This window comes from Amycolatopsis pigmentata (assembly GCF_042684065.1).
In the GTDB taxonomy this organism is placed as follows: Bacteria; Actinomycetota; Actinomycetes; order Mycobacteriales; family Pseudonocardiaceae; genus Amycolatopsis_E; species Amycolatopsis_E pigmentata.
This window is the reverse complement of sequence record NZ_JBHUKR010000006.1, coordinates 1-56,678: the sequence shown is the minus strand read 5'-3', so window position 1 is coordinate 56,678 and position 56,678 is coordinate 1. Positions and strand designations below refer to the sequence as shown.

Annotated in this window: 55 protein-coding genes; 21 read left to right on the top strand and 34 right to left on the bottom strand. The window is 69.5% G+C overall.

The window, feature by feature from the left end:
* Positions 1-97: 97 nt before the first annotated feature.
* Positions 98-1,876 (bottom strand): aspartate--tRNA ligase, encoded by a 1,779-nt coding sequence (aspS, locus tag ACFSXZ_RS08270; RefSeq protein WP_378263008.1) that lies wholly within the window; start codon positions 1,874-1,876, stop codon positions 98-100.
* A 181-nt stretch (positions 1,877-2,057) separates the two neighbouring features.
* Between aspS and ACFSXZ_RS08265 the strand changes: the two genes are divergently transcribed.
* Positions 2,058-3,107, top strand: coding sequence for an ornithine cyclodeaminase (locus ACFSXZ_RS08265; RefSeq protein WP_378263007.1), 1,050 nt, complete (start codon positions 2,058-2,060; stop codon positions 3,105-3,107).
* Positions 3,108-3,229: 122 nt separating this feature from the next.
* Positions 3,230-3,994: a thioesterase II family protein gene (locus ACFSXZ_RS08260; RefSeq protein ID WP_378263005.1), complete on the top strand. Its 765-nt coding sequence runs from the start codon at positions 3,230-3,232 to the stop codon at positions 3,992-3,994.
* Between the two features lie 9 nt (positions 3,995-4,003).
* Here the strand turns inward: ACFSXZ_RS08260 and ACFSXZ_RS08255 are convergent, their stop codons facing one another.
* The 4 genes from ACFSXZ_RS08255 to ACFSXZ_RS08240 all read right to left on the bottom strand — a co-directional run bounded on the left by ACFSXZ_RS08255 (position 4,004) and on the right by ACFSXZ_RS08240 (position 8,868).
* Positions 4,004-5,194 carry a DUF222 domain-containing protein gene (locus ACFSXZ_RS08255; protein WP_378263003.1) on the bottom strand — a complete coding sequence of 397 codons (1,191 nt, stop codon included), beginning with the start codon at positions 5,192-5,194 and terminating at the stop codon, positions 4,004-4,006.
* 35 nt (positions 5,195-5,229) lie between these two features.
* Positions 5,230-5,580, bottom strand: a complete 351-nt coding sequence (locus ACFSXZ_RS08250; protein WP_378263001.1) for a hypothetical protein — start codon at positions 5,578-5,580, stop codon at positions 5,230-5,232.
* A gap of 48 nt (positions 5,581-5,628) precedes the next feature.
* Entirely contained in the window at positions 5,629-7,413 is a 1,785-nt protein-coding gene (locus ACFSXZ_RS08245; protein ID WP_378263000.1) for a glycoside hydrolase family 76 protein, read from the bottom strand.
* A 462-nt stretch (positions 7,414-7,875) separates the two neighbouring features.
* The gene (locus tag ACFSXZ_RS08240) at positions 7,876-8,868 is read right to left on the bottom strand and encodes an ArsR/SmtB family transcription factor (RefSeq protein WP_378262998.1); all 993 of its coding nucleotides are present in this window, start codon (positions 8,866-8,868) and stop codon (positions 7,876-7,878) included.
* 67 nt (positions 8,869-8,935) lie between these two features.
* Here ACFSXZ_RS08240 and ACFSXZ_RS08235 point away from each other — a divergent pair, with 67 nt between their 5' ends.
* From ACFSXZ_RS08235 to ACFSXZ_RS08195, 9 genes are all read left to right on the top strand, one after another.
* Positions 8,936-10,153 carry an MFS transporter gene (locus ACFSXZ_RS08235; RefSeq protein ID WP_378262996.1) on the top strand — a complete coding sequence of 406 codons (1,218 nt, stop codon included), beginning with the start codon at positions 8,936-8,938 and terminating at the stop codon, positions 10,151-10,153.
* Between the two features lie 82 nt (positions 10,154-10,235).
* A complete protein-coding gene (locus tag ACFSXZ_RS08230; protein ID WP_378262994.1) occupies positions 10,236-10,448 on the top strand; it encodes a hypothetical protein in 213 nt (70 codons plus the stop codon).
* Positions 10,418-11,536, top strand: a complete 1,119-nt coding sequence (locus ACFSXZ_RS08225; protein WP_378262993.1) for an MFS transporter — start codon at positions 10,418-10,420, stop codon at positions 11,534-11,536. Before ACFSXZ_RS08230 ends, ACFSXZ_RS08225 begins: the two co-directional genes overlap by 31 nt.
* Before the next feature lie 171 nt (positions 11,537-11,707).
* Positions 11,708-12,505, top strand: coding sequence for an AfsR/SARP family transcriptional regulator (locus ACFSXZ_RS08220; RefSeq protein WP_378262991.1), 798 nt, complete (start codon positions 11,708-11,710; stop codon positions 12,503-12,505).
* Between the two features lie 128 nt (positions 12,506-12,633).
* On the top strand, positions 12,634-13,836 hold the full coding sequence (locus ACFSXZ_RS08215; RefSeq protein WP_378262989.1) for a cytochrome P450: 1,203 nt from the start codon (positions 12,634-12,636) through the stop codon (positions 13,834-13,836).
* 275 nt (positions 13,837-14,111) lie between these two features.
* Positions 14,112-15,005 carry a 3-hydroxyacyl-CoA dehydrogenase family protein gene (locus tag ACFSXZ_RS08210; protein ID WP_378262987.1) on the top strand — a complete coding sequence of 298 codons (894 nt, stop codon included), beginning with the start codon at positions 14,112-14,114 and terminating at the stop codon, positions 15,003-15,005.
* On the top strand, positions 14,998-16,089 hold the full coding sequence (locus tag ACFSXZ_RS08205) for an acyl-CoA dehydrogenase family protein (RefSeq protein ID WP_378262985.1): 1,092 nt from the start codon (positions 14,998-15,000) through the stop codon (positions 16,087-16,089). The genes ACFSXZ_RS08210 and ACFSXZ_RS08205 overlap by 8 nt, the downstream gene beginning before the upstream one ends.
* A 191-nt stretch (positions 16,090-16,280) precedes the next feature.
* The gene (locus ACFSXZ_RS08200; protein WP_378262983.1) at positions 16,281-16,676 is read left to right on the top strand and encodes a roadblock/LC7 domain-containing protein; all 396 of its coding nucleotides are present in this window, start codon (positions 16,281-16,283) and stop codon (positions 16,674-16,676) included.
* Between the two features lie 20 nt (positions 16,677-16,696).
* Positions 16,697-17,284 (top strand): GTP-binding protein, encoded by a 588-nt coding sequence (locus ACFSXZ_RS08195; RefSeq protein WP_378262981.1) that lies wholly within the window; start codon positions 16,697-16,699, stop codon positions 17,282-17,284.
* Positions 17,285-17,295: 11 nt separating this feature from the next.
* On the opposite strand, the gene ACFSXZ_RS08190 is transcribed toward ACFSXZ_RS08195, so the two are convergent.
* Genes ACFSXZ_RS08190 through ACFSXZ_RS08175 form a run of 4 tightly spaced genes read right to left on the bottom strand, consistent with a single transcriptional unit; the run spans position 17,296 to position 21,439 of the window.
* Positions 17,296-18,747 carry an aldehyde dehydrogenase (NADP(+)) gene (locus ACFSXZ_RS08190; RefSeq protein WP_378262980.1) on the bottom strand — a complete coding sequence of 484 codons (1,452 nt, stop codon included), beginning with the start codon at positions 18,745-18,747 and terminating at the stop codon, positions 17,296-17,298.
* Between the two features lie 17 nt (positions 18,748-18,764).
* Positions 18,765-19,619: a hypothetical protein gene (locus ACFSXZ_RS08185; RefSeq protein ID WP_378262978.1), complete on the bottom strand. Its 855-nt coding sequence runs from the start codon at positions 19,617-19,619 to the stop codon at positions 18,765-18,767.
* Between the two features lie 3 nt (positions 19,620-19,622).
* The gene (locus tag ACFSXZ_RS08180; protein ID WP_378262976.1) at positions 19,623-19,928 is read right to left on the bottom strand and encodes a hypothetical protein; all 306 of its coding nucleotides are present in this window, start codon (positions 19,926-19,928) and stop codon (positions 19,623-19,625) included.
* Positions 19,925-21,439, bottom strand: coding sequence for a sodium:solute symporter family protein (locus tag ACFSXZ_RS08175; protein ID WP_378262975.1), 1,515 nt, complete (start codon positions 21,437-21,439; stop codon positions 19,925-19,927). The genes ACFSXZ_RS08180 and ACFSXZ_RS08175 overlap by 4 nt, the downstream gene beginning before the upstream one ends.
* Positions 21,440-21,570: 131 nt before the next feature.
* Here ACFSXZ_RS08175 and ACFSXZ_RS08170 point away from each other — a divergent pair, with 131 nt between their 5' ends.
* Together ACFSXZ_RS08170 and ACFSXZ_RS08165 are read left to right on the top strand one after the other, a co-directional pair.
* Positions 21,571-22,362: an IclR family transcriptional regulator gene (locus ACFSXZ_RS08170; RefSeq protein WP_378262973.1), complete on the top strand. Its 792-nt coding sequence runs from the start codon at positions 21,571-21,573 to the stop codon at positions 22,360-22,362.
* A gap of 35 nt (positions 22,363-22,397) precedes the next feature.
* Positions 22,398-23,201: an NAD-dependent epimerase/dehydratase family protein gene (locus ACFSXZ_RS08165; RefSeq protein WP_378262971.1), complete on the top strand. Its 804-nt coding sequence runs from the start codon at positions 22,398-22,400 to the stop codon at positions 23,199-23,201.
* A 21-nt stretch (positions 23,202-23,222) separates the two neighbouring features.
* On the opposite strand, the gene ACFSXZ_RS08160 is transcribed toward ACFSXZ_RS08165, so the two are convergent.
* Positions 23,223-24,689, bottom strand: coding sequence for an alpha/beta fold hydrolase (locus ACFSXZ_RS08160; RefSeq protein WP_378262969.1), 1,467 nt, complete (start codon positions 24,687-24,689; stop codon positions 23,223-23,225).
* Positions 24,690-24,776: 87 nt separating this feature from the next.
* Between ACFSXZ_RS08160 and ACFSXZ_RS08155 the strand changes: the two genes are divergently transcribed.
* Positions 24,777-25,061, top strand: coding sequence for a hypothetical protein (locus ACFSXZ_RS08155; RefSeq protein WP_378262967.1), 285 nt, complete (start codon positions 24,777-24,779; stop codon positions 25,059-25,061).
* Complete coding sequence (locus tag ACFSXZ_RS08150; RefSeq protein WP_378262965.1) at positions 24,992-25,432, top strand: class I SAM-dependent methyltransferase; 441 nt, start codon at positions 24,992-24,994, stop codon at positions 25,430-25,432. Before ACFSXZ_RS08155 ends, ACFSXZ_RS08150 begins: the two co-directional genes overlap by 70 nt.
* Here ACFSXZ_RS08150 and ACFSXZ_RS08145 read toward each other — a convergent pair.
* Positions 25,419-26,039, bottom strand: a complete 621-nt coding sequence (locus ACFSXZ_RS08145; protein ID WP_378262963.1) for a TetR/AcrR family transcriptional regulator — start codon at positions 26,037-26,039, stop codon at positions 25,419-25,421. The two genes, ACFSXZ_RS08150 and ACFSXZ_RS08145, sit on opposite strands and share 14 nt — an antisense overlap.
* Before the next feature lie 123 nt (positions 26,040-26,162).
* Here ACFSXZ_RS08145 and ACFSXZ_RS08140 point away from each other — a divergent pair, with 123 nt between their 5' ends.
* Together ACFSXZ_RS08140 and ACFSXZ_RS08135 are read left to right on the top strand one after the other, a co-directional pair.
* Complete coding sequence (locus ACFSXZ_RS08140; protein ID WP_378262961.1) at positions 26,163-26,792, top strand: MSMEG_1061 family FMN-dependent PPOX-type flavoprotein; 630 nt, start codon at positions 26,163-26,165, stop codon at positions 26,790-26,792.
* A gap of 25 nt (positions 26,793-26,817) precedes the next feature.
* Positions 26,818-27,726, top strand: coding sequence for a PDR/VanB family oxidoreductase (locus ACFSXZ_RS08135; protein ID WP_378262959.1), 909 nt, complete (start codon positions 26,818-26,820; stop codon positions 27,724-27,726).
* Between the two features lies 1 nt (position 27,727).
* Here the strand turns inward: ACFSXZ_RS08135 and der are convergent, their stop codons facing one another.
* The 12 genes from der to ACFSXZ_RS08075 form a co-directional block, all read right to left on the bottom strand.
* The gene (der, locus tag ACFSXZ_RS08130; RefSeq protein ID WP_378262957.1) at positions 27,728-29,143 is read right to left on the bottom strand and encodes a ribosome biogenesis GTPase Der; all 1,416 of its coding nucleotides are present in this window, start codon (positions 29,141-29,143) and stop codon (positions 27,728-27,730) included.
* Positions 29,130-29,786, bottom strand: a complete 657-nt coding sequence (locus ACFSXZ_RS08125) for a lysophospholipid acyltransferase family protein (RefSeq protein ID WP_378264746.1) — start codon at positions 29,784-29,786, stop codon at positions 29,130-29,132. The genes der and ACFSXZ_RS08125 overlap by 14 nt, the downstream gene beginning before the upstream one ends.
* Positions 29,783-30,487, bottom strand: coding sequence for a (d)CMP kinase (gene cmk, locus ACFSXZ_RS08120; protein ID WP_378264744.1), 705 nt, complete (start codon positions 30,485-30,487; stop codon positions 29,783-29,785). The genes ACFSXZ_RS08125 and cmk overlap by 4 nt, the downstream gene beginning before the upstream one ends.
* Positions 30,488-30,626: 139 nt before the next feature.
* Positions 30,627-32,450 carry a DNA helicase RecQ gene (recQ, locus tag ACFSXZ_RS08115; protein WP_378262955.1) on the bottom strand — a complete coding sequence of 608 codons (1,824 nt, stop codon included), beginning with the start codon at positions 32,448-32,450 and terminating at the stop codon, positions 30,627-30,629.
* Between the two features lie 136 nt (positions 32,451-32,586).
* On the bottom strand, positions 32,587-33,333 hold the full coding sequence (locus ACFSXZ_RS08110; RefSeq protein ID WP_378262953.1) for a pseudouridine synthase: 747 nt from the start codon (positions 33,331-33,333) through the stop codon (positions 32,587-32,589).
* Positions 33,323-34,105 carry an SMC-Scp complex subunit ScpB gene (scpB, locus tag ACFSXZ_RS08105; protein ID WP_378262951.1) on the bottom strand — a complete coding sequence of 261 codons (783 nt, stop codon included), beginning with the start codon at positions 34,103-34,105 and terminating at the stop codon, positions 33,323-33,325. The genes ACFSXZ_RS08110 and scpB overlap by 11 nt, the downstream gene beginning before the upstream one ends.
* Entirely contained in the window at positions 34,102-34,968 is an 867-nt protein-coding gene (locus tag ACFSXZ_RS08100; RefSeq protein ID WP_378262949.1) for a segregation and condensation protein A, read from the bottom strand. Before ACFSXZ_RS08100 ends, scpB begins: the two co-directional genes overlap by 4 nt.
* A complete protein-coding gene (locus ACFSXZ_RS08095) occupies positions 34,965-35,345 on the bottom strand; it encodes a cobyrinic acid ac-diamide synthase (protein ID WP_378262948.1) in 381 nt (126 codons plus the stop codon). The genes ACFSXZ_RS08100 and ACFSXZ_RS08095 overlap by 4 nt, the downstream gene beginning before the upstream one ends.
* A complete protein-coding gene (locus tag ACFSXZ_RS08090; RefSeq protein WP_378262946.1) occupies positions 35,342-36,310 on the bottom strand; it encodes a ParA family protein in 969 nt (322 codons plus the stop codon). Before ACFSXZ_RS08090 ends, ACFSXZ_RS08095 begins: the two co-directional genes overlap by 4 nt.
* Positions 36,311-36,491: 181 nt before the next feature.
* On the bottom strand, positions 36,492-37,394 hold the full coding sequence (gene xerD / locus ACFSXZ_RS08085; RefSeq protein ID WP_378264742.1) for a site-specific tyrosine recombinase XerD: 903 nt from the start codon (positions 37,392-37,394) through the stop codon (positions 36,492-36,494).
* A 71-nt stretch (positions 37,395-37,465) separates the two neighbouring features.
* Complete coding sequence (locus ACFSXZ_RS08080) at positions 37,466-38,104, bottom strand: NUDIX domain-containing protein (protein ID WP_378262944.1); 639 nt, start codon at positions 38,102-38,104, stop codon at positions 37,466-37,468.
* Entirely contained in the window at positions 38,101-39,798 is a 1,698-nt protein-coding gene (locus ACFSXZ_RS08075; protein WP_378262942.1) for a CTP synthase, read from the bottom strand. Before ACFSXZ_RS08075 ends, ACFSXZ_RS08080 begins: the two co-directional genes overlap by 4 nt.
* Positions 39,799-39,899: 101 nt before the next feature.
* Between ACFSXZ_RS08075 and aroA the strand changes: the two genes are divergently transcribed.
* Entirely contained in the window at positions 39,900-41,171 is a 1,272-nt protein-coding gene (aroA, locus tag ACFSXZ_RS08070) for a 3-phosphoshikimate 1-carboxyvinyltransferase (protein WP_378262940.1), read from the top strand.
* Positions 41,172-41,251: 80 nt separating this feature from the next.
* Positions 41,252-42,112, top strand: a complete 861-nt coding sequence (locus tag ACFSXZ_RS08065; RefSeq protein WP_378262938.1) for an LLM class flavin-dependent oxidoreductase — start codon at positions 41,252-41,254, stop codon at positions 42,110-42,112.
* A gap of 167 nt (positions 42,113-42,279) precedes the next feature.
* Here the strand turns inward: ACFSXZ_RS08065 and ACFSXZ_RS08060 are convergent, their stop codons facing one another.
* The 6 genes from ACFSXZ_RS08060 to sigJ form a co-directional block, all read right to left on the bottom strand.
* Positions 42,280-45,336: a UvrD-helicase domain-containing protein gene (locus tag ACFSXZ_RS08060; RefSeq protein WP_378262936.1), complete on the bottom strand. Its 3,057-nt coding sequence runs from the start codon at positions 45,334-45,336 to the stop codon at positions 42,280-42,282.
* A gap of 46 nt (positions 45,337-45,382) precedes the next feature.
* Complete coding sequence (locus ACFSXZ_RS08055; protein ID WP_378262934.1) at positions 45,383-46,330, bottom strand: copper transporter; 948 nt, start codon at positions 46,328-46,330, stop codon at positions 45,383-45,385.
* Entirely contained in the window at positions 46,327-47,511 is a 1,185-nt protein-coding gene (steA, locus tag ACFSXZ_RS08050; RefSeq protein WP_378262932.1) for a putative cytokinetic ring protein SteA, read from the bottom strand. The genes ACFSXZ_RS08055 and steA overlap by 4 nt, the downstream gene beginning before the upstream one ends.
* A gap of 98 nt (positions 47,512-47,609) precedes the next feature.
* Positions 47,610-49,373, bottom strand: a complete 1,764-nt coding sequence (recN, locus tag ACFSXZ_RS08045) for a DNA repair protein RecN (protein WP_378264740.1) — start codon at positions 49,371-49,373, stop codon at positions 47,610-47,612.
* Between the two features lie 62 nt (positions 49,374-49,435).
* On the bottom strand, positions 49,436-49,891 hold the full coding sequence (locus tag ACFSXZ_RS08040) for a pyridoxamine 5'-phosphate oxidase family protein (protein WP_378262930.1): 456 nt from the start codon (positions 49,889-49,891) through the stop codon (positions 49,436-49,438).
* Between the two features lie 39 nt (positions 49,892-49,930).
* Positions 49,931-50,824: an RNA polymerase sigma factor SigJ gene (gene sigJ, locus ACFSXZ_RS08035; protein ID WP_378262928.1), complete on the bottom strand. Its 894-nt coding sequence runs from the start codon at positions 50,822-50,824 to the stop codon at positions 49,931-49,933.
* A gap of 135 nt (positions 50,825-50,959) precedes the next feature.
* On the opposite strand from sigJ, the gene ACFSXZ_RS08030 reads away from it, so the two are divergent.
* Positions 50,960-51,433 (top strand): carboxymuconolactone decarboxylase family protein, encoded by a 474-nt coding sequence (locus ACFSXZ_RS08030; RefSeq protein ID WP_378262926.1) that lies wholly within the window; start codon positions 50,960-50,962, stop codon positions 51,431-51,433.
* A 7-nt stretch (positions 51,434-51,440) separates the two neighbouring features.
* Here the strand turns inward: ACFSXZ_RS08030 and ACFSXZ_RS08025 are convergent, their stop codons facing one another.
* From ACFSXZ_RS08025 to ACFSXZ_RS08005, 5 genes are read right to left on the bottom strand one after another with little or no spacing between them, the layout of a single operon-like run.
* Entirely contained in the window at positions 51,441-52,349 is a 909-nt protein-coding gene (locus ACFSXZ_RS08025) for an NAD kinase (RefSeq protein WP_378262924.1), read from the bottom strand.
* Positions 52,349-53,149 (bottom strand): TlyA family RNA methyltransferase, encoded by an 801-nt coding sequence (locus ACFSXZ_RS08020; protein WP_378262922.1) that lies wholly within the window; start codon positions 53,147-53,149, stop codon positions 52,349-52,351. The genes ACFSXZ_RS08025 and ACFSXZ_RS08020 overlap by 1 nt, the downstream gene beginning before the upstream one ends.
* Before the next feature lie 3 nt (positions 53,150-53,152).
* Positions 53,153-53,320, bottom strand: coding sequence for a hypothetical protein (locus tag ACFSXZ_RS08015; protein WP_378264803.1), 168 nt, complete (start codon positions 53,318-53,320; stop codon positions 53,153-53,155).
* Between the two features lie 25 nt (positions 53,321-53,345).
* On the bottom strand, positions 53,346-54,344 hold the full coding sequence (locus ACFSXZ_RS08010) for an HAD-IIA family hydrolase (RefSeq protein ID WP_378262920.1): 999 nt from the start codon (positions 54,342-54,344) through the stop codon (positions 53,346-53,348).
* A complete protein-coding gene (locus ACFSXZ_RS08005; RefSeq protein WP_378262918.1) occupies positions 54,337-55,140 on the bottom strand; it encodes a hypothetical protein in 804 nt (267 codons plus the stop codon). Before ACFSXZ_RS08005 ends, ACFSXZ_RS08010 begins: the two co-directional genes overlap by 8 nt.
* 276 nt (positions 55,141-55,416) lie before the next feature.
* On the opposite strand from ACFSXZ_RS08005, the gene ACFSXZ_RS08000 reads away from it, so the two are divergent.
* Positions 55,417-55,848: a hypothetical protein gene (locus ACFSXZ_RS08000; protein WP_378262916.1), complete on the top strand. Its 432-nt coding sequence runs from the start codon at positions 55,417-55,419 to the stop codon at positions 55,846-55,848.
* Positions 55,849-56,678: the final 830 nt, after the last annotated feature.

The window sequence follows — 56,678 nt, the reverse complement described above, 5'->3', positions numbered from 1 at the left end:
GGGCCGCCTGCCTGCGAAGGTGATGGTGGCTCGTGAGCCACGGCCCGTCTCCGCAAATCCGATCGCGCGCCTTGGAAAACACCAGCCGCCTAGACCGTCAATCGCCGGACGGCTTGGGAGTGGCGTCCACTCCGGCTTCCTTGCGCTGGGCAGCCGAGATCGGGGTGGGCGCCGCCGTCAACGGGTCGTAGCCGCCGCCGCTCTTCGGGAACGCCACGACCTCGCGGATCGACTCGGTGCCCACGAGCTGCATGACCACGCGGTCCCAGCCGAACGCGATGCCGCCGTGCGGCGGGGCCCCGTACTTGAACGCGTCAAGCAGGAAGCCGAAGCGCTCTTGTGCTTCCTCCGGGCCGATCCCCATGACGTTGAAGGCCCGCTGCTGCACGTCGGCGCGGTGGATACGGATGGAGCCACCGCCGATCTCCGCACCGTTGCAGACGATGTCGTAGGCGTAGGCGAGCGCGTTGCCGGGGTCGTCCTCGAAGCGGTCGATCCACTCCGGGGTCGGTGAGGTGAACGCGTGGTGCAGGGCGGTCCAGCGCCCGCCGCCGACCGCGACGTCATCGGTGCCGAGCTTGGCCGTGGACTCGAACATCGGGAAGTCGACGACCCACACGAACGACCACGCGCTCTCGTCGATCAGGCCGGTCCGGCGGGCGATCTCGAGACGCGCGGCGCCCAGCAGCGTGCGCGCGTCGTCCGGATCGCCGGCGCCGAAGAAGACGCAGTCGCCCGGGCCGGCACCGACGGCCTTGGCGAGGCCTTCGCGCTCGACGTCGGACAGGTTCTTGGCGACCGGTCCGCCCAGGGTGCCGTCCTCGCCGATCACGACGTAGGCGAGGCCCTTCGAGCCGCGCTGCTTCGCCCACTCCTGCCACGCGTCGAACGTGCGGCGCGACTGCGAGGCGCCGCCGGGCATGACGACCGCGCCGACGTAGGGCGCCTGGAACACGCGGAACGACGTGTCCTTGAAGTACTCGGTCAGTTCGGTCAGCTGGAGGTCGAAGCGGAGGTCCGGCTTGTCCGAGCCGTACTTCGCCATCGCCTCGGCATAGGTGATCCGGGGGAACGGCCGGGGGATCTCGTAGCCGATGGTGCCCTTCCAGATCGCGGTGAGGATCTTCTCGCCGAGTTCGATGATGTCGTCCTGCTCGACGAAGCTCATCTCGATGTCGAGCTGAGTGAACTCCGGCTGCCGGTCGGCGCGGAAGTCCTCGTCCCGGTAACAGCGGGCGATCTGGTAGTAGCGCTCGAGGCCCCCGACCATGAGCAGCTGCTTGAACAGCTGCGGCGACTGCGGCAGCGCGTACCAGGAACCAGGGCGCAGCCGGGCGGGCACCAGGAACTCGCGGGCACCCTCGGGGGTGGAGCGGGTCAGGGTCGGGGTCTCGATCTCGACGAAGCGCTCGGAGTGCAGCACCTCACGCGCGAGACGGTTGACCTCGCTGCGCAGCCGCAGGTTGTGCGCCGGACCGGTACGACGCAGGTCGAGGTACCGGTAACGCAAACGGGCGTCCTCGCCGGTCTCGATGTGATCGTCGATCTGGAAGGGCAGCGGAGCCGACTCGTTGAGCACTTCGAGGTCGGTCGCGTAGACCTCGACCGCGCCGGTGGGCAGGTCCGGGTTCTCACTGCCGTCGGGCCGCTTGGTGACCTCGCCGACGACCTTGACCACGAACTCCGAGCGCAGCTTGTGGGCGCGCTCGGCCATCTCACCCTCACGGAACACGACCTGGGCGACGCCGCTGGCGTCTCGCACGTCGATGAAGATGACACCGCCGTGATCGCGCCGACGGGCAACCCACCCGGTCAGGGTGACGGACCGTCCGGTGTCCTCGGCACGGAGTGATCCGGCCTCGCGCGTGCGCAACACGGTGGTGGCTCCTCATGGTTCATGCTGACTGTGCCTGTCAACGGTAGCCAATGTCCGACCGGCTTCCTCGCCCGGTCCTCACGGAGGTAGCGGTGCGGCTCGGCAGTCGTTCCGGACCACGACCACCGTTTCGTTACTCAGTGTAACCGACAATGCGACGTCGCCCTGCCATGCTCGTCGCGTGGCGAACACATGGTTGACCGGCGCCCTGGCCGAACCGCGGCCGGAGAACCTGCTGTATCTGGGGCGCCCGGACGTCGTGCGGTGCCTGGAAGGCATCGACGTCGTGGCCACGGTCCGGGACGCGCTGATACGGCACCACGCGGGTGAGACGGTCCTGCCGAGCGAGGCGTACCTGTCCTGGCACAACAGTCGCGGCGCCTACACGCGCTCGATCGGGATGCCGGGCGCGGTGGCCGGGAGTTACGGCATGAAGATCATCAATGCCAGCGTGTCGAATCCCGCGCTCGGCATGGAACGCGCCGGCGGACTGGGGCTGTGCTTCGACCGGGAGACGGCGCGGGTGGTCGCCGTCATGGAGGTGGGCCTGCTCAGCGCGGTGCGCACCGCGTCGGTGACCGCCGTCGCCCTGGAGGCCACGGGATACGGCGACCCGGCGTCGCTCGCGGTCGTCGGCTGCGGCACCCAGGCGCGGGTGCACCTGGCCTTGCTGCTGTCCCGCCACGGTGGGATCCGGTCCGTCGCACTGCACGACACCCGCACGGCGTCGGCGGAGGCCCTGGCCGCCGATTCGGCCGCCCGCTATCCCGGCGTCGGGTTCACCGTCGCCGGGACCGCGGCCGAGGCCATGAACGGGGCCGAGGTCGTGCTGTTCCTGACCACGGTCTCCGAAGGCTATGTCGAACCCGAGTGGGTCACCCCGGGATCGGTGCTGGTCCACGTGTCGCTGGCGGATCTGACCGATGACGCGCTCCTGGGCGCCGCCGCCCTGTACGTCGACGACATCGCGCTGATCGCGGAGAATCCGCGCCGCCCGCTCGGCCGCTTGATCAACGAGGGCCGCATCGCCACCACACCGTCGGCCGGGCGGCCCGCCATCACCGCCACCCTCGGGGAACTGCTCACCACCGGGAGCGTGCCGGCCAGGCCGGACGACGGGTACGTCATCGTCAACCCGTTCGGGCTGGGCGTACTCGACGTCGCGCTGTTCCACGCGGTTCACCGCCGGGCGGCCGAAACCGGAGCCGGGCAACGCCTTCCGGTCTTCTAGCCGCGTTTCGGGGACACAAGCGCGAAAAAAGACGCCTGAATCACCCGGCGCCCGGACGGACATTGTGGTGACGATCTTCCTTTCTGTACCGTCGGTACAGACCACACCTTTACGGCGACAGCATGGGGGAACAGCGGATCATGACCAACCGGAAACTGTGGCTCAGACAATTCCGGCCCGCCCCCACGGCCGGAGTCCGGCTCGTCTGCTTCCCGCACGCGGGTGGCTCCGCGAGTTACTTCCTGCCGATGGTCACCGCGCTGGCCCCGGACGTGGACGTGATCGCCGTGCAGTACCCCGGCCGTCAGGACAGACACCGGGAACCGCTCGTGGACAACATCGTCGAACTGGCCACCACGGTGGCGGGCCTGCTCGACGACGAGGACGGGCGGCCCACCGCGCTCTTCGGGCACAGCATGGGCGCCCTCGTCGCCTTCGAAGTCGCTCGCCTGCTGGAGAAGAGAGGTCCCAGGCCAGCCGCTCTCTTCGTCTCCGGACGCTCGGCGCCAAGTGTCCACAATAGACGATCTACCCACCTCCTGCCTGATGCCGACCTGATCGCGGACGTGAAGCGGCTCAGCGGCACCGATTCGCGGATCTGGGAGACGCCGGACATGGTGGAGATGGTCCTGCCCGTGATCCGGAACGACTACCGCGCCGTGAACACCTACACCTATGTGCCCGGCCCCGACGTGAGCTGCGACATCATGGCTCTGATCGGGGACGAAGACACGATGGTCACCCCCGACAAGGCCGATCAGTGGGGCGCGCACACCACGGGTTCGTTCACCCGCCACATCTACCCCGGTGGACATTTCTATCTCGACACGCATTTCCCCGCCGTGAGCCGCCGCATCGCCGAGTATCTCACCAAGGCGGCGGGCTGACCGCCAGGATCACCCACTCCGCATACGCCACACCACCACGTGCCACAACCAAGGTCGATTACAAGCACCGAACACCCTTCCAGCGGGCATGCCCTGGAAGGGTGGGAGATCGCTCGGGCCGGATCGAGGTTCCGACGGTCGTGGCGTGGTGCCTGTATCGCGTTCACTGGTAACGGTCTGCTCCACCACGAGGTTGCCTGGCGTAGGTTCGTCCACCGTGGATTTTTCTGTTGCAGACTCATCGGTGTCGGTGTCGGTGTCGGTGTCGGTGTCGGGCGTTCGGGGTTCGTGGAGCGGCTGTGGGTCGCTGGTGTGATGGTCACCGGTGGGGGTGATCACGGCCAACCGGCCCGTCTTCTTGTCGAGATAGAAACCCCACCCCAGCCGGCCGTTGGAGTCGACACGGGGCGCGGTTCCCGGGTTTCGCCGGGTCGTTTCCCCGTGCCGCTCCGCCGAACCGGACGTGCCGGTTTCCCGGCATCCGGCTCTCCACGAGTCGGTCAGGCGGCGGTGTTTCGGAGTGCGTGGGTCCACGGAGTGGGGATCTTCGTCCCTCGCCAGGTGTGGCGCTCGATTTTCATCGAGTTGGGGTCGAAGAGTGTTACTCCGTTCGGCGCTGAACAGGACCTCCACCGGGAGATCACCGGAGAGCTGAACCATCCCCTCGTCCAGGGGAAACAACTCCACCTTCCGCCGCACACGACGCGCACGACAACGCCCGGCGAAGCCCTCCGGATCGATCCGGGCCACCGCCCGGTTCGCCGACCGGCGCAGGCCACCCGGATCCTTTCCCGCCAGGCGGGTGGACATCACCGCATCGACCTGGCGGGCCTCCGCATCGGACAGGAGCGCGGTGGGTTCGTGGATTTTCACCGCCTTGTACCCGTCGATCTCACCGCGCCGCATCGCCTCCAGCGTGCGCGGCAGCCGCGTGGTCAACGCCTGGGCGGGCTCGACCTGCTGGTGCGCCGCGCGCTTGCCGATCGCCAGGGCGAGTGCCAGCTCCTGCGGCACCGTCGCCGGCTCCTCCGCCGCACGCGTGAAACAGACCAGCACCTCGAAATAATGAGCCTGCAACCGGTTCACCAACCCCTGCACCTGCCGCATCCGACGCGGCATCCCCGGCGGGCTGGGCGGAATGCCGGGGAACTCCGGCAGGTCCGGGAGGTCGGGCAGGGCGGGGACGGTCGGGGCGCTCATGCCCCTATTTTATCGAACTCTTGAACGCCGTAGAGTCAGGTAAAGAAGAGACCACCGGAAAGAGTGAAAACGGCCGGATACGTCCCTGCGGGCAACGCACGACCGGACCAGTCGCGGGCATGGGATATCCCGATGTCGGCGCGATTCGGGTTGGGATGCGGGCCGACCTGGTCACTCTGCACACCATGTCGCGGCACACCGCCGGGACCGGAGCGGGTGCGGCCACGGCGGTTTTCGCCGCGGGCGCCTGCGATGTACGGCGAACCGTCATCGACGGACGCGTCGTCTTCACCCGCGGGCAAGAGCGCGAAATCGCCGAAGACCTCGATGCCTCCGTGAACGCCTTGATCGGATCGGTGGCGCCATGAGCGGCTGGTGACCGGCATCGCCGAGCATGTCAGCTGGGATTGGGAACGGCCGATGCTCGAGGACGGCTACTGTGCCGCCACGCCGCCGTCGACGCGAGCACGATCCGCACTGCCGATCGCGGTGAGAGCTTCCAACGCGCTGGCTTGAGTGCGCCAGTCGAACGGGTTCGGATTGCCTCCGGCCCAGCGCAGGCCGAGGTGGTTGAGCGAGTCGCGATCGGTGGTCCACAACGAATCCGCCTGTGTCCGGAGGTACGGCTGGTAGCCGACCTCGGACAGATACCGGACGAGGATGCCCTTGAACTGCTTTTGATTGTCGTCGCAGTCCGGCTCGCACGCTTCGGTGAGCACGCCTTGACCGACGGCATCGGCAAGCCGTGTGGCGGTGTTCATCCAGCGCTGGTCGGCGGTGGCGCGCCACAGTTCGGTGAAGGCACCGATCGCCAAGCCCTGGTTGTAGGTCCAGACGGTCTGGCCGTTATTGCGGCAGTCGCCGGTGAGCCCGTCGTTGACCTGGTTCGCGGAATTGATCAGACCACTGCTCAGGTACCAGTTGCCGACGGTGACCGCACGCTCACCCCAGAGCGTGTCGCCCTCGGTGTTGATGTGGAGCGCGGCCGTCAGCCGCAGGTACGCTCCGTTGGTCACCGCGTTCTTGTACGTGCGTTCGCGGTTCCACCAGACTCCGCCGCCGCAGGTGTCCGTGTCCCAGAATCCGCTGATATAGTCGGCGATCTTGGTCGCCTCGGTGAGGTACAGGTTGTCGTGGGTGTACTCATACGCCGCGATCCACGCCAGCCCCCACCAGGCGGAGTCATCAATCGCGCGACTGATGAAGTCGCCTTCGACCGGGTCGCTCGAACGCACACCGGCCGCGAAGGTTCCCTTGTTCAGCTCGAAGGTACGCCCGATCACCCAGTCGTAGTCATGGTTCTGGGTGTCCCGCGCATAGTCGATCAACGCGGTCAGCGCCGCCGCCGAATTCCACCAACTGCTCGGCCACCAAGCCTGGTATGTGTCATACGAGTACATCAGCGCATCGGCGGCGGCACCGGACCGAGTCGGCGCGGGTCGTGCCCACGCCGTGCAGCTTCCGTTCTGGTGACTGGCCTCCCGGCCACACGCGCGTACCGCGGCCCCGTACAGCTTGGCGCGTGGATCCCGTGTCGCGAACATCGTCGTCCGAGTTGAGGACGTACGCCCCAGCGACGCCCCATCCGGCCAGCTCGCGCCCTCGTTCCACGACCGGTCCAGCCATACCTCGTCACCGGCACCGCTGTTCTCGATCGTCGCCCACGCCATGCCGTTGGCGTCGGTGTGCAACCGGATCGTGCGGCCGTAGAGCGACCCCGGGGCGACGGGCTGCACGTCACCGACCGCAAGCGACGGATCCATGTTGTCGCAGACCTTGTCGCAGACCTCCGGTCGCAGCCAGTCGGTGCAAGCCACCGCGTTCGCGTCGCCGCACGCGCGCACCACACCACGCCGGTGCCCGACCGGGTCGTGGACGTTGTACATCAGGGTCCGCGTACCGGTCCACGTGCTCGGGATACTTGCCTTGCCCAGCAAGCCTTCCCAGGTCGCGCCACCGTCCCAGGAACGGTCCAGCCACACCGAGTCACCGGTGGTGCCCTGGTCGATGCTGGCCCAGACCATTCCGTCCACATCGGATTCGTGCAGGACCAGTTTGCGGCCGTTGATGTCCTTGTCCGGCAGGGGAAACGTCTCCTGCTGTGCCTTCGACGGATCGAGGGTGTCGCAGGACAGGGCACAGACGGTCGTCGAGGCCGCCGCAGAAGGGACGGGCAACGGTGCCAGGACGATCAGCACGAGCGGCAGCAGCCTGATCACCTTTCCGAGGATGACACCACACCCTCGGCTTCAGGAAGTCGTTGAGGCGTTTCTGGCCGAAACAAGACAGCGCACACGTGCGGCACTTCGCCGGCGCCGAACCGGATTCGCGGCCGCAGCCGTCGTGCCCACTCGGCGGACCTACCGGATCGAGTCAGAGTGCGATCGGGCGAACGCGGAAGCACGCGAGGCGCAGGCGGCGTTCATGCCGCGCCCAGGCAGCACTGGTGTCGGCTTGGTGGGATCCGACCGCGAAGGGACACGGCGATGTCGAGACCGTGCTGACCGGGTTGATCGACCTCGCCGCCTGGCCGCCCGGGATGCGCGTCATCGTGCGTGCCGAACGCCCGCACCCCGGCGCGCAGCTACGGTTCACCGACCGCAACGGGTTGCCACAAATACGATCGAAAAGCCAATCCGAAGCCGATCAGGCCAGCACATCAGCCCCGCGAAACATCCGGCCTAGGCCATTCCCGCCTCGCACAAGGCATTTCCGAGATCGGTAGTCGTATACAGCACGGCCCGGCCGGACCGCTCACCTACGACGAGCCCGCTCTCGCGAAGCACACGGAGGTGCTGCGAGACGGCGCTGGGGGTGACGCCGAGCGCGCGGGCCAAATTGGTGGTCGTCGCGGGTGAGCGCAGTGCCTCGAGCAGTTCGGCTCGAGGCCGGCCCAGTAACCGGGTCACGCTCTCGGGTGGGCGCCGCGTTCCGGCTGTCCACAATGTACCGACACCCCGTGCCGGGTACCGTACCGTGGTTTGCGTCGTGGTATTCCTTTTTATCATCACGTGGGGCGGGCCGAGTACGACCGGGATGAGAACCAGCCCGCCGGGGCCGAGGTTGACGACGCGGTCGATGTGCGGGCGAGTTCCCTCGAGCGTCAGGCGTCCGTCGCTCCAGCGCAGGTCCGGATGCAGGCCGGAGAACAACTTCCCGGTTCCGCCGGTGGCCAGTTGGCGCGCACGGTAGGCGACGTCCGCGTCGAGGACGGCCCGGATTCGCGGCCAGTGCGGCGCGATGAGCCGGTCGTACGTCGCACGCAGTTCCGCCGCGAGCGCCCGTAGCCCCGCCGCCGGGCGGGCGGCAAGCATGGCGACCGTGCCCGGAAGCCGGTCGCCGAACACGCGCCGCAGGCTGACCCGCACCTGACGAGCAGTCGTGCGCCGCAACGCCGTCAGGTCGTCTTCCAGGGACGGGCCGGCGCCGAGCGGAGCGGGAATGAGGAACGACGGCCAGCTCGGGCGGTCGCCGGCGATCAGTGCCCGGGTGTGCGGGATGTCCAGCGGATTCCTGCCGAGCTCGTCTTCCGCCCATCGCAACCATCTCAGGTTGACCGACTGGCGCGGGTGACCCGTCAGCTGTTGCAGGGCGGAAACCGTCTCGGACAGCGGTGAGATCGCGAAACGGGTCGCCGCCAGCTCCGTCACATCGAGTTCGACCGTCAAAGCCACGACCTCGAGTATGGAGCGGAGCGCTAAATGATTCCGGCACGGCGCGAGGACACTGGACCATCCCCTCATGGCCACGACCGACCCCGGAACCGGCTTGCCCGCGGCCTACTGGCGGGTGTGGTGTGCCGCTGGAGTCGACGCCGTCGGCGACGGCGCGTTCGCCGCCGCCGTTCCGCTCTTGGCCGTCACGGTCACCCGCGACCCCAGGCTGGTCTCGATCACCGCCGCCGCGACCTATCTGCCATGGCTCCTCTTGTCGCTTCCCGCCGGCGCGGTCGTCGACCGGCACGATCGCGCAAGCCTCATGTGGCGTGCCCAGGCGACTCAGGCCGCGATCGTCGGTGTGGTCGCGGTCTTGGCCGGGTTCGGCAGGACGAGTGTGGCGCTCCTGGCGATCATGGGTTTCGGACTGGGCGCCTGCGAGGTCGTGTTCGGCAACGCGGCACAGGCGATTCTGCCCGATATCGTCGCGAAACCCTTGCTGCACAAGGCGAACGGCTATCAGCAGGCGATCAGCACCGTCGGCGGGCAATTCGTGGGGCCGCCCCTGGGGAGCCTGCTCTTCGCGGTCGCGGCCGCGCTGCCGTTGGGAATCGACACGGGCTCCTTCGCGCTCTCCGCGGCCCTGCTGGCGACGCTGCCGCGCCGTCGACCCGGACCGGTCGATCGGCAGCCGATCCGCCGAGCGGTCCTGGACGGCCTGCGCTGGCTGGCCCGTCAACGACTGCTGCGCACTCTCGCCGTCCTGCTGGGCGTCAACACCTTCTGCAACCAGTTCGGCAATACGACGCTGGTCCTGCTGGCGACCCAAACGCTGCACCTCACGGCGAGCGGTTATGGCCTGCTCCTCACCGGAGCGGCCGTCGGCAGCCTTCTCGGCGGCATCGTCAACGCACGTCTCGTCGGCAAGATCGGCGCACGAACAGCGCTGTTCGCCTCGCTCGCCGCGAACGTGGTCGTCTTCATCGCGATCGGGTTCAGTCCCGACGCGATCGTGCTCGCCGGACTCCTGGCCGCGAACGGTTTTGTCACCACCCTTTGGAATATCGTCACGGTGAGCCTCCGGCAACATCTCGTCCCCGCCGAACTGCTCGGCCGGGTCAACAGCGTCTACCGCATGGTCGGCTGGGGACTGATCCCCCTCGGAGCGCTGGCCGGTGGATTCACCGCCCACCTGTTCGGGTTGCGCGCGCCTTACCCCATCGCCGGACTGTTACGGGGAATCGCCTTGCTGGCCGCGTTGCCAATACTCGTAACGGCCTTCCGTCCTCGAACTCCGGCCTGACCTGCGTTGTCCGTCGTTTTGTCGTAGGCCGTTGCCATACTCGCGCCGAACCGACCGGTGGGGGGAACGGCACAGTATGCGCGTGGATCGACTGCCCCGCACGTTCAAGGTGTGGGTGGGCGGCGCCCTGGCTTCGCAACTCGGGGATGTCGTCTTGAACTTCGGGATCGGGTGGGCCGCGTCGGCGTACGGGGGCGTGGTGGCCGGTCTGGTCCTGACCGCGGCGACCTGCCCCGGGTGCTCCTGTTGCTGGTGGGCGGAGCAGTGGGTGACCGCCTGGGGGCCCGCCGCGTGATGATCACCTGTGACGCGATCATGCTGGTCGTGGCTGTCGCGCTCGCGGTCTCGTCGAGTTGGATCGGCACGCCCGCGCTCCTGCTGCCGGCCGTGGCGTTCGTCAACGGGGCGACCGACGCCTTCTACCTTCCCTCCTCGGGTTCGATGCCGCGACGCCTGGTGGCCGGTGATCAGCTCGTCCGGGCATTGGCGTTACGCCAGAGCGGAAGCCAGGTCGTGGCCATCGCGGGCGGTCCGCTCGGCGGCGTCCTGGTCGCTTACGCCGGGCTGTCCGGGACCGCGTGGGCCGACGCGCTGACGTTCGCGGTGGTCCTCGTCGTCCTGGTCCGGATCCGCACGCGAGGTGCGGCGGCCCTGCCGGGGCAGCGCAAGAACGTACTGCTCGAAGCGGCGGACGGGGTGCGGCTGGCGTTCAGGACCGCTGGCTTGGGGACCGCGCTTCTCCTCGTCGCAGCGGCGGCCGGCCTGATTCTGCCGTTCGGCAGCATCCTCGTCCCGTTGCTCGCGCGCGACCGTGCCTGGGGTGCCGGCCTGGCCGGTCTCCTGCTCGGCGCGCAGAGCGCCGGGACCATCGTGTCGACGCTCGTGGTCAGCACACGGGGCGCCGGTTCCCGTCCCGGCCTGATGGCCGTGGGTGCGCTGCTCGTCGTCGGGACGGGGCAGGTCACCGTCGCGCTGGCCAAGCCCGTCGGCTTCGCGCTCGCCGGTGCGTTCGTGGCGGGCGTGGGGACCGGTGTCTTCGCCAGCCACCTCAGCCCGATTCTGCTCAGCGCCGCGCCGGAGGCCTACCTCGCGCGCATCCAGGCCTTGCTGACCGTGGTACAGAGTTGCGCGTTGCTGTTGACCAACAACGCGCTCGGCTCCCTGGCCCACGCCCTGGGGCCCGTCGGCGCTGTCATGATCAGCGCCGCCGTGTTGGCGGGGTGCGCGGTGGCCGGCTTCGCCAGCGCATCCCTCAGACGTCTGACCACATTCACCGTCACACTCGGACCCTCCCGGCCGAACCGCGCTGTAATCGCGGGTGAAAACCCCGGCCACGGCGTCGCTGAGAGCGAGAATCCTCCCGGTGGGCCGAGGCCCGACTGAGCTGAACGGTCGATTGTGGTGGCCGATTTGTGAAACGCCGGTATCGGCCCGGACGGGCACGGTTATCATTGCCCGGAAAGCACGAGGAAGACACGGCCGCCCGGTGCGGGACTGGAGCCGTCACAAACGACTTCACGAGTGAAAAAATAACGATCGCACTGAGGCAGCAGAATGCGTCCAACACGGAACGACGATCCGCGCGGAACACCGGTCCACTTTGGAATACTCGGCCCGGTCCAGGCCGTGGTCGGCGACGCCGAGATACCGATCCCGGCCACCCAGCAGCGGGTCATCCTGGCGGGATTGCTGCTCAACAGCAACCGGGTGGTCTCGATCGACCGGATCGCCTACTTCCTGTGGGGCGAAGACCTTCCGCCGAGTTCGGTGGCCACGGTACGGACCTACATCATGCGCCTGCGCCGCACGCTCGGCCCGTGTGCGGCGGGCCGGATCGTCACCAAGGCCCCGGGGTACATCATCGACCTCGGTCCCGGCGAGAACGATCTGGCCAGCTTCTTCGAGCTTCGCAAGAGTGCCGCGGAACTCGCCGCCGAGGACAGGCACGCCGAAGCTTCCGCCGCGCTGTCCTCAGCGCTGGCGTTGTGGCGCAACGCTCCCCTGCTGGACGTCCCGTCGCCCACGCTGCGGGACATGGAAGTGCCACCCCTGCAGGAGCTTCGCCTGCAGACGCTGGAATGGCGGATCGACCTCGACATGCGGCTCGGCCGTCACGCTCAGCTGGTTCCCGAACTTTCCCGCCTGGTACGGGAACATCCGCTGCGCGAGTCCCTGACCGCGAAACTGATGATCGCCCTGCATCGCGCCGGCCGCCAATCCGACGCGCTGGCCGTCTTCCTTCGTGCCAGGTCCCTCCTGATCGAACAGCTCGGCACGGAACCGGGGCAGGAACTCCGCGACGCGCAGCGACTCATCCTGAGTCTGAGCGCGCGGCTCGGGCCGGCCCGGTGAAAGCGCGGTTCTTCTCTTTCTCGATGTTCACCGTGGCACGCGGAACGCTATCGGAACGATAGCCGCGCTGTCCGATCATGACGGCCGAGGAGATCGAATGCCGGGCATGAGCGTCGAAGAGGAAACCCATGAGCGCGAACGAGGCAGTGCCGGAGTATCCGGTCGGCGACACCAGCCGGCTGTGCCTGGACCCGTGGTACCGCACGGCCCGGGAGGCCGCGCCGGTGGCCCGGGTGCGGATGCCCTACGGGGGCGAAGCGTGGCTGGCATTGCGGTATTCCGCGGTCCGGCTGGCGCAGTCGGACCCCCGGTTCAGCCGTTCGGCGACGGCCGATGCCGGCGCGAACGCGCCCCGGATGGTGCCGGGACTCCCGCCGGCGGGTTCGGTGCTGACCATGGACCCGCCGGAGCACACGCGGGTGCGCCGCTTCGTGGCCAAGGCATTCACCGCGCGCCGGATCGAACGGTTACGCCCGAAGCTGCAGCAGATCGTCAACGGCCTGCTCGACGAACTCACGGCACAAGGCGCCCCTGCGGACCTCAAGCGATTCGTGGCGGAACCGTTGCCCGTCATGGTGATCTGCGAGGTGCTCGGCGTTCCTCCGGGCGACCGCGACGATTTCCGGGAAATGGCCGAAACGATCAGGTCGATCGTGTACACCCAGGACGAGTCGCAGGAGGCCATGAACCGCTTCCTGGGCTACCTTTCCTCGCTCGTCGCCGCCAGACGCGAGAAGCCGGGCGGCGACCTGCTCAGCGCGCTGGCGACCGTCGTCGACAACGGCGACCGGCTGAGCGAACGGGAACTGGCCTCGCTCGGCGTGGCACTGGTGGCCGGGGGGCACGAGACGGTTCTCAACCAGGTCACCAACTTCGCCTACACGCTGCTGACCAACCCGGTCGAGCTGGCCAAACTCCGCGCCCGCCCGGACCTGATCAACCACGCGATCGAGGAGTTGCTCAGACATGTCCCGGTGCACTCGGGCCCGGCCTTCGGCACGGTGGCCAAAGAGGACGTCCGCTTCGGCGACATCACCGTGCGCGCCGGGGAAACGGTGATCGCGGACATCGCCGCGGCCAACCATGACCCGCGGATGTTCGGTGACCCCGACATGCTGAACCTCGACCGCCGCGACATTCCGCACCTCACGTTCGGTTTCGGACCGCACCACTGTATCGGCGCGCAACTGGCCCGGATGGAACTCCAGGTGACCATCGGCACCCTGGTGCGCCGATTCCCTCGCCTGCGGCTCGCGGTGCCCGCCGAGGAGATCGAATGGCGCGAAGGGGTCCTCATCCGCGGTGTCGAAGCCCTGCCGGTGGCCTGGTGAATTCGCGGTCGTTTCACCGATCCGACCAAAAGTAGGCGGAGACGGGCCGCAACCAATCTGGCTGTATAGACCCGTTTCCGCCGTGGCTGTGGTCGGGTTGGTAACGATCGGCACAGTAACCGGAAAAGCATTTCCCGGACACGGCGGCCGATGAGGAGGTACGCTGGAATATCCGCATGGAGCTGAAATGTCGCCGAAATCCGGCGCTATCCAGACGATAACCCTCGCGCGGATCATGGGAAAACGAATTCTGGTGATCCGATCGGGAGGTCGGAGTGACGACAGCCGCGTCGGACGAGACGGACCACCTCGTCATCATCGGTGCCGGCGTGCTGGGCTGCGGCATCGCGGCTCTCGCCCTGGCGCACGGCGTCGCCGTCACCCTGGCCGACCACACCCGGCCGAAACTGGACCAGGCCGAGGCGGCGGTCACCGGTCACCTGAAGACGGCCACGCTGCTGGGCGTGTGCCCGGAGGACATCCCGCACGGACGGCTCGACACGACCACCGGCCTCGAGGAAGCCGTGGCGCGACGGCCCGCCGCGGTCATCGAGGCCGGCACCGAAGACAGCATCCTCAAGGCCGGGGTACTGGCACAGGTGGGGCCGCACGTGCCGGAGGGCACGCCCTTGATCTCCAATACCTCGTCCGTCCCCGTGGACGAACTGGCCGACGCCGTGCCGCGACCGGAAGACCTGCTGGGCGCGCATTTCATGGACCCGCCGTATCTCATCGCCACGGTCGAGGTCATCCCCGGCCGCCGGACCGGCGCGGGGGCGCTGTCCGCGGCGAAGGCGTTCCTGGGCGTGCTGCGCCGCACTTCGATCCTGGTACGGGACTCCCCCGGCTTCGTCACCAGCAGGCTCCTGCATCCGATGATCAACGACGCGGCCCGGCTCGTGCAGGAGGGTGTCGCGTCGGCGGAGGACGTGGACGCGCTGATGTGCGGCTGTCTCGGCCATCCGAGCGGCCCGTTGCGCACCGCCGACCTCATCGGCATCGACAACCTCGCGGATTCCTTGTGGGTACTGCACAAACGCACCGGCGACGAGCGAAGCAGGCCGTGTGACCTGCTGCTCGCCAAGGTCCGCGACGGGCACCACGGCCGCAAGAGCGGTCGTGGCTTCTACGACTACGCGGGGGGAAACAGCGTGAAGCCCCATGCGTGAGGCGGCCGCGCTGCTGACGAAGCTGGTCGGTGACCGGGCCGGCGATTGGGAGCGCGAGGGCGTCCTGCCGCTGGAATTGCTCCGCAAGCTCGGCGCGCACGGTCTGCTGTGCGCGCAGGTCCCCTCCGCCCACGGTGGCCGGGGCTGGACCAGCAGGGACAACGGCGCGTTCACCGCGCACGCGGGCAGCCTGTGCGGTTCCCTCCGCAGCGTGATGACGTCGCAGGGCATGGCGGCCTGGGCCATCGAGCGGCTCGGCGACGCGGCGCAGCGAGATCATTACCTGCGCAGGCTGACCTGCGGCGAACTGGCCGCGGCAGGGTTCAGCGAGCCGCAGGCCGGTAGTGATCCGGCCGCGATGACCACGCAGATCCGCCCCGAGGGGGATTCGGTGGTGGTGGACGGGCGAAAGGCGTGGGTGGCCGCCGCGCATTACGCGGACCTGCTGGTGATAGGCGGAAAGTACGGTGACGGAGCCGCCGCGGTGGTGGTGCCGTCCGACGCGGCTGGCGTGCGGGTCGAGCGCGTGGCCGACCCGCCCGGCTGCCGCGCGGCCGGCCACGCCACCGTCGTCCTCGATTCGGTGCGGTTGCCCGGCGACGCGATGGTCGGTGCCGGCGCGACGATCCCGCTGCTGGTGTCGTCGTCCCTGGCCTACGGCCGCATGTCGATGGCGTGGGGATGCGTGGGGATCCTGCGCGCGTGTCTCGAAGTGGTGACCCGGCACCGGTTCGGCCGGCCGCTGTCGCGGCACCAGCGCGTCGCCGGCCAGGTCGCGGATCTGGTGTCCGCCGAAGGCGTGGCCACCAGGTTGTGCGAGTACGCGAGCGCGTGCTGGGACAGCGGGTCGCCGGAGATGGTGATCGCGACCGTGCTGGCCAAGTACGAAAGCGCACGGCGGGCGGCGGCTGGTGCCGAGGCGGCGGTGCGGTTGCTCGCGGAGGCCGGGACGCCGCACGAGCACATCGTCGCGCGCGCCTACCGGGACGCGAAACTGATGGAAATCATCGAAGACAGCAACGAAATGTGCTTGCTGGTTCTCGCCGACCACGCGGTCCGCCTGGCGGGTGGCGAACTCCGGTGATCCGCGCCGCCCGCGCAATCGCACGACCAGGATAGTTGGAAAACCACTCACATTGACCGATAGAGGGAAGAAATCGCTTCTTACGGTCAGCAGACATCACGGCTAGTATCACCCTTCCGTGACGGCGTGGTCCCGCGACGCATCCGGCTGCCGTGGGTTCACCCAGAATGGAAGCGAGGCTGGCCAGGCACATGACCGAGAATCTCGAGTGGTTGCTCGAAGATCTGTTGCGGAAGACACAGGGAGCCCGGTATGCCCTCGTCCTTTCCCGCGACGGGCTGAAGTTGTGCCACACCAGTGATCTCGCCGAAGACCAGGGCACTCATCTGGCCGCCATCGCGGCGGGAGTGCAGAGCCTGGCCCAGGCGGCGTCGGTGCATTTCGGCGCCGGACGGGGTGGTGTGCGGCAGAGCATGACGGAGTTCTACGGCGGGCTGCTGTTCGTCGTAGAGGCCGGAGAGGGCGCGCACCTGGCCGTGATCGCCGACGCGGACACCGATATCCGGCTCATCGGGCACAACATGAACGAACTCGTCGAGCAGATCGGCGAGTACCTGACCGCGCCGCCGCGTCACCCCGGTTCCTGAGCGTCGAAGGAGGCTCGGGAGTGGACTCGACGGCGACCGGCGCGCTCCGGCCCCCGTTGCCACCCGGCACGGCGGACACCGCGAAGATCGTGATCGTCGGCGGGACCGGCGTCGGCAAGACGACGATGGTGTCCTCGGTCAGCGAGATCGACCCACTGTCCACAGAGGAAACCTTCACGCCCGCGGGCGAAACCGGCGTGGCGGCGGAGGGGACCACCACGGTCGCCTTCGACTTCGGACGGATCACCCTGAACGACGAACTGGTGCTCTACCTGTTCGGCGCGCCGGGCCAGGAAAGCTTCCCGTCGTTCTGGGACCAGCTGTTCACCGCCGCCCTCGGCGCGATCGTCCTCGTCGACACGCGACGCGTGACCGATTCCTGGTACGCCATCGACCGCCTGGAACACCACGGCACGCCGTTCGTCGTGGCACGCAACACTTTTCCGGGCACCCGGCACGACCTGGCCGGCGTGCGGGAAGCGCTCACGCTGCCCGGTCACATCCCGCTCGTCGACTGCGACGCGCGGAAACGCGAGTCCTGCAAACAGGTTCTGCTCACGCTCGTGAACCACCTGTACGCCGGCTTCGCGCCGAAGATTGCGCCCTGAACTCCCCCGGATCAGTCGCGGCGCCCGTCGACCCGTCGCGGGACGCCCCACGGGTTCGCTTCGCGCACCGGCGGGGGCAGCAGCGTGTCGGGGAAGCCCTGGAACGCGACCGGGCGGAGGAACCGGTCGATCGCGGCGGTGCCGACCGACGTGGTGGTGGGCGCCGTGGTCGCCGGGTACGGACCGCCGTGCTGCTGGGCCCAGCTCACCGTGACCCCGGTGGGCCAGTCGTTCCACAGGAGGCGCCCGGCCAGCCGCGTCAGCGCGGGCAGGAGGGCCCGGACCTCCTCCACTTCATCGTCTTCGGCGTGCACCGTGGCGGTCAGCCCGGGTTCGAGCTCGTCGAGGACCTTGAGCAGTTCACCCTGCCCGGCGTAGGTGACGATGATGGACGCGGGCCCGAAGCACTCGGTGCGCAGCACCTCCCCCGCCGCGAGGAAGTCCTCGGCGCGCACGGTGAACAGGCTGGGCCGGAAGAGGTTCTCGTCGTCCGTGGGAGCGGCCAGCACGGTGAGGGAAGGATGCTCGCGCAGGTGGCCCACGCCGGAGCGGAAGCCGCCCTCGATGCGTTCGTTGAGCATGCGCTGCCCGGGCACCGCGCCCACCGCCTCCCGCAGCACGTCGGAAAGATCGTGTCCCTCGGGAAGGAACACCAGGCCCGGCTTGGTGCAGAACTGCCCGGTCCCCAGCGTGAACGAGCCGACGAAGCCCTTCGCCACCTCGGTGCCGCGTGCCTTCACCGCACCCGGTGTCACGATCACCGGGTTGACACTGCCGAGTTCGCCGTAGAACGGGATCGGCACCGGCCGGGACACCGCGATGTCGAACAGCGCGCGCCCGCCGGGTACCGAACCGGTGAACGCCGCCGCCTGGATCCGCGCGTCCTTCACCGTGGCCACCCCGGCTTCGACGCCATGGATGACGTCGAAGACGCCGGCGGGCGCTCCGGCGCCGGCCAGAGCCTCGCGCAGCACGGCACCGGTCCTGGTGGAGAGCTCCGGATGGCCGGGGTGCGCCTTGAGCACCACCGGGCAGCCCGCCGCCAGCGCGGACGCGGTGTCGCCGCCCGCGACGCTGAAGGCGAACGGGAAGTTGCTCGCCGCGAACACGGCGACCGGCCCGATCGGCACCACGGTGCGCCTGATGTCGGGACGGGGGCCCATCGGCCACTCCGGGTCGGCGTGGTCCACGGTGGCGCCGAGGAACGCGCCGTCCTCGAGCACCTCGGCGAACAGGCGCAGCTGGAACGTCGTCCGCGCCAGCTCACCGCGCAGCCGCGGCGCCTCGGGGAGGTGGGTTTCCTTGGCCGCCAACGGGATCAGCTCGGGACCGGCTTCGTCGAGCGCGTCCGCGGCGGCCCGCAACCAGGCGGCACGCTCCACGGGCGTGCTCGCCGCGAGCTTCGGCGCCGCCTCCGCCGCGGCCCCGATCACCCGCTGCAACTCGTTCGCGTCGGTCTCCATCCCTCTCCTCGCCTTCGTCAGTGGCTTTGGTGGCTTTGGTGGCTCTCCCGCGCCCCGGCCATCGCGGCGCTCAGGAGATGCCATCGCGCCGGGCCGGCCAGACCGAGGTGGTACAGGTGCAGTTCGGCGGCCCCCGCCTTGCCCAGTTCGGCGACGTAGGCGCCGATGTCCGGAACCTCGGCGGCGCCCACCGCGGTCACGTAGGCCCCGACGTCCACCGTAGCCGGTAACCGGGTTCGCGTCGCCGCGACGCTGTCCAGTGTCGGGGCACCGGGCTGCCAGCACGGCAGCACGACCGCATCGGCATCGTTCGAGGCGGCGGGCGAGAGCCCGGGAAGCGCGCCCGTCGCCCACGGATCGAGCGTGCCGTGGAGGACGATCCGGACGCCCGGGCCGACGCCTTCCAGAACCTCCCGCCGGAGCGCATCGGTGGTCCGATGCCGTGTCGCGAGCAGCATGTCTCCCACGGCCAGGCTGTCCTCGGTGAGGGAAAGATCGCCGGTGGCCAGCAACCGGGAGACCTCCTCACGCAGGCCTCGGGTCACTTCTTCCGGGTCGGCGTGGAAGTCCTCTTGCCAGATCCGCGCGCAGGCCGTGCAACAGCACACCGACAACAGCCTGACCACCGCCGGAGCCCAGACCGCGTCGGTCTTTTCGTGCCGGCACTGGTGCACCGCCCCAAGTTGACCGCAGGCTTCCAGGATGACCGAGGAAACCTCCAGCCCTCGCAAGGATTCCGCGGTCAAGGTGGCGGCGTAGGCGCGCACCTCCTCGTGAGCGGGACACAGCGCCCACGGATAGCTTTCCCCGAAACAGTTTCGAACGGCGATATCCGGAAACCGCTCCCCCAGCCGGGAGTCGTGAGTCAGCACCAGCTACGCCGCGGCCGGGAGGCCGGCCCGGTTCACCGCCGCGATCGCCTCGCCCGCGCTGTCCGACGACCGCACCCAGTCCGGCACACCGGGACGCAAGCGTCCCCATACCCCGTCGCGGACGGGCCGGTACAGCGCGGCGTGGTGGGCCGAGACCGCGGTCCGCACTCGTGACCACGGCGTCGCGGCGCGCGTCGAGTGGTACGACACCGCGACGGCCACCTCGTCGAGACCGAGTTCTGCGGTCCGCTCCGCGAAACCGGGCTCTTCCACCACGTTCCACGGGTAGGCGTACCCCGTCACCTTCACGCGGGAACCCCGGGCACCTTCGACGTCTCCGAGGACGCCGACGGCTGGTCGTGGCCGCCCACGGTGGCGATCATCTCCTCCGTCTCGGCGCTACGCTCCGGCGCGACCAGGCCGAGCCCGACATAGACCGCCAGCGACACCAGGATCGGCGCGGCGACCACGGTGGCCTGGCTGGTCTTGACCACGTAGTAGACCACCGCGTAGGTGATCAGGCCCGTCGCCCACGACGCCAGCGCCGCCCGCGAACCGCAGCGGCGGAACCACGGCAGCATCCCCAGCAGCAGTGGCACCGAGATCGGTCCCATCAGGGCCGCCACCCACGAGACCACAATGGACAGTACGCCGCCGAGCGCCTGCGCCTGGGTGGCCACGATCATGCTGGTGAGAACGAAACCGATGGTGGCGACCCGGGCCGTGCGCAGGTTGGCCCGCTCGCCGAAGGACCGGGCGCGCCGCCACAGCACCGGCACCATGTCCCGCGTGATCACCGCCGAAATCGCGTTCGCGTCGGAGGAGACCATGGCCATGGTGTGTGAGAACATCCCGGCCAGCACCAGGCCGATCAGGCCCGGCGGCAGGAAGGTGGTGACCATCACCGCGTAGGAGGTGGTGGCGTCCTTCAGCCCCGGCACCAGCAGCGGCGAAACGAACATCGGGAACATCAGCACCAGCGGCCAGACCAGGTACAGCACGGAGGACAGGATCGCGCCCCGCCGGGCGGCGCGCGTGTCCGGCGCCGCCATGTAGCGCTGCGCCAGGTTCCACATGCCGCCGTTGTACTCCAGCGTCTTCTCCAGTACGTAGACCAGCAGGAAGATCGTCGTGTACTGCGAGGTGGCGGGGTCGAGATGCCCGGCGGGGAGCCGGTCCCACGTCGTCCACAGCGCGGAGACCCCGCCCAGCCGGGAAAGCACCGCCACGATCATCACGATCGCCGCGACCCCCTGGATGACGAACTGGCCGAAGTCGGTCAGCGCGTCCGCCCACAGCCCGCCGACGGTGCAGTAGACCAGGGTGACCGCGCCGGTGACGACGATGCCCCAGGTGTAGGGGACGCCGGCGAAACTGCGCAGCAGCACGGCGACCGCGAACCATTTCGCGGCCACGTCGAAGATCTTGAGGGTGGCCCCGCTCCACGCGAGTGCCTGCTGCGTGGGCACGTTGTACCGCTTGGCCAGGTACTCCAGCGGGGAGGCGACCCCGAGCTTCGCGCGCAACCGGTTCCAGCGCGGCGCGAACAACCAGGCCCCGATGCCGACACCGATGCCGATACTCGCGAAACCCCAGAAGTAGACCGTGATGCCGGTGGAGTAGGCCACACCGGCATAGGCGACGAAGAGCACGGCGCTGTAACCGGACATGTGGTGGGAAATCCCGGCGAGCCACCACGGCATCTTCCCGCCGGTGGTGAAGAAGTCGCTGACATTGCTGACGCGGCGGTGGGACCACCAGCCGATGACGACCATCAGTGCGAAGTAACCGCACACCATTGTCCAGTCGAGAGCATGCACCGCCCGGCCCCCACATTTCTGTTCACGTATATGAACGTCATCGATATACGGACCCTGTTCGTTGATGCGAACAGTCCCTGAAAGTTAATATGACAGCCATCTCGAGTCAACGAAAGCCGGGGAGCGTTGCCATGACACAGGGCGTGGAGGTTCAGACCTCTGAATCTTCGGGAGTGAAATCCGCGCGGCGCACCGTGGAACTCCTCGAAACTTTCGCCGCCCATGACGCCTGGCTGTCCCTGTCGGAACTGCACGCGCGCACGGGTTTCCCCCGTTCCAGCCTGCACGGCCTGCTGCGCACGCTGTTCGACTCCGGCTGGCTGGAGGCGGACCCCGGGACGGCTCGCTACCGTCTCGGGCTACGAGCTCTGTTGTGCGGCACCGCCTATCTCGATCGCGACGCCGCGATGCCCTACGCCACCGAGACATTGGAAAAGGTTCGCGAGCGCACCGGAATGACCGTGCACTACGCCAGACGCGACGGCACCGAAGTGGTCTATCTGGAGACCAGGGAATCCGGCCGGTCCACGCATCTGGTCTCGCGCGTGGGGCGGAAACTGCCCGCGCACTCGACCGCGCTCGGCAAGGCGCTGCTGGCCGAGCTGACCCAGCAGGAGATCGCCGCGCTCTACCGGGAGCCGCTCCGGGCCTTCACCCCGGACACGATCACGTCACTGACGGCGCTCAACGCCGACTTCGAAGCCGCCCGGTCCCGTGGGTACGCCGCCGAAGTCGGCGAAGGCCTGACCGAGGTTCGGTGCGTGGCCGCGGTCGTCCCCTATCGCATTCCCGGCACCGACGCGCTCAGTTGCTCGATGCCCCGTGATCAGGTCGGCGACGACGAGGCGCATCAGGTGGGCCTGGTCGTCGCCGAGGCCGCCGCCGATCTCGGCCGGCGCCTTCGCCACGCGGGAATCCGGTAGGAGCTCTACGGTGGAACGACGAGGGAGGACACGACATGCGCGTGCTGATCACCGGAGCGGCGGGCCGCATCGGAACCATGATGCGCACCCGTCTTCGCGCCGACGGCCGGACCCTGCGATTGCTCGATGTCACACCGCTGTCCGCGGCCGAACCCGGTGAGGATGTCGAACTGGTCACCGGTTCGGTCACCGATCCCGAGGTCATGGCGAGCGCGTGCCAGGACGCCGACGCGCTGATCCATCTCGGCGGCATCAGCCGGGAAAGCACGTGGGCGGAGACGCTGGACGTCAACATCAACGGCACGCAGGTCGTGTTGGAGGCCGCGCGTGACGCCGGGGTGCCCAGGGTCGTGCTCGCCTCCAGCAACCACGCCGCCGGCTTCCGGGAAATCGCCGAGGCCGGCCATGACGGCGTTCCGGCGGACTCCCCGCCACGGCCGGACACGTTCTACGGCGTGAGCAAGGCCGCGATGGAGGCGCTCGGCAGCCTGTACCACTCCCGGTTCGGCATGGACGTCATCTGCGTCCGCATCGGCTCCTGTTTCGACCGCCCGCCGGACCTGCGCGGGCTGTCCACCTGGCTCTCCCCCGACGACGCCGCCCGTCTCTTCGAAGCCTGCCTGACCAGCCCGTCACCCGGCTACCGCGTGATCTGGGGCGTCTCGGACAACACCCGCCGGGTCTATTCGATCGCCGAAGCCGAGGCGCTGGGTTACCGCCCACAGGACAACGCCGAAAAGTTCGCGGACGAATTCGCCGGGACGCCCGCCCTCACCGGCGACGCCGCGCGTTACCTGGGCGGCCCCTTCTGCACGGCGCCCCTCGGGGTCCCGAACTAGGCTGGTTCGGGGAAACACGCACTAGCAGGTTCCGTTGTCGGTACGGCCGATGCTGAAGAACTCCACCGCCTTACTGCCGCACGCGATCCGGTCCAGGGAACCGTGCTTCTCGTCCTCGACGGTGAGCAGCGCGCCGCCGATGCGCTCTCGCATGTCCTGTGCCCATCGGTAGGGCGTGACGGGTTCGTAGCGGTGTCCTACCAGTTGGAGTTCGCTGCTTCCCCGCCGCGGGGTCGTGGGCTGGGCGGGCAGTGGCCACCCGGCACACCAATGCTGGTAACCGGCCAGCGCGCCGAACAGCGGGTATTTCGCGCGGCGCCGCAGTTCGTCCCACCACAGGGTGTCGACGTCGGGATCCGGTCCCTGGTCGTTGCACAGCACCGAAACCTGCATCAGGGAGATGTCCCAGTCGGAGTCGCGGAGACCGAACGCGGGATTTTCCCTCGGGTCCCCGAGCAAGGGCGGAATTCCGTTGTCCCGCAAGGCGACGACGGTCGCCGCCATGTCGGCCCAGCGTGCCTGCTGATACGACATGATCGTCCGCAGCCGGTCGCCGTCGAATCGCACGGGTGTGCCGTCCGGCGCGGTCATCGAGCGCGGCTTCTGGTCCAGTTGCCGTGCCAGGCCGATCACCTTTCCCGACACCGCTTCGGCCGAGTCGCCCAGGTGGTATCGGCCTTCGTTGGTGGCGGCCCACTGGGAGAAGCGCAGGAAGTTCGCTTCGGCCGCGCCGACCTGGTCGTCATTCATCGTCTTCAGGCTGAAGTCGGGTGTCATCACGGAATCCAGCAGCATGCGGTCGACATGATCGTCGTACCGGCTGCGATACACCGCCCCGAGCGAGGTCCCCCAGGAGATCCCGTAGTAGCTGATCTTCTGTTCGCCCAGCGCGATCCGGATCCGGTCGAGGTCTTGGGCCACGACCTCGGTCGAAAGACCGCCGATGAACTCCGGGTCGTAGCCGGTGCACCGGACATTGCGCCGCGCCGTCTGCCGGTAGCCCTGCCGGAACCGCTGTTCGGCGCTCGCCTCCGGATCGGGATCGGGGCCGTCGGCCGGGTCCTGGTCGCACGCCTTGCCGCCGCTCCGGCCCACCCCACGGGGATCGAACCCGACGAGGTCGTGGTCGGCGCCGATTCCGGCCACGGTGCTCTTGCTGAGTTCAGCGGGCATATTCAGCCCCGGATGGCCAGGTCCACCGGGATTGATCAGCAGAACCCCACGGCGTTTCCCTGGATCCGTCGCCCTGATCCGGCTGATCATGAGGTTCATCATCCGGCCGTCCGGCTTGGCGTAGTCCAGTGGGACGGCCACGTTCGCGCATTCGGTCCGCTCGTCGCCCGGGTCCCAATCCTTGACGATCGTGCGGCAAGGCGCCCAGGTCAGCGCGGACGCGTCAGCGGCGAGCACCTCCCCGCAGGAAGAGAGCGGCACAGCCGCGCCGACCACCGTCAACGAGCAGAACAGCTTTCGAAGAAAATCGCTCACGCCACAACCGTCGCCCCGGGCGCCCGAACGGGTTTTCCCTGAGACGGTGACGCCGATCACATGGTTGTCTTCGCTACCGTCGCACCGGTGAGCACACGCGAGTGGTTGGCCGACACCCGGATTTCCTACGACACGGTGGCGGAAAGCTATGCGGACCTGGTGCGCGACGGCCTGGATCGGCAACCGCTCCTGCGGGGTGTCCTGGCCTTGTTCGCCGAACTGGTCAAGACCAATGGCCCCGTCGCCGACATCGGTTGCGGGCCGGGAGTTGAGTCCTCACCGCCCACCTACGGAACCTGGGCGTGGACGCCTTCGGCATCGACATCTCCCCCGCGATGCTCGCGATCGCCCGTCGCGACAATCCTGACCTGAGCTTTTCCGTCGGTTCCATGACCGAACTCGCCCTGGCCGACCGTTCGGTCGGCGGAATACTGGCCTCCTTCTCCGTCATCCACATCCCGGACGAGCACATTCCGACGGTGTTCGCGCATTTCCACCGGGTCCTGCGGCCGGGCGGCGCCGCGTTGCTCGGATTCCACGTCGGCGACCGGCACAAGATCAAAACCGAGGGTTACGGCGGACACCCGATGAAGGTCCATCTGCACTGGCGCCCCGTCGACCGGATGGCGGCCTGGCTCCGCGAGGCCGGTTTCACGATCGAAGCGGAAATCGTCGGAAACCAGGACGCGAAAGCACCCGCGGGGTTCCTCGTCGCCCGGCGACCGGTCGTCACGCAGCCGTGAGATAGCGGGTGATCATCGCGACCAGTTCGGCTTCGAGACGAGAGTGGTCGATGGGTTCCGGGGCGGCGATGAGCTTGTGCACCACGAGTTCGAGGGTCGAGAAGACGATCCGGGAGGCGATGTGGGTGTCGGTGACCTTGACCTCGGGGTGGTCTTCGAGCAGGTCCTGGAAGTAGCCGACGAGTTCCTGTTCGAGGCGTGACTCCTTCTCCAGCAGTTCGCGGGAGCGGGGCGCCTGGTCGGCCAGCACGCGCAGCAGTTGCGGATCTTCGAAATGGTGCTCGATCACGGTTCGCACCCAGAGGCGAACGATCTCTTCGAGGGAGTCGGGTAGCTCCTCGGCCCGGCGCAGCCTGGCCGAGGCCATCCCGTCGTCGAGGTGCCGTGTCAGCAGTTCGAGCAGGATCGCGTCCTTGTTCGGATAGTACTGGTACAGGGAACCGATCGAGACCCGCGCCCGCTCGGCGATGCGGTTGGTGGTGCCCGCGGCGTAGCCGTGCTCGGCGAAAACGTGAGCAGCCGCGGTGAGGATGCGTTCCCGGGTGAGTTCCGCCCGGACCTGGCGGGGCTGTTTCCGCGGGTTGAGCCGACGGTGCTCCGAAGCCATGGCGCCTCCTTGACGGCGAGGGGAAAGCGAGTAGCGCGGGAAGCGAATAATTGCTCATAATCATGCCATGACCTGCGCCGACATGGTGAGGTCCGAACCAAGAAACCCAGGAAGGATCCGTTGATGCCCCCTGCCGTCACGCGCCCGAGGCCGGTGTCGCCGGAGGAAGTCCTGGCCCGGCTCGGCGAACCCGAAGCCTTCATCAAGGCCAAGATCGGTGACCGCATCGACCCCTACGTCCATCGCTTCATCGCCCACTCCCCGTTCCTGGCCATGGCCACGGCCGACGCGGCGGGACGTGCCGACTGCTCGCCCCGGGGCGACTACCCGGGATTCGTGAAGGTCCTCGACGAACACACGCTGGCCATTCCCGACCGGCCCGGCAACAAACTCGCCGACTCCTTCCGCAATCTCGCGGAGAACGACGGAATCGGACTGCTTTTCTTCATCCCCGGACTCCGGGAAACGTTGCGGGTCAACGGTCGCGCCTATCCCACCGACGAACCCCGCGTGCTCGCCCGGATGAGCACCGAGGCCAGGCAACCGGAGTTCGCGCTCGTGGTCGAGGTGGCGGAGGTGTTCTTCCATTGTGGACGCGCACTCATCCGATCCCGCCTCTGGGATCCGGCGAGCCAGGCTCTCGCCACGGAAATGCCGTCGGCAGGTGAGGCCGCCGTCGCGCAACTCGGGCTCGATATCGATCCCGCGCTCATCGACAGCAGGCTCGAAGCCGGCTACCGCAAACTGTACTGACGCTCGAAACCCAAGGAATTTTCCGATGCAACTGACGATTCTCGATCGCGCGGAGCAGGTCGCCGACGATGTGCTCTCCCTGGTCCTGCGGAGTACCGACGGCCCGCTGGCACCTTGGGAACCGGGCGCGCATATCGATCTGGTGCTGCCGAACTGGTTGCACCGGTCGTACTCGCTGTGCGGAGACCCGGCCGACCAGGAGTGCTACCGCGTCGCGGTGCGCCACGAGCCGCTCAGCCGTGGCGGTTCGGAGTACGTCCACCTGTTCCTCCGCCCGGGCCGGAAGCTCGAAATCTCGTTGCCGCGTAACAACTTCCGGTTCGTGCCCGCACCGGGGTACCTGTTCGTCGCCGGTGGGATCGGCATCACCCCGATCCTGCCGATGCTACGGGCCGCCGTCGAAGCGCAAGCCGACGTGACGCTGGTGTACGTGGGGAAAACGGCGTCGAGCATGCCCTTTGCCGACGAACTCCGCTCCGCCTATGGCGACCGCGTGCGCATCGTCGCGACCGACGAACAGGCGAGGCCCGATTTCGCCGCCCTGGCCGCGGATTTGGACCCCGGCACGCTGATCTACTGCTGTGGTCCCGCGTCCATGCTCGCCGCGGCCGAGGCCGCGTTTCCCACCGCACGGCTGCACACCGAGCGTTTCCGGCCCACGAAGAAAAGCTTCGGGCCCGACACGTCCTTCGAGGTGACGTGTGTCCGATCAGGACAGACGATCCACGTGCCCGAGGACGAATCCTTGCTGGACGCGCTGAACCACTCGGGCCATCGCGTGCCGTCAGGCTGCCGCGAAGGGGTCTGCGGCTCGTGCGAACTCACCGTCCTCGACGGCGAGCCTGAACACCGGGACGACATCGGCGCGCAAACCGGCCGGATGTTCGCGTGCGTGTCGCGGGCGCGCTCGCCCCGGCTCGTGGTGGACCTGTGAATCAGCGGGATTTCCGGGGCTTCTTCTCCCGCACGCGGACGTTGATGCGGACCGGGCTGCCGGCGAACCCGAAGCGCTCGCGGAACTTACGCTCGATGAAGCGGCGGTAACCCGCCTCCAGGAAGCCCGTGGTGAACAGCACGAGCGTCGGCGGCCGGATACCGGCCTGGGTGGCGAAAAGCACCTTCGGCTGCTTGCCGCCACGCACGGGCGGTGGCGTCGCCGCGGTCAGGTCGGACAGCCAGCCGTTGAGCTGACCGGTCGGCACGCGCTGGTCCCACGACTCGAGCGCGGTCCGCAGCGTCGGCGCCAGCTTGCGCACCGCACGGCCGGTCAGCGCCGAAACGTTCACCCGTTCCGCCCACGGCACGCGGACCAGCCCGCGGTCGAGTTCACGGTCCAGCTGGTGCCGGCGGTCCTCGTCCACCAGATCCCACTTGTTGAGGGCCAGCACGCAGGCACGACCGGACTCCACCACCATGGTCAGCACCCGGAGGTCCTGTTCGGACAGTGGTTCGCTGGCGTCCAGCAGGACGATCGCCACTTCGGCGGCGTCGAGCGCGGACTTGGTGCGCAGGGACGCGTAGAACTCCGCGCCGCTGGCGAAGTTGACCCGCTTGCGCAGCCCCGCGGTGTCGACGAACCGCCACGTCTGCCCGTCGAGTTCGACGAGCGAGTCGACCGGGTCGACCGTGGTGCCCGCGACCGAGTCGACGACCGCGCGCTCTTCCCCGGTGAGCTTGTTGAGCAGGCTCGACTTGCCCACGTTCGGCTTGCCGACCAGCGCCACCCGTCGCGGTCCCGCCGTGCGTTCGGCGTCACGGGGGGCCTCCGGCAACGCCTTGACGATGGCGTCGAGCAGGTCGCCCGAGTTACGCCCGTGCAGCGCGCTGACCGGGAACGGCTCGCCGAGACCCAGTGACCACAGCGAAGCGACGTCGGCGAGCAGGCGCTCGTCGTCGACCTTGTTCGCCGCGAGCAACACCGGCCGCTTCGACCGGCGGAGCACCTTGGCCACCGCCTCGTCGGTCGTGGTCGCGCCGACCGAGGCGTCCACCACCAGCAACACGGCGTCCGAAGTGGACATCGCCAGTTCGGCCTGCGCCGCGACCGCGCCCTGCAACCCGGTGGCGCCGGGCTCCCAGCCGCCGGTGTCCACGAGCGTGAACCGCCTGCCGCTCCACTGCGCGTCGTAGGCCACCCGGTCCCGGGTCACGCCGGGCACGTCCTGCACGACCGCCTCACGGCGGCCCAGGATCCGGTTGACCAGGGTCGACTTGCCCACGTTGGGCCTGCCGACGACGGCCAGGACCGGCTGGGCGAGTTGCGCCTCCTCGTCCGCGGCCTCCGCATCCACACGCGCGTCGAGCGCGGCGAACTCCGCCTCGTCCGACCAAGTCCCGTCAACCTCTGTCATGGTTCAGCTTTCTCATTTCGTCGAGCGTGCGCACCAGCGCGGCGAGTTCGCCGCGCAGCTGCTCGGTCGCCTCTTCCAGCCCGGTGCGGCCCTTGCCGACCTCGACCGTGAACGGCTCACCGATCAATACATCCACCCTGGGCCGGAAACGGCGATGGCCTTCCGGGCGCCGGGTCCCCCGGCTCGCCACGGGAATCACCACAGCGCCGGGAGAAGTCCTCAGGAGCCAGGCCGCACCCCGTTCGGCCGTGGCCACGTCGCCCGCGCCACGGGTGCCTTCCGGGAACACCCCGACCAGCCCACCATCACGCAGTACCCCGGCGACGGTCAGCAGTGGCGCCCGGTCGGGTTCACCGCGGCGGACCGGCACCTGGCCGATCCGCCGCAGGAACCACCCCACCGCGCCGGCGAACATCTCCTCCTTCACGAGGAACACCGAACGGCGCGGCAACATTCCGAAGATGAGGGGCGGTTCCAGCATCGAGCTGTGGTTGGCGATCAACAGCACCGGACCGGTCCGTGGCACCCGCTCGAGCCCCCGGATCCGGACCCGGAACGCGGGCCGGAAGCAGAACCGGCCGACGATCCGGGCGGCATCGTGCAGCCGCGGGGCCGAACCCTCCGGCAGCCCGGCCGAACTCACCGCGTGGCCTTGGCGGCGCACTCGCCGAGCATCCCGCGCCTGCCCGCCAGCTCGGCGAGCGCCACGATGACCTGGTCGATGCTGAGTTCCGAGGTGTCCACGTGCACGGCGTCCTCGGCGGGCCGCAGCGGCGAGGTGGCGCGGCTGGAGTCGAGGTGGTCCCGGCGATTCACCGACGCGAGCGCGTCGGCGGGCGTGCTTTCCCGCCCCGCGGCGGAATCCTGGGCACTGCGGCGAGCGGCACGGATCTCCGCGGAGGCGGTCAGGTAGATCTTCAGCGGCGCGTCCGGCGCGACGACGGTGCCGATGTCACGGCCCTCGACCACGACGCCGCCGGTTTCGGCCAGCACCTCGGTGATGATCGTCCGCTGCCGGTCGATCAGCAGCCTGCGCACGTCGGGGATGGCGGACACGGCCGAGACGGTCTGGTTGATGTCGTTGCCGCGGATCGCCGCGGTGACGTCCTCGGTGCCGAGCGTCACGAGCGGGCTGTCCGGGCTGGTGCCGATGGTGAACACCGTCTCACCGGCGATTTCGGTGACGCGCGCCGCGTCGTCCGGATCGGCGCCCGCACGCAGCACCGCCAGCGTGACCACCCGGTACATCGCACCGCTGTCGAGGTAGCCCGCACCGAGGCGCTCGGCCAGTCTGCGGGCGACCGTGGTCTTCCCGGTTCCCGACGGACCGTCCAGCGCGACCACGCCACGTAGGGCTCCCGCCACCGATGCACTCCTTGCCTGAAGACCCGATATACCTGCGGTGTTTCATTGTGCCTTCCGCGTGGCGGCACACCCGCACCGGGATCGGGCCGCGACGCGCCCCTCACGGGAGCGTCACGGCTCAGGCGAGGGTGTCGAGGATCTGCTGTCCGTACTTGGCCAGCTTGTTCTCGCCGATACCGCTGATTTCACCGAGTGCACCGAGAGTGGACGGCATTTCGGCGGCGATCTGGCGCAGTGTCGCGTCGTGAAAGATCACATAGGCCGGTACGCCCTGTTCCTTCGCCGTCGCGGCGCGCCAGGCCCGCAGGCGCTCGAAAACCGGCGCGGCTTCGGCGGGCATTTCCACGCGAGCCTTCGTACCGGCCTTCGAGACCTTGGCGGCGCGCGGTTCACGCTTCGGCTCACGGCGGAGCCGGACGTCACGGCGACGGCCCAGCACCTCGCCACTGCCCTCGGTCAGCACAAGCGTTCCGTAGTCGCCCTCGACGGCCAGCAGGCCCTGGGCCAGAAGCTGGCGCACGACGCCACGCCACTCCCCGTCGGACAGTTCGGTACCGACGCCGAACACCGTCAGCGAGTCGTGACCGAACTGCGTGACCTTGGGCGTGCGCTTGCCGAGCAGGATGTCGACGATCTGCCCGGTACCGAACTTCTGCCCCCGCTCGGCCCGCAGACGGTACACAGTGGACAGCAGTTTCTGCGCGGCGACGGTGCCGTCCCACGATTCCGGCGGAGCCAGGCAGGTGTCGCAGTTGCCGCATGCTTCGGCGCGCTCGCCGAAGTAGTTCAGCAGCTGGACACGCCGGCATTCGACGGTCTCGCACAGGGCCAGCATCGCGTCGAGGTGCCGTCCGAGCAGACGCCGGTGCGCGGCGTCTCCCTCCGAGTTGTCGATGAGTTTCCGTTGCTGCACAACGTCTTGCAGTCCGTAGGCGAGCCACGCCGTCGACGGCAGTCCGTCCCGGCCCGCGCGGCCGGTCTCCTGGTAGTACCCCTCGACCGACTTGGGCAGGTCCAGATGCGCGACGAACCGCACGTCCGGCTTGTCGATGCCCATGCCGAACGCGATCGTGGCGACCATCACGAGCCCGTCCTCCCGCAGGAACCGCGCCTGGTTCGCCGCGCGGGTCCGCGAGTCGAGCCCGGCGTGATAGGGCAGTGCCGGAATTCCGTTCTGTACCAGGGATTCCGCCGTCTTCTCCACCGAATTCCTGCTCAGGCAGTAGACGATGCCCGACTCTCCGGCGTGCTCGGTGCGGAGAAGTTCGAGCAGTTGCTTGCCGGGATTGTTCTTCGGTGCGATCCGGTACTGGATGTTGGGCCGGTCGAAGCTGGCCACGAAGTGCCGCGCCTGCTCCAGGTTGAGCCGGGTGGCGATCTCCTCGCGGGTCGCCCGCGTCGCTGTCGCGGTCAGGGCGATGCGGGGCACCGACGGCCAGCGCTCGTGCAGATCGGACAGTCCGAGGTAGTCGGGCCGGAAGTCGTGCCCCCACTGGGACACACAGTGCGCCTCGTCGATCGCGAACAACGAGATCCGGCCGCGATCGAGCAGGTTCAGCGTGGTCTCGACCCGCAGCCGCTCCGGGGCCAGGTACAGCAGGTCGAGCTCACCGGCGAGAAACGCCCGCTCGACTTCGCGGCGCTGCCCGAAGTCCTGGCTGGAGTTGAGGAATCCGGCCCGCACCCCGAGCGCGAGCAGCGCGTCGACCTGGTCCTGCATGAGCGCGATGAGCGGGGATACCACCACGCCGGTGCCCTCACGCACCAGCGCCGGAATCTGGTAGCACAGCGACTTGCCACCGCCGGTCGGCATGAGGACGAGCGCGTCACCGCCGCCCACGACGTGCTCGACGATCGCCTCCTGCTCACCGCGGAAGGACTCGTAGCCGAAGACGCGCCGCAGCACACCCAGCGCTTCGGAGATCGTTTCGGTGGAAGCCATCGGGCGATCTTACCGACCGCCGTGTGAGAAGTCCGCGTTCCTGCCTGAGGCGAGCGCAGATTCGACCCGGCACGGCGGAACACGCCAATTCAGGCGTGCCAACGGTCCATTCGTACAACTCGCGCTGACGTTCGGCTCAGAGGCCGACCTGGCGGTAGAGGCTGCCGACCTCCGCCCGGGTCAGCCGACGCAGCGTGCCGGGCTTGCCCGCGCCGAGCTGAACATCACCGATCGCGGTGCGGACCAGCTTGCGGACCGGATAACCGGCCTCGGCCAGCAGCCGCCGCACGATGTGCTTGCGCCCCTCGTGCAGCACGACCTCGACGAGCGTCTGGGCACCGTAGGTGTCCTTCACCCGGAAGGCATCCACCTTGACCGGTCCGTCTTCGAGCTCGATCCCCGCGCGCAGCTGCTTGCCAAGCCCGCGGGCCACCTTGCCGTCGACCTCGGCGAGGTAGGTCTTCGGCACGTGGTAGGACGGGTGCATCAGCCGGTGCGCGAGGTCGCCGTCGTTGGTCAGCAGCAGCAGGCCCTCGGTTTCCGCGTCGAGCCGCCCGACGTGGAACAGCCGGTCCGACCGGTCACGGACGTAGTCGCCGACACAGGGCCGCCCCTGGTCGTCGGTCATCGTGGTGTGCACTCCGCGCGGCTTGTTCAGCGCCAGGTACACCAGGTCCTCGCGCAGGATCACCCGCGTGCCGTCCACATGGATCACCGCGTGGTCCGGATCGACGCGGCGACCGAGCTCGCGCACGGTCCGGCCGTCCACGCTCACCCTGCCCTGCACGATCAGCTCCTCGGCCGCGCGCCGCGACGCGACCCCGGCCTTGGACAGCACCTTCTGCAGGCGGACGCCCTCGACTTCGGCGGATTCAGATGTCATCAATGGCGTCCACTTCGGGTAGCAAGGGGGCGATCGGGGGCAGGTCGTTCAGCGACGACAACCCGAGCCGCTCGAGGAACAATTCCGTGGTCACATACAGGATGCCACCGGTCTCGCTGTCGGCGCCGCTCTCCTCGACGAGCCCGCGCGCGAGCAGGGTCCGCATCACACCGTCCACGTTGACCCCGCGCACGGCCGCGACCCGCGACCGGGTGACCGGCTGCCGGTAGGCGACCACCGCGAGGGTCTCCAGCGCGGCCCTGGTCAGTTTCGAACGCTGGCCGTCCAGGAGCAGCTTTTCCACGAACGGCGCGTAGGTGTCGCGGGTGAAGAACCGCCATCCCTCGCCGACCCGGCGAAGGTCGATCCCGCTCGCCCGCGTGGTGAACTTCTCCGCCATCGTCTTCAGCGCGTCGGTGACCCGTGCCACCGGCTGTTCCACCGCTTCGGCCAGCGATTCCTCGCTGACCGGCGAATCCACCACCAGCAGCAGGGCCTCCAGCGCGGATTCCAGCACCGCGTCACCGGTGACGTCAGGCAGCGAGCTGCCGACAGCCACGAGGTCGGCGTCGTCGGCCTCGTCCGCGACTTCGTCCTCCGGCACTTCGGGCTCAGCGGCCTCGGCATCCGGCGCACCGGGATCGGTGAGTTCGTCCTCCACCAGCCTGACGTCACCGGCGGATTCGACATCCACGGGCGCGCCGGGCCCGGCCTCCAGGGACTCCTGCGGCGGGTCGGCCCGTTCCGGGCCGATCGGTTCGTCGGGGTTCACCCGTACTCCTCTTCCTCGGCGAGGGCGGGGCCCTGCACCGTTTCGGCGGCCTTGACCTCTTCGGCGGTCCCGCCCGTCCAGCGCACGGTCAGCGCGCCCAGAGCCTCGTCCTGGTCGAACTGCACGCTCGACTCCCGGTAGAGCTCCAGCAGCGCCAGGAACCTGGCCACCACCTCGATGGTGTGGTCGCAGTCGGCCACCAGCTCCGGGAACGTCGCCGTGCCCGCCGAAGCGAGCCGGAGCCGGAGCAACGCCGCGTGTTCCCGCACCGAGACCCGGCCCATGTGCAGGTGGTCGAGCGACACCGTGGGCGGCGGCTTGGGCCGGAACACCGCCAAGGCGATCTCGGCGAACTTCGCCGCGTCCACGCCGAGCATCACCTCGGGCAGCAGCCCGACGAAACGCTCCTCCAGCGCCACCGAACGCGGATAGCGCCGCAGCGCACCGGCCTCCAGCTCCGCGAACAGCGCGGCGACCTGCTTGTAGGCACGGTACTGGAGCACGCGGGCGAACAGCAGGTCCCGTGCCTCCAACAGGGCCAGGTCGTCCTCGTCCTCGACCTCCGCGGCCGGCAGCAGCCGGGCCGCCTTGAGGTCGAGCAGCGTCGCCGCGATGACCAGGAACTCGGTCGTCTCGTCGAGGTCCCAGTCCTTGCCCATCGCCCGGGTATGCGCGATGAAATCGTCGGTGACCTGGTGCAAAGCCACCTCGGTGACGTCGAGCTGGTGCTGCGAGATCAGTTGCAGCAGCAGGTCGAACGGGCCCTCGAAGTTGGCCAGCCGCACCTTGAACTTCGACGACGAGCTCTCCTCCGCCGCGGGCTCCGGCGGAGCGAGCCCCACCGGATCCCCGTGCTCACTCACTGTCCGGCGGCTTCCTCGGTGGTCTCGAGTTCGATATCGTCCGCGCGGAGCCGCTGCATCAGCACCGAGTCCGGCCCGTGCTGCTCGAAGTCGGCCAGCAGCACGGCCACCGCCTCACGCACCAGCCTGCCGCGATCCACGACCATGCCGTAGCCGGCCCGCAGCGCCAGCCGCGCCTGTTCCATCGCGACCAGCTCGTCCCCGGACAGGTAGACGGTGATCTTCGTGTCGTGTTTCTGCCGCCCGGTGGTGCCGCGCGCGGGCTGACTGCGCCGAAGCTGTTCCTTCTGTTGCCCGTTGCGGGCGGCCTGACCACCGGAGGTGCTGGTCAGGCGGAAGAGTTCGGCCGTCGGGGGCAGGGACGGTCGCCTGCTCACCGGGCTATCACCTCGCGGGCCAGCGCACGGTAGGCCTCGGCACCGCCGGACTTGGGCGCCCAGGTGGTGATCGGCTCACCGGCCACGGTGGTCTCCGGGAAGCGCACGGTCCGGTTGATCACGGTGTCGAACACGGTGTCGCCGAAGGCCTCCACCACCCGCGCCATGACCTCTCTGGAGTGCAGGGTCCTCGGGTCGAACATGGTGGCCAGGATGCCGGTGATGTCCAGTTTGGGGTTCAAGCGCTCGCGTACCTTCTCGATCGTGTCGATCAACAGGGCCACGCCACGCAGGCTGAAGAATTCGCACTCCAGTGGGATGATCACGCCGTCCGCGGCGGTGAGCGCGTTCACCGTGAGCAACCCGAGCGATGGCTGGCAGTCGACCAGAACATAGTCGTAGCCGCTCATCACCGGTTGCAGGACCCGGAGCAAGGTGTGCTCGCGACCGACCTCGGCGACCAGCTGCACTTCCGCCGCGGACAGGTCGATGTTGCTGGGGAGCAGATCCATGCCCTCCACGCAGGTCGTGCGGAGCACGTCCGGCGCCGTCACGGCCCGCTCCATGATCGCGTTGTAGACGGTGGTCTCCAGCTCGTGCGGCTGCACGCCGAGGCCCACCGACAGCGCGCCCTGCGGGTCGAAGTCGACCAGCAGCACCTTGCGCCCGTACTCGGCCAGCGCGGCGCCCAGGTTGATGGTCGAGGTGGTCTTGCCGACCCCGCCCTTCTGGTTGCACATCGCCAGCACCGTGGCCGGACCGTGCCGGTCCAGCGGCGGTGGCACGGGGATGTCACGCAGTGGGCGGCCCGTCGGACCCACCTGCGTCTTGCCGTTGACCTTGGCGCCCGCCACGGCAGTATCCACGGCGTCGGGGTCCCCCTCTATCGCGATCTTCAGGTGGTCGAGGTTCGCGGCGGCCGACTTGGCTGCGACCGTTCTGGCCGATGGCTCGGGTGTCGACATAGCGCGAAGACTCCTCAGTGTTATTCAAGGCACGGGTACGGGCACCGGTGGCCGACCCGGGGTTCTGGCCACAAGCACCGTTGTCATGTCTCGATAACGCATTCCTCGTCCGACGGGTCCTCCGGAAGCCTATTCGGCAAGCCGTTTGTCGCCAAAGCGGCTCGCCGACGCGAGCTCCCGATCATCCCAGCGCACGAGGATGGGCGTGAGCATATATCTCACGCAGCGTGTTCACCGTGACCAGGGTGTAGACCTGTGTCGTGGTCACCGAAGCGTGTCCTAGCAGCTCTTGGACCACCCGGACATCGGCTCCCCCTTCCAGCAAGTGGGTGGCAAAAGAGTGACGGAGAGTATGCGGCGAAACCCCGGCCGAAATTCCGGCTCGTTCGGCGTTCGTCTTGAGCACTCCCCATGCCCCCTGCCGGGAGAGCCGGGTGCCCCTCGCGTTGAGGAAGACCGCGGGACCGCCTCGCCCCCGGGCGGCCAGCGCGGGGCGGGCGCGCACCAGGTAGGCCTCCAGCGCGGCGACCGCGGGCCTGCCGATGGGCACGAGCCGTTGTTTGCCGCCCTTGCCGTCCAGCAGCACCGTGCGGTCGGCGCGGTCGATGTCGTCGAGGTCGAGCCCGACCGCCTCGGAAATCCGCGCGCCGGTCGAGTAGAGCAGTTCCAGCAGCGCCCGGTCCCGCAGCCCGCGGTCGCCGTCGGGTGGCGGCATGGTGAGCAGCCGGAGCACGTCGTCCACCCCCAGCGCCTTGGGCAGCCGTTTCGCGGCGGCCGGCGGGCGCACCTCCCGGGCGGGGTCGTCGTCGGTGATGCCCTCGAGGTGGGCGAACCGGTGCAGCCCGCGCACCGCGACGAGCGCGCGGGCGGCCGAGGACGCCGCCAGCGGCGGGTGCTCGTCGTCGCCCTCACGCAGAGCCGCGCCGAACGCCGTCACCTCGGCTTCGGTGACACCGCGGAGGTCGGCGACGCCCGCGCGCGCGAGATGCGCGGTGTACCGGCGAAGATCACGAGCGTAGCTGTCCAGCGTGTTGGGCGCCGTTCCCCGTTCCACGGCGAGGTGGTCGAGGTAGGTCGTGACCACCTGGGTCACCGGCACGCCCGCGTTCGGCACGGCCCAACCCTAGCCGGGTGTTCCCGTGGATCAAGTCACGTTCAGCCGCGCCGCCCGCCACGGCGGGCGAACGCGTTCGGCCGGTCCGGCCACGGCGCGTCCACGGAGCGGGCCGGTGCCACGCCGGAGAGCACGGCGTGCGCGGCGAGCACGCCGGCGATGGAGGAGGAGTTGACCAGTTCGCCGGACAACGCCATCTTCACCGCCTCGGCCAGCGGAACCCGATGGATGACGAGGTCGGCCTCCTCGTCCTCGACGAGCTCACCACGGTCCACTTCGGACAGATCACGGGCCAGGAACACCCGGACCACCTCGTCGGTGAACCCGGGCGAAGCCGCGCTGTCGACCAGGAGGTCCCACCGCTTCGCGCTCAGCCCGGCCTCCTCGGCCAGTTCGCGCCGTGCGGTGTCGACGGGCGCTTCGCCGTCCACGTCGAGCAGCCCGGCCGGCAGTTCCCACAGCCGATGGCCGAGCGGATGCCGGTACTGGTGGATCAGGACCACCGCGCCGTCGTCGTCCATCGCCACGACGGCGACCGCGCCGAGGTGCTCCACGACTTCGCGCCTGGCGACCGCGCCACCGGGCATCACCACGCTGTCGACGCGCAACCCCAGCACCCGTCCCACATGGACGTCCTCGGTGGAAACGACCTGAAAGTCGTGGCCACCGGGGCGGTTCACCGGACCCCCGTCGGCTCGGGCAGTTCGACCGGAAGGCGGTCGGCGGTGCGGTATTCGACCGCGGCCTTGATGAAGGCGTCGAACAGCGGATGCGGGCGGGTCGGCCGGCTCTTCAGCTCGGGATGCGCCTGGGTGCCGACGAAGAACGGATGCGTCTCACGGGGCAGTTCGACGAATTCGACCAGGTGATCGTCGGGCGAGGTGCCCGAGAACACCAGTCCGGCGTCGGCGAGTTGCTTGCGGTAGAAGTTGTTGACCTCATAACGGTGCCGGTGCCGCTCGGAGACCTCGGTGGTGCCGTAGGCGCGTGCTACCTGCGACCCGGCTACCAGTTTCGCCGGGTACGCGCCCAGCCGCATGGTGCCGCCCATGTCGCGCTCCCCCGCGATGACGTCCTTCTGGTCGGCCATCGTGGAAATCACCGGATGCGGGGTGTACTCGTCGAACTCGGCGGAGTTGGCGCCGGGGATGCCGGCCAGGTTGCGGGCGGCCTCGATCACCATGCACTGCAGGCCGAGACACAGGCCCAGCACCGGGATGCCCCGGGTGCGCGCGTAGTTGATCACGCCGATCTTGCCTTCGATACCCCGCACGCCGAACCCGCCCGGCACCAGCACACCGTCCACATCGGACAGAGCGGCGGCCGCGCCCGCCGGGGTGGTCGCGCGGTCGGAGGCGACCCACACGATCTCCACCTTCGCGCGGTGCGCGAACCCGCCCGCCCGCAGCGCCTCGGTCACCGAAAGGTAGGCATCCGGCAGGTCGATGTACTTACCCACCAGCGCGATCCGCACCTTCTCGGTGGGGTTGTGCACGCGATCGAGAAGGTCGCCCCAGACGGTCCAGTCGACGTCCCGGAACGGGAGGTCGAGCCGCCGCACCACGTAGGCGTCCAGGCCCTCGGCGTGCAGCCGCTTGGGGATGTCGTAGATCGACGGCGCGTCCGGGCAGGCGACCACGGCCTCGGTGTCCACATCGCACATCAGCCCGATCTTGCGTTTGAGCTCCTCGGGCAGGTCCCGGTCGGCGCGGCAGACCAGCGCGTCGGGCTGGATGCCGATGTTGCGGAGCGCGGCCACGGAATGCTGGGTGGGCTTGGTCTTCAGCTCGCCGGAGGGCGCGAGATAGGGAACCAGCGACACGTGCAGGAAGAAACAGTTCTCGCGGCCGATCTCGTGCCGGACCTGACGGCAGGCCTCCAGGAACGGCAGCGACTCGATGTCACCGACCGTGCCGCCGACCTCGGTGATCACCACGTCCGGCCGCAACCCGGTGCCGTCGGACTCGGCGACCGCCATGACGCGCCGCTTGATTTCGTCGGTGATGTGCGGGATGACCTGGACCGTGTCGCCGAGGTACTCGCCGCGCCGTTCCTTGGCGATGACCTCGGAATAGACCTGCCCCGTGGTCACGTTCGCCGAGCCCGCGAGGTCACGGTCGAGGAACCGCTCGTAGTGCCCGATGTCGAGGTCGGTCTCCGCGCCGTCCTCGGTGACGAACACCTCACCGTGCTGGAAGGGGTTCATCGTGCCGGGATCCACGTTGAGATACGGATCCAACTTTTGCATCGTGACGCGAAGGCCACGCGCGGTAAGAAGCTGACCCAGGCTCGAGGCCGTGAGTCCCTTACCCAATGAGGAGGCGACGCCCCCGGTGACGAAGACATACTTTGCTGTCCGCGGCTGAAGTCCCACGGGCTTCCACCTTATCGCACCTGGTGCCCGCGGGCGCGCGAGGCACACCGTCGTAGTTGGATGGACCCATCACCGGCGAAGGAGAAAGAAGGCAGGTACGCATGCAGCCGATGTGGAGCGCACCGGGCGTGTCCGGCCCGCTCGACGCGACCGTCCGGGTCCCCGGGTCGAAGTCGATCACCAACCGCGCGTACGTCCTCGCGGCGCTCGCGGACGGCCCGACCGTGGTGGCCGAGCCGCTCGACTCCCGCGACACGCGGCTCATGCTGGGCGCGCTTTCCGCACTCGGCGCGGCACACGAAACCGTCGAAGGCGGGGTCGCCCTCCGGCCGCTGGCGCGGGAAGGCACGGATCCGGTGTCCGTGGCGCTGGGCAATGCCGGCACGGTCGCCCGGTTCACCCCCGCGCTGGCCGCCCTCGGCCGGGCGCCGGTGCGCTTCGACGGCGACGAGGCGATCCGGCGCCGCCCGATCGCGCCGCTCCTCCGCGCGCTGACCGAACTCGGCGCCGACATCGACGACGACGGCCGAGGCGCGCCGCCGTTCACCGTGCGCGGGCATGGCGGACTCCCCGGAGGCAAGGTCGAACTCGACTCCAGCGCGTCGAGCCAGTTCCTCTCGGCGCTGCTGCTGGCGGCCCCCTCGTTCGACGCCGGCCTCACCCTCCGGCTGGTCGGGGACGCCCCGCCGAGTGAGCCGCACATCGCCATGACGATGGATCTGCTCCGGCGCTTCGGCGCGGGCGTCGAACGTGACGGCCGCGAGTTCCACGTCCGTCCCGCTGCACTCTCGTGCCCCGCCTACACGGTGGAACCGGACCTGTCGACCGCCGCGCCGTTCGTGGCCGCCGCCGCGGTGGCGGGCGGCACGGTCCGGATCGCGGGCTGGCCGGAGAACTCCACCCAGCCCGGTGACTGGCTGCGCGAGTTGGTGACCGACCTGGGCCAGCGCGCCGAACTCGACGGTTCCGGCCTGAGCGTGACCGGCACCGGCCGTTTCCCCGGCGCCCGGCTGGACCTGCACGAAGTCGGCGAACTGACGCCGGTGGTCGCCGCAATGCTGTGCTTCGCGGACGGGCCGTCGGTCATCTCCGGAGTGGCCCACCTGCGGGGCCACGAGACGGACCGGCTGGCCGCGCTGGTCACCGAGCTGTCCGGGTTGGGCGGTCAGGTGGAGGAGACCGCGGACGGCCTGGCCATCACCCCGGCCCCGCTGCACGGCGGTGTCTTCCACACCTACGACGACCACCGGCTCGTGATGGCGGCCGCGGTGCTGGCCCTGCGCGTGCCCGGGGTCCAGGTGGAGAACCCGGAAACCGTCGGCAAGACCTTCCCCGGCTTCGTCGACGCCTGGACAGCCATGCTCGGTCGCTGATGTCGCTTGCACGCCGGGTGCTCCCGAGAGTAAGCGTGGTGGGGACAAACTCGAGCGAACCTGACCTGACTGGGGGCACCATGGCTGATCGCGTTTTCCGATTCGGGCTCGTCGCCGCGCCGATGCCGGGAGCGGCTTGGACGGACCTGGCGCGGCGCGCGGAAAACCTGGGCTTTTCCACGCTCCTGGTACCGGACGCGCGCGGCGTTCTCTCCTCGTTCGCGTGCCTGGCCGCCGCGTCCGCGGCCACGGAGACGCTTCGCGTCGGGAACTTCGTGCTGGCCGCGCCACTGCGCAGTCCCGGGTCGATCGCCTGGGACAGCGCGACGCTCGACCAGCTTTCCGGCGGACGGTTCGAACTCGGGCTCGGAGCGGGACGCCCCGACGCGGCCGGAGACGCCAAGATCCTCGGAGTGCCGTTCGGCAGTGCGGGAGAGCGGGTGCGGCGCACCGGCGAGATCATCGAAGAGGTGCGTGGCCTCTTCGCGGACGCCCTCGCCGGTAACGAGGAGCTCCGCACCTTCCAACCGGTCCAGCGGCCGGGCCCGCCGATCATGGTCGCCGCGGGTGGTGAACGGCTGCTCGGCATCGGCGCCCGGCAGGCCGACATCCTGGCCGTGCAGGGCCGCTCGGAAGAGGACATGCACGCCAAACTGCGGGTGATCAAGGACGCGGCCGGCGACCGGTTCGACGATCTGGAACTGAGCACCAACGTCTTCGCCATCGGGGACGCCGAACTCCCGCCATGGATCGCGCAATTCGGGATCGACACCTCCCAGGCCGTCGACAACCGGCTCATCGCGGTGCTCAACGGCGACCTTTCGACGGCGATCGACGTCCTGAAGCGCCGCCGGGAAACCTTCGGCATCTCCTACGTCACGATCAACGCCTTCGCGCTGGAGGCAGCCGCGCCGATCGTCGAACAACTCGCGGGCACGTAACAGATCAGCCTTTTCCGCGAGCTGCGCGCCCCCGCGATCGTGTCGACAGGGCGCTCCTGATCAGCCCACGGCACGTCCGGCGGACCGGCGCCCTGCCGCCCCGATAGCGGGAACAAAGGGCGCGCTCAGTGGGCACCCTGACGGCCGCGAGTTGGCATAGGGGGGTATCAGAGCAGGCGGAGCTGGGTCTGCCGGGGCTTGCGTCGCGCGACCGGGTCGCCGACACGCTCGAATCCGGTCCGGAGATCGGCGAGGAACGGCGAGCGCGCCGCCGTGCGCGCCGCGCCTTGCCGGAAACGCTCGGTCGCATGGCTGAGGAACAGGTGCCGCTGCGCCCGCGTCATGCCGACGAAGAGCAGTCGCCGTTCCTCGGCCAGTTCGGTTTTCCCGGGTTCGCTTCCCGGCCAGCGCAACGGCAGCAGTCCGTCCTCGCAACCGACGAGGAACACCACCGGGAACTCCAAGCCCTTGGAAGCGTGCAGGGTCAGCAACGAAACCCGGTCGGCCCGTGGGTCCCAGGTGTCCACCTCGACGCCGAGGGACAGTTCCGTGCGGAACAGGTCGATATCTCGCTCGCATCGTGCCGCCAGCGGCATGAGGAGGTCCACGGCGGTATGAACCTCGGCCGCGATCTCTTCGGGAACACGGTCCGCGACGGCCTTCGCGGCGTGCCTGACCCTGTCCACGACGGAGGATCCGGGACCGGTGAACGACAGTTCGGCCAGGACCCGGTCCACGCCCGGACGATCGGCGAGCCGGTCGTGTGAGCGTTTCTGGAACGGCACCCCTGACTGCGTCAGCGCATCCATGATCACGCGGGCCTGCCGGTCCGTCCGGTACAGCACCGCGAAGTCCGAGAAGCCGAGACCCTGCGTGCCATCGCCGCTGACCCGGCCGCTGTCGAGCGAATGAAACGACGAACCGCCGAGCACCTGATCGATGGTGCGCGCCACGAACGCCGCCTCGGCCCGCTCGTCGGCCGCGGTGTGCACCCCCACCGGGGCGTCACCGTGGTCGCCTGCCGGGTGGAGCGCGCGATCGGGCACCAGTGTGTCCGGCCCGATGACCTGCAGCGCCCCGCTCAGGATGTGCGGGTTGGAGCGATAGTTACGGGTCAGCGCGACCGTGCGGGCGCCCGCGAAGTCCTCCCGGAACCGGAGGAAGAACCCGACATCGGCGCCACGGAAGAAATAGATGGCCTGGTCCGGGTCGCCGATCGCGGTCAGGTTCCCGTCGGGCGGGCAGAGGCGACGGAGCAGGCGGTACTGGCGCTCGTCCACATCCTGGTATTCGTCCACCGCGATCCAGCGGTAGCGCTCGCGGTAGGCGGTGGTCACCGCGTCGTCGGATTCCAGCAGCCGCACCGGAAGCTCGATCAGCTCGTCGAAGTCGACCAGGTTCGCCTCGCGCAGCGCCGCACGGTAGGCGTCCTCGTCTTCGCCGAATTCGGCGGTCAGCGCGAGGCTCCGCGCCTGGTCGGCGATCCCGAAATCCGGCCGCAGGCCCAGCCGCGCGTGCTGCTCGCGCAGAATGCGCACGCCGAGCGAATGGAAGGTGGCGACGGTCAGTTTCGCCGCGTGGTCCGGAACCAGCGCGGCGAGGCGCTCTTCCATCTCCCCGGCGGCGCGCCGGGTGAACGTGATCGCCAGGCACTGCTCCGGCGGCACACCCCGCTCGGTGACCAGATGCGCGATGCGATGCGTCAGCGTGCGGGTCTTGCCGGTGCCCGGGCCGGCGATGATCAACAACGGTCCCCCGCCGCTGCCCGCCGCGGCGCGCTGGTCGGGATCGAGGCCGTCGAGCAGCGAGCCGGTGGCCGGAACACGCTGGGGTGCCGTGCTTTCCCGGGCTTCCGGCACCTCCCGCGGAGCCGGTGCGGCCGTTTTCCGTTGCGGCTTGGCCGGTTCCGCGGTCTCGAACAAACCGTCGTCGAAAAGGCCCGGCGCGGCAACGGTCGTGGCCCGCTTCAGTTCGCCGGGCTCGAACAAACGGATCACGCCGTACTCGCCGTCGTAGCCCGCGTCGCGGATCACCTGCCCGCGCCGGAGCCGCCCGATCGCCTCACCCAACGGCGCCGACCGTGCGGCGAGGTCGTCCACCGGAACCTCGGTGAGAATGGACAGTTCCGGCCCGAAGGCGGCGGTCAGCTTGTCGATCTCGCCGAGGACCCGCTTGCTTTTCGGCCCCACACCGAGGATTTCGCTCATGAGCTCCGGCAACGGGACGAGACTCGAGAACTCCGCGGCACCCTCGGGCCGGATCGGCCGGTCGCGGTCGGCGAGATCCTCGACGCGGCTCAGCACCCCGACGGTGAGCGGCTTGCCGCACTCCGGGCACCGGCCGGAATGCGCCCGCGTCTCGTGCGGCTCCATCCGCACCCCGCACTTGCGGTGGCCGTCCACATGGTACTTCCCCTCTTCCGGGAAGAACTCGATCGAACCGGCGTGCCCGGCCCCGGTCTCCAGAGATCGCTTGATCGCGAAGTAGTCCAGGCCGGTGTCGAACACGGTGGCCTCACGGCCGAGCATCGGCGGCGAATGCGCGTCGGAATTGCTGACCAGGCGATAACGGTCCAGGCCGGACACCCGCCAGTTCATCTCGGGGTCGCTGGAAAGGCCCGTCTCCGCGGCGAAGATGTGGTCGGCGAGGTCGGCGTAGCAGTCCTCGATCGCGTCGAAACCGGATTTCGAGCCCAGCACGGCGAACCACGGCGTCCACACGTGGGCGGGCACCAGGTAGGAGCCGGGCCCGCTTTCCAGCGTGATCTCCAGCAGGTCACGGGAGTCCAGGCCGAGGATCGGGCGGCCGTCGGAGCCGAGGTTGCCGATCCGGCCGAGCCTGCGGTTGAACTCCGCGGCGGCGTCGAAATCCGGCACATAGCACAGATGGTGCACCTTGCGGGTGCGCTCGGCGCGCTTGTAGATGGTCGAAATCTCGACCGAGAGCATGAACCGCACCTCGGAGGCGGCGCAACTCGGGGGCAACCGGCGCCGGATTTCGGTGTCGAGGTCCTCGCGCAACCGGAACAGCCCCGGCTCGGCCGGGACCAGGTTCTCCCGCAGGTGGTCGAACCACGCCGGGTGCGTGAAGTCACCGGTGCCGACCAGGGTGATCCCCTTACGGCGCGCCCACCAGGCCAAATGCTCGAGGTCGCAATCCTTGCTGCACGCCCGCGAATACTTCGAGTGAATGTGCAGGTCCGCTATGAAACGCACCCGCGGCATCTTGCCAGACGCCGGTTTTCCGGCGCGCGCCCTCCTCCCCGCGCGGTCAGCTTCCGGACAATCCCGTCGCGGGAAGCGGAGCCTGCGCGTTGCCCGCCACTCCGTAGCGGCCCGCCGCGCCGTCCACCTGTTCGGCAAGCGCCAGAATCGTCGTCACCCGGCCGGCCGCGGTGCCCAAGTCGTCCACTGTGGACAGTAGTGCGGTGGCGGAGGTGTCGGCCCGGACCACGCCGATCGCCCCCGTGCCCTCGGCCGAATCCGGGTCACCGGCCAGCACCGCGCCCGCGCCGGATCGCCTCAACTGGGTGGCGAAGCGCGCCAGTACCGCGGCTTTGTCGCCCGCGCCGTCGCCGGTGGCCTGGCCGCGCGTCAGCACGAGCGCGAGCTGGCCGGGCGCCAGCCCAGGGCTCGCGCGGACGAAACCACCGTCGATCAGCCCGCCGATCGCCGCCGCCAGTTCGTCACCGGTGGCCTGCGGCCGCGCGGTCTGCCTGTCCAGCAACAGCACCGACCCGAGCAGCGCCCCGGCCAGCGTGCCGGTGTCCCCCGCGATCGGGAACGCCGAACCGGCCGGTTGCAACCGGGTGACCAGCCGGCGCAACTGCTCCGAACGGTCCGGATCGGTGAACGCCGCGGTCAGCTGAAGCTCGCCGCTCACCGCCCCGCCCGCGCGCCGGACGAGATCGGCGAGCGCGTCCCGGTCCGCCGGGCTCGCGTCCTCGGTGGTGATCAGCACGACCGTCCGTTTGTCCAGCGTGCCCGCGACGATCTTGGGCGCGGTCGCCCCGGCGAAGGCGTCCGCGGCGGCGAGGCGGGTTTTGAGCGCGTCCCGCTGTGCCTGGAGATTCGAGACTTCCGCCGTCAGCTTCCCCTTTTCACCGGACAACCCGGACAACAGCGCACCGTCGAGCGCGGTCGACCCGAGTACCACCCCCAAGGCCAGCGCCAGGAAGACCGCGGAAAGGGAAATGACGTGGGAGCGCAGCGAAATCACGCGAAGAGCCCCTTGAGCCAGTGCGAGAAGGACTCCCAGCCCTGCCCGGCCCAGCCGAGATACTCGTCTCCGACGTCGGAGACCGCCAACGCCGCCACCACCACCGCCACCACGGTCACCGCCAGGAGGATCACCGCGCTCAGCGGCACCCGGTTCCGGTGCAGGGCCGCGACCGCCTTCCCGTCGACGAGTTTCGTGCCCAGTTTGAGACGGGTGAGGAAGGTGGACGGGTTCGACCCCGAACGGCCGTGGTCGAGGAACTCCCTCAGCGTGGCCTGGAACCCGACGGTCACCACGAGCCCGGCCTGATGCGCGTCGGCGAGCAACAGCGCGAGATCCTCCGGATTGCCCGACGCCGGGAAGGTCACCGCGCCGATGCCGAGATCCTGGATGCGGCCGACGCCCGGCGCGTGCCCGTCCGGCTGGGCCGGCACCACCACCTCGGCGCCCGACCGCAGCGTCTCGGCGCCGATGCCGTTCGGATCCCCGACGATGATGTCCGGCCGGTACCCGTGGGCGCGCAGGGTGTCGGCGCCGGCGTCCACCCCGATCAGGACGGGCCGGTTCTCGGCGATGTAGCGCTTCAGCGCGCGCAGATCCGCCACATGACCCGTGCCCGGCGCGACCACCAGGGCATGCCGGTCCCGCAGGGGTACTCGCACGTCGGGCACGCCCACCCCGTCGAGGATCAGCGTGCGCTCGCGGCGCAGGAATTCGATGGTGTTGGCGGAAAACGCTTCCAGTTGCGTCGACATGCCGGCCTTCGCCTCGATCATCAGGTCGGCGATGCTGTCCTGGCTTTGTTCGGCACCCTCGCCGACCCGGCGTTCGCCGAGGTAGACCACACCGCCATGCAGCCGGATCCGGCTGCCCTCCTTGATCCGGGAGAAGATCTCGCCACCGACCCCGTCGACCAGCGGGATCTTCGCGGCGAGCAGGGTTTCCGGGCCGAGGTTGGGAAACCGGCCCGAAATCGAGGGAGACGCGTTGACCACCGCGGCGACCTCCGCGGTGATCAGCGCTTCCGCCGTCGCGCGGTCGAGGTCGATCTGGTCGAGAACCGCGATGTCGCCCGGGCCGATCCGGCGCAGCAGCTCGTTCGTTCGCCGGTCCACCCGCGCCACGCCGGTGATTCCGGGCAGGTTGCGATGGTTGCGCGAGAGCAGGCCGGTCAGCTTCATGCGTCCGATGGTGACAAACCGCCCGGCGATGGCGCGGCCGACACGCGGGCGTGTCGTGCCTTATCCGCCCGCTGAACAACCGTCCGGGTGAGGCGCCCTCATCCTTGGCCGGCGGCCTTCTTCTTGTCCGCGTCGGCGGCCGCGAGCAGCTCTTCGGCGTGCGCGCGGCCGGTCTCCGTGTCGTCCATGCCGGCCAGCATCCGCGCCAGCTCCAGCACCCGCTCCGAAGGTTCCAGGGTGCGCACGTCGCTTCGCGTCACGCCCGCCGCGGTGCCCTTGTCCACCACCAGGTGCCGGTCCGCGAAGGCGGCGACCTGAGGAAGGTGCGTGACCACCAGCACCTGGTGACTGCGCGCGAGACGGGCCAGCCTGCGGCCGACCTCCACCGCCGCGCGCCCCCCGACCCCGGCGTCCACCTCGTCGAACACCAGGGTCTGGACCGTGTCGGCGTGGGCGAGCACCACCTCGATGGCGAGCATGACCCGCGAGAGCTCACCGCCCGACGCGCCCTTGTGCACCGGCAACGGCGGCGCCGCCGCATGCGCGCGCAGGAGGAGCTCGACATCGTCGACCCCGTCGGGACCGGCGTGTACCAGCTCACCGCCGACGGCCAGCGCGTGCTGGTCCGCGGGGTCGGCCCGGCGGCGGCGCACGGTCACCTCGATCTCGGCCTGGCCCATGGCCAGACCGGACAGCTCCGTGGTGATGGCCTTGGCGAGCTCGGCGGCCGCGACCGCGCGAGCATCGGACAACCGCTCGGCGTGCCCGGCGAGCTGGACGGCCAGTTCGTCCCGGCGCGCCGCGAGCGCCGCGAGCGCCTCCTCGGATGTGTCCATTGTGGACAAGCGTTGCCGCGCGTCCTCGGCCCAGGCGAGTACCCCGTCGGCGTCCGCGGCGTACTTCCTGGTCAGTTTCTTGAGCTCCGCCTGGCGCGCCAGGACCTGTTCGAGCCGCTGTGGATCCGCGTCGAGGGTGTCCAGGTAACCACCGAGTTCGGCCCCGACATCGGCGAGCAGCACGGCCGCCTCGGCAAGCCGGGGCTCCAGATCGCGCAGCACCGAATCCTCCGTCGCGGCGAGCCTGCGCCGCGCGTCCCCGACCAGGCCGAGCGCACCGGGAGCGTCCGGATCACCGTCGGGAGCGCCGGACACCGCCGCCTGCGCGGCGCTCGCCGCGGCCCGCAGCTCGTCGGCCGCCGCCAGACGTTTGACCTGCTCCGCGAGCTCGCTGTCCTCACCCGGCTGGGGATCGACCGCGGCGATCTCACCGAGCCCGTGCCGCAGCATGTCGGCCTGCTGCGCCAGCTCGCGGGAACGGCTGGTCCGCTCGGCCAGCTCGGTGACCACGGCAAGCCATTCCTCCCGGGTGGCGTGGTACTCACCGAGCGGGCCCGCCACCGCCTCACCCGCGAACCGGTCGAGCACCTCGCGCTGCTCGGCCGGGCGCAGCAGGCGGAGCTGGTCGTTCTGCCCGTGCACGGCCAGCAGCCGGTCGGCCAGGTCGGACAGCACGCTCACCGGTACCGAACGTCCGCCGAGGTGCGCCCGCGACCGGCCGTCGGCGCCGACCGAACGCAGGGCGATCAGGCTGCCGTCCTCATCGGGCTCGCCCCCGGAGTCGACGACGATCCGGGCGACGTGCTCGGCGAAGATCCCCTCGAACCGGCCCTCGACCGTGGCTCTGCCCTTCCCGTTGCGGACCTTCGACGACTCCGAACGCCCGCCGGAGAGCAGGTGCAGACCACCCACCACCATCGACTTGCCCGCGCCGGTTTCACCCGTGACCACCGTGAATCCCGGGTGAAGTTCGAGCACGGCGTCCTCGATCACGCCAAGCCCCTGAATGCGCATCTCGGCCAGCACGTCGACCACGGTAGCCGCATCCACCGACAAACCGGGAGAGGCAGGGGCAATCCGGTGACCATCTACTCACGCTCGACCCTGCGCAACCCGTGCTCCGGCGTCCACCACTCGACGACGAGCACCGTGGCCTTCTCGTCGAGATGGGTGTGCACGACCTCGGCGATGTCGGCGTGGAAGCGGTCGCCGTCCGGGCCTGCGGTGATCGCTCCGGCGGCGATCGCCCGGCCGGAGATCTTCGCCTCACCAGGCCACTCCGCCTCGGCGCCCGCCACCGGGTCGACCGTGGCGCTGTGGAGGGCGAACCTCGGATCGCGTACGAGATCGGCGCCCTTGCGCGCGTTCGCCATCGAGCCGAAGACCAGCTCGCCCTCCTCGAAGACCGTCTCGATCCCGGAGATCCGTGGCGCGCCGTCGGCCCGCAAGGTGGCGATCGTCTTGTGCTTGTGGGCATCGAAAAGCGCTCGCACGCGCCGCGCGAACTCCGGCTCGGCCCGCTCCACGTCCTGCCATTTCGTCATGCCGGCATGCTCGCACGGGCCACCGACAAAACGCGCTGCTCAGAGCTCCTCGGCGGGGAGATCCAGCCGGGCCAGGCGATCCGGATCGGCGAGAATGTCGATCGCGACGATCCTGTTGCCGCTGACGGTGAAACTCATGACCGAGACAAGGTCGCCATCGGCGGTGTTGACCAGACCCGCCAAGCCGTTGACGAGGACGGGCCGGGAGGTGGTGAGGGTGGCCATGCGCCGGAAGGTGGCGGCCTGCCCGGCCACGGAGGTGGCCCCGCGGACCACCTTGAGGCCACCGGGAAGCGCGGCACCGCTGTCGGCACGAAGCACGACATCGGGATCGAGCACGGCCAGCAGGGCGTTGAGGTCGCCACCGCGCGCGGCCACGAGAAACGCGTCGACCACACGACGCTGTGCGGCCGGGTCCGGGTCGGGCTCCGGGGCCGCTCCCCGGACCCGCAGGCGGGCGCGGCTGGCGAGCTTGCGGGCCGCCGCCGGAGTGCGGTCGACGATCGGCGCGATCTCTTCGAAGGCCATACCGAACATGTCGTGCAGGACGAAGGCCAGCCGTTCCGCCGGGTTCAGCGCGTCCAGCACCACCAGCAGCGCGAGCCCGACTGAGTCCGCGATCAGCGCCTGTTGTTCGGGATCGCCGGTGTCTTCACGGCTGACGACCGGGTCGGGCAGCCGGAGTTCCAGTGGTTCTTCCCGGCGCAGCCAGCGTGAGCGGAGCATGTCCAGGCACACCCGGCCGACGACCGTGGTCAGCCAGCCGCCGAGGTTGCCGATGTCATCCGACCCCGAACGGGCCAGCTTCAGCCAGGTCTCCTGGACCGCGTCCTCCGCCTCGGCCAAGGAGCCGAGCATCCGGTAGGCCACGGCCTTGAGCTGTGGCCGCTGTTCTTCGAAACGCCGGGCGGTCAGGAACTCATGCTCGGTCATTACCCATCCCTTTCTTCCTTCGGATGGTTGACGTCCGGGACGTCGCCGATGTGACCGGTCACATCGACGGACCGCCGATCGTCATGGCAGTGACCGTGCGACACGGCACGATCGGACTCCGGAAGGAAATCCACCATGGAATCGCGACTGTCCAACCCCGCCGACCTCGTCCCGGAACTGACCGAGATCGCCGCGGCCCTGTTCAAGGCGGTCGGAAACGGCTCGGTGCCGAGGACCACGATGACCCTGATGCACCTGCGCGCCGGTCAGCTCGCCGGCAGCACCTACCTGACCGTCATGCACACCGGCATCCTCCGCAAGGCCGGGGAAAGCGAGGAACGGATCACCGCCGTGGCGTCCTGGCGGGACGCGCCGTATTTCACCGAAGCCGAGCGCGCCGCGCTGGCACTGGCCGAAGCCGTCCTCACCCCGAACCCCGACGGCGAACGCGTCTCCGACGACCTGTACGCCGAAGTCTCCCGGCATTACGACGACAAGGCCATCGCCACGCTCACGATGGCCATCGGCCAGGTCTGTTTCTTCCTGCCGGTCGCCCTCGTCGGCAAGCCCGTTCCCGGGGTTTCCCCGGCCACGCAGTGGCGTAAATAACGCCCTCTCAGTCGCCGTGGCGCTGCCGCCAGCTCTTCACCGGCAGGGAGAACTTGTAGACCAGCCGGTCGGTGAACGGCCCCGGCCACAGGCGTGCCAGCCGCACCGGGGTCCGGCCGCACACGACCTGCACCCGCGCTCCCCGGGGCAGGGCGATGTGCCGCGAGCCGTCGCAGGTGAGGATCGCGGTCGAGCCGTCCGGGTCGATGGTCACGGTGATCACGGACCTGCGGGAGACCACCAGCGGACGGGCGAACATGGCGTGGGCGTTGCTCGGCACCACGAGCAACGCCTCCACGTCGGGCCAGATGATCGGCCCGCCGGCGGAGAAGGCGTAGGCGGTGGACCCGGTGGGAGTCGCGCACAGGACGCCGTCGCAACCGAAGGCGGACACCGGCCTGCCGTCCACCTCGATCAGCGTGTCCAGAATCCGTTCGCGGGAACTCTTTTCCACACTGGCTTCGTTGAGCGCCCATTCCTCGGCCACCAGTTCGCCGTCGAGAGTGACCGTGACGTCCACGGTCATGCGTTCCTCGACCTGGTAGTCGCGCTCGATCACGCGCCGCACGGTGTCGTCCAGCGCGTCGGAATCGGCCTCGGTGAGGAAGCCGACGCGGCCGAGGTTGACCCCGAGGACGGGAACACCGGCGGGACGGGCCAGTTCCGCCGCCCGCAGCAGCGTTCCGTCCCCACCGAGCACGAACACCAGTTCCGCGCCCTCGGCGGGGTGGTCGCCGGGACCGACCATCCGGCACAACCGTTCACTGGTGCCGGCCTCGATCAGCTCACAGGCGTCCTCGTCCACCACGCGAAGGCCGATGCCTCCGTCGGCGAAGCGAGTGGCGACCTTGTGCACCGCGTCGCGGACGGCGTCCCGGTCGGGGTGCACCACGAGCAGCACCTCGCGGTCTGACATCACTGCGGTCCTTTCCCGACCGCGTCCAGGACCATCTCCTTGGCGTCCATTGTGGACGGATCCCGGCGCAACCGGACGAAGTACTCCACGTTGCCCGAGGGCCCGGGCAACGGGCTCGCCACCGCTCCGTGGGGGTGCAGGCCCAGCTCCTCGGCCGCCGCCAGCACCTCGAGAACGGCTTCCGCGCGCAGACCGGGATCCCGGACCACGCCGCCGCTGCCCAGCCGGCCCTTGCCGACCTCGAACTGCGGTTTCACCATCGGCACCAGATCGGCGCCAGGCAGCGCGCAGGCCGCCAGCGCGGGCAGCACCAAGCGCAGTGAGATGAAGGAAAGATCCGCCACGACCAGGTCCACCGGTCCGCCGATCTGCCCGGGGGTGAGCTCACGGACGTTCGTCTTGTCCAGCACGACGACCCGGTCGTCGGTCCGGAGCCGCCAGTCGAGCAGCCCGCGGCCGACATCGGCCGCGACCACGGTGCGCGCGCCACGGCGGAGCAGGACGTCGGTGAAACCGCCGGTCGACGCGCCCGCGTCCAGGCATCGTGTGCCCTCGACGGTCAGGTCGGCGAACGCCTCGAGCGCACCGAGAAGCTTGTACGCGCCGCGGGAAGCCCAGCCGGGATCGTCACCCCCGCGCACCACGATGGCGGTGTCGGCTTCGACCCCGGTGGCCGGCTTGCTCGCGACCATGCCCCGTACCGTCACCCGGCCGTCGCCGATCAACGTGGCGGCATGCTCGCGGGAGCGGGCGAGACCTCGCCGCACCAGTTCGGCGTCCAGGCGCGCCCTCCTGGGCACCGGTCACACCCTGTCGATGCTGGAAAGTGCGGTGGTGAGCTCGGTGTGCACCGCGTCGAACCGCTCGACATGCTCGGCGAGCGGGAGGCGGTCCAGGCCGTCGATCCCGGCCATCGCCTCGTCGATTCCGGCGCGCGGGTCGATGCTCTGGGGATTGGGTTCTTCGTGCACCTTTACCACGCTAACCGATCGTTCCTCAGGACGGTGTGAGCCCAAGGTCACCCAGCGCGGCCTTGGCGCCCTCGTCGAGCGCACGCACCGCCGTCACCCCGGTCTCCCAGGCGAAATGGCACAGCGCACGCAGCAACTCCAGCTGATCGGAAGAGTCGTGGGCGGACACGGCCAGCACGTCCTGTTCGGCCCGCACCCGCCAGCCCGGCTTCGGACCGACCCGCAGTTCACCGGCGGGCGCGGACAGCCCGGTCAGGTCGGCCGCGATGTAGTGGGGACGCTCCGCGGGGGCGGCGACGAGCAGGCGTCCCGGCGTCGCCACTCCGGTGAGCACGGCCAACGAGTCCAGGCCCGCGGCCACCGCGCCGGCGATGTCGGTCTCCAGCCGGTCGCCCACCACCAGGGCAAGGCTGGCCCCGGCCGCGGCCGCGGCGGTGGTGAACAACGGTGCTTCGGGTTTGCCCGCGACCTCCGGCTCGGCGCCGGTGGCGGCGCGCAACGCGGCCACCATCGAACCGTTGCCGGGCAGCTGGCCCCGCTCGCTGGGCAGGGTCGCATCGACGTTGCAGGCCACCCAGAACGCTCCCGCGCGGATGGCCAGGCACGCTTCGGCGAGATCGGACCAGCCGGTCTCGGTCCAGTGGCCTTGAACGACGGCGTCCACCCCGCTCGCCTTGCGGACCGGGCGCATTCCCGTGGCTTCGACCTCGTGCTCCAGCGCCGGAGCGCCGACGATCATGACCGAGGCACCGGAAGGCAGCCGTTCGCGCAGAACCCGCGCCGCCGCCTGAGCGCTCGTGCTGACCTCGGCCGGTTCGGCATCGACGCCGAGGCCGCGCAGGTGCTCGACCACGTCTTCCGGGGTTTTCGACGCGTTGTTCGTGACGAACCGCACCGGCCTGCGCACGTCACGCAGCTCGCGCATGACCTCCGCGGCCCCCGGAATGATCCGCGAACCCTGGTACACGGTGCCGTCGAGATCGAACAGCACCGCGTCGTAAACCTCCTGGAGGGCTTCACTCATCGGACGGCCCGGCTGTCCGCTCGGCGGCGTCGGTCTCGTCGTCTTCCGCCAGCTCGGCGGCGTCGGTCTCGTCCTCCGCCAGCTCGGTGGCCTGCTTGACGGCGTCGGTGTCCTCGCCCTCCGCCAACTCGGCGGCCCGCTCGGCGGCGTCGGTCTCGTCGTCCTGGTCCGCGTCCGCGGCATGCAGGAACCACTTGATCGCTTCGTCGCGGCGCCCCGCGGCGGCAAGGTTGTCGGCGTAGGCATAGAAAAGCCGAGCGCTCCACGGCTGCCGCTGGGCGGCGTTGAGGTCCGGGCCCTGCAACGAAACCACCGCGGCATCGAGCTGACCGAGATCGCGTCGTGCACCGGCCGCCACGATGCGGAGTTCGACCTCGACCTCGCGCGGCAGCGAGTGACCGGCCATCTCCTTCGCCAGGTCGAGGGCGCGCTCGGGCCTGCCGAGGGCACGCTCGGCATCAGCGATCACCGCCACATGCGCGTCGGTCCGCGACATGCGGCGGACCGCACGCAACTCCGAGAGGGCTTCGGCCCAATGCCCGGCGTGGTAGGACACGAGCCCGAGGGCCTCCCGGACCAAGGGCACGCGCGCGGCCTTCGCCTTCGCATACCGAGCGTGTTTCAAGGCCGCCTCGGGATCGACGTCGACCAGACCGCCCGCCGCGACCAGATGCTTGCCGACGGTCTCGGCCAGCGACTTCGGCAAGGTGCGCAGCTCACGGCGTGCTTCCTCGTCGAGGTCGGAGAATTCGATGTCCTCCGGCAGCTCCGGCGCTTCGAGAAGTTCCTTGGCCAAGGTCTCGTCGTCCAGGACCTCACCGGGCCTCGCCCCGGCCGGGCGGGCTTCCCGCTTGCCCTGGGGCCTGCGGTCACGGAAACCATCGGAACGATCGCTCCTGGGTCCGCCTGCCGGCCGCTCATCACGGCCCGCGCGGCGCTCAGGCGCGTCGCGGTCCGGGCGGCGGGCGGCGGTACGGCCGTCGCCGCGATCCCCCTGCCGTTCCTTGCGGGAATCGGTGAAGTCGCGTTTTCCGCTGGGCCGCTTGTCGTCCCGCTCGGGCTTGGCGCCACCGTGCCACTTGTCCCTCGCGGGGCGATCGTCGCGGCGGTCAGGACGGTCGTCCTTGAAGCCACCGCCACGGTTGTCGCGGTACCCGCCACCACGGTCGTCCCGGAAGCCACCACCGCGGTTATCTCGGTACCCGCCACCACGGTCGTCCCGGAAACCACCACCGCGGTTATCGCGATAGCCGCCTCCACGGTCGTCCCGGAAACCACCACCGCGGTTATCGCGATAGCCGCCTCCACGGTTGTCGCGGAAGCCACCGCGGTCATCCCGGCTCCCGCCACCGCGGTTGTCGCGGTATCCACCGCCGCGGTCGTCCCGGAAGCCACGGCCACCATCACGGGTGCCGCCGCGTTCGGTCCGCGAGCCGCCACGGGCATCGTCGCGGAAACCGCGGCCGTCTTGGCCACGGAAACCACCACGCCGATCACCCATTGACCGGTCGTCCCGAAGGCCACCGCGCCGGTCGCCGCCGGGTCGGCTGTCACGGAAACCACCGGACCGGTCGCCGCCGGGCCGATCCGCGCGCGAGCCACCGCGCCGGTCGCTGCCCGGACGCTCATCCCGAAAACCGCTGGGGCGGTCGTCACGGAAACCCCCGCGCCGGTTGTCGCGGAAGCCGGCGCCACGCTCCCCACGGCCCGTGCTTCCCCTGCGTTCGTCCTGAAAGCCACGGCCGTCCTCGCGGCGATCGCGGAAACCGCCGGGCTTGCGGTCCTTGTTCCAGGCAGGCCGGTCACGGCGGTCACCGGAGGACCGCTCGTCGGAGCGTCCGGAGCCACGGGAGGAGAACCGGCGATCACCGGAGTCACCACGCCGACGGTCCGGGCCGTCGAATCCCCGCCCGCCGCGGTCGTAATCGCGCCGATCACGGGAATCGCGGGCGCCCGGGCCATCACCATCGCGGCGGTCGCGGCGATCACCGTCGCCGCGCCGGCCGAAGTTGTCCCGGTCACGCCCCGAACCACGGGGCTTCCCAGCGGAATAGCCGGGTTTGCCGCCACGCGGCGACCCGGAGCGTCCACGGCCGGAGTCCGCTTCGCGGCGGCGCGGTCGATCGCCCCCAGCATCGTCCGCTGAGTCACGTCGGCCGAACTCCGCCACTTGTGTTCTCCTCGCTGTGAAATTTCGCAGATCACCGAATGGTGTACATGATAAGGGGCCCGCTGGTCGCCGGTGTGGCGTGGTCAGCGGGCCCCTGTGGGGTTGGTGTTCGGCGGTGTCCTACTCTCCCACACCCTGTCGGGTGCAGTACCATCGGCGCTGGT

Bases quoted from the DNA above. Each gene is read 5' to 3' on its own strand.
- ACFSXZ_RS08260 (WP_378263005.1), top strand. From the start codon at position 3,230: ATGGGGGAACAGCGGATCATGACCAACCGGAAACTGTGGCTCAGACAA.
- ACFSXZ_RS08255 (WP_378263003.1), bottom strand. From the start codon at position 5,194: ATGAGCGCCCCGACCGTCCCCGCCCTGCCCGACCTCCCGGACCTGCCG.
- ACFSXZ_RS08250 (WP_378263001.1), bottom strand. From the start codon at position 5,580: ATGCCGGTCACCAGCCGCTCATGGCGCCACCGATCCGATCAAGGCGTT.
- ACFSXZ_RS08235 (WP_378262996.1), top strand. From the start codon at position 8,936: ATGGCCACGACCGACCCCGGAACCGGCTTGCCCGCGGCCTACTGGCGG.
- ACFSXZ_RS08220 (WP_378262991.1), top strand. From the start codon at position 11,708: ATGCGTCCAACACGGAACGACGATCCGCGCGGAACACCGGTCCACTTT.
- ACFSXZ_RS08215 (WP_378262989.1), top strand. From the start codon at position 12,634: ATGAGCGCGAACGAGGCAGTGCCGGAGTATCCGGTCGGCGACACCAGC.
- ACFSXZ_RS08205 (WP_378262985.1), top strand. From the start codon at position 14,998: ATGCGTGAGGCGGCCGCGCTGCTGACGAAGCTGGTCGGTGACCGGGCC.
- ACFSXZ_RS08200 (WP_378262983.1), top strand. From the start codon at position 16,281: ATGACCGAGAATCTCGAGTGGTTGCTCGAAGATCTGTTGCGGAAGACA.
- ACFSXZ_RS08190 (WP_378262980.1), bottom strand. From the start codon at position 18,747: ATGGAGACCGACGCGAACGAGTTGCAGCGGGTGATCGGGGCCGCGGCG.
- ACFSXZ_RS08170 (WP_378262973.1), top strand. From the start codon at position 21,571: ATGACACAGGGCGTGGAGGTTCAGACCTCTGAATCTTCGGGAGTGAAA.
- ACFSXZ_RS08165 (WP_378262971.1), top strand. From the start codon at position 22,398: ATGCGCGTGCTGATCACCGGAGCGGCGGGCCGCATCGGAACCATGATG.
- ACFSXZ_RS08145 (WP_378262963.1), bottom strand. From the start codon at position 26,039: ATGGCTTCGGAGCACCGTCGGCTCAACCCGCGGAAACAGCCCCGCCAG.
- ACFSXZ_RS08140 (WP_378262961.1), top strand. From the start codon at position 26,163: ATGCCCCCTGCCGTCACGCGCCCGAGGCCGGTGTCGCCGGAGGAAGTC.
- ACFSXZ_RS08135 (WP_378262959.1), top strand. From the start codon at position 26,818: ATGCAACTGACGATTCTCGATCGCGCGGAGCAGGTCGCCGACGATGTG.
- der (WP_378262957.1), bottom strand. From the start codon at position 29,143: ATGACAGAGGTTGACGGGACTTGGTCGGACGAGGCGGAGTTCGCCGCG.
- recQ (WP_378262955.1), bottom strand. From the start codon at position 32,450: ATGGCTTCCACCGAAACGATCTCCGAAGCGCTGGGTGTGCTGCGGCGC.
- ACFSXZ_RS08110 (WP_378262953.1), bottom strand. From the start codon at position 33,333: ATGACATCTGAATCCGCCGAAGTCGAGGGCGTCCGCCTGCAGAAGGTG.
- ACFSXZ_RS08090 (WP_378262946.1), bottom strand. From the start codon at position 36,310: ATGTCGACACCCGAGCCATCGGCCAGAACGGTCGCAGCCAAGTCGGCC.
- aroA (WP_378262940.1), top strand. From the start codon at position 39,900: ATGCAGCCGATGTGGAGCGCACCGGGCGTGTCCGGCCCGCTCGACGCG.
- ACFSXZ_RS08065 (WP_378262938.1), top strand. From the start codon at position 41,252: ATGGCTGATCGCGTTTTCCGATTCGGGCTCGTCGCCGCGCCGATGCCG.
- ACFSXZ_RS08060 (WP_378262936.1), bottom strand. From the start codon at position 45,336: ATGCCGCGGGTGCGTTTCATAGCGGACCTGCACATTCACTCGAAGTAT.
- steA (WP_378262932.1), bottom strand. From the start codon at position 47,511: ATGAAGCTGACCGGCCTGCTCTCGCGCAACCATCGCAACCTGCCCGGA.
- ACFSXZ_RS08040 (WP_378262930.1), bottom strand. From the start codon at position 49,891: ATGACGAAATGGCAGGACGTGGAGCGGGCCGAGCCGGAGTTCGCGCGG.
- sigJ (WP_378262928.1), bottom strand. From the start codon at position 50,824: ATGACCGAGCATGAGTTCCTGACCGCCCGGCGTTTCGAAGAACAGCGG.
- ACFSXZ_RS08030 (WP_378262926.1), top strand. From the start codon at position 50,960: ATGGAATCGCGACTGTCCAACCCCGCCGACCTCGTCCCGGAACTGACC.
- ACFSXZ_RS08025 (WP_378262924.1), bottom strand. From the start codon at position 52,349: ATGTCAGACCGCGAGGTGCTGCTCGTGGTGCACCCCGACCGGGACGCC.
- ACFSXZ_RS08010 (WP_378262920.1), bottom strand. From the start codon at position 54,344: ATGAGTGAAGCCCTCCAGGAGGTTTACGACGCGGTGCTGTTCGATCTC.